This window comes from Hymenobacter negativus (assembly GCF_017571495.1).
Lineage (GTDB): Bacteria > Bacteroidota > Bacteroidia > Cytophagales > Hymenobacteraceae > Hymenobacter > Hymenobacter negativus.
This window is the reverse complement of sequence record NZ_JAGETZ010000012.1, coordinates 1-57,671: the sequence shown is the minus strand read 5'-3', so window position 1 is coordinate 57,671 and position 57,671 is coordinate 1. Positions and strand designations below refer to the sequence as shown.

The 57,671-nt window shown below is 60.5% G+C and carries 45 protein-coding genes (1 of these 45 running past the window's edge); 36 read left to right on the top strand and 9 right to left on the bottom strand.

What is annotated here, in order from left to right:
- The 5 genes from J4E00_RS21220 to J4E00_RS21200 all read right to left on the bottom strand — a co-directional run.
- On the bottom strand, positions 1-302 hold the start of the coding sequence (locus J4E00_RS21220; RefSeq protein WP_208177287.1) for an RNA polymerase sigma factor. 376 nt of this gene lie to the left of the window's left edge; the window shows 302 of its 678 coding nt (coding positions 1-302); the start codon lies at positions 300-302; the stop codon falls past the left edge of the window.
- Positions 303-742: 440 nt separating this feature from the next.
- Positions 743-883 (bottom strand): hypothetical protein, encoded by a 141-nt coding sequence (locus tag J4E00_RS21215; protein WP_208177286.1) that lies wholly within the window; start codon positions 881-883, stop codon positions 743-745.
- Between the two features lie 105 nt (positions 884-988).
- Positions 989-1,579 (bottom strand): DUF417 family protein, encoded by a 591-nt coding sequence (locus J4E00_RS21210; RefSeq protein WP_208177285.1) that lies wholly within the window; start codon positions 1,577-1,579, stop codon positions 989-991.
- 255 nt (positions 1,580-1,834) lie between these two features.
- Positions 1,835-2,839 carry an alpha/beta hydrolase gene (locus J4E00_RS21205; RefSeq protein WP_208177284.1) on the bottom strand — a complete coding sequence of 335 codons (1,005 nt, stop codon included), beginning with the start codon at positions 2,837-2,839 and terminating at the stop codon, positions 1,835-1,837.
- Complete coding sequence (locus J4E00_RS21200) at positions 2,836-3,003, bottom strand: hypothetical protein (protein ID WP_208177283.1); 168 nt, start codon at positions 3,001-3,003, stop codon at positions 2,836-2,838. Before J4E00_RS21200 ends, J4E00_RS21205 begins: the two co-directional genes overlap by 4 nt.
- A gap of 442 nt (positions 3,004-3,445) precedes the next feature.
- Between J4E00_RS21200 and J4E00_RS21195 the strand changes: the two genes are divergently transcribed.
- The 4 genes from J4E00_RS21195 (at position 3,446) to J4E00_RS21180 (ending at position 8,902) form a co-directional block, all read left to right on the top strand.
- Positions 3,446-4,267, top strand: coding sequence for an SDR family NAD(P)-dependent oxidoreductase (locus J4E00_RS21195; RefSeq protein WP_208177282.1), 822 nt, complete (start codon positions 3,446-3,448; stop codon positions 4,265-4,267).
- Positions 4,268-4,381: 114 nt separating this feature from the next.
- On the top strand, positions 4,382-5,281 hold the full coding sequence (locus J4E00_RS21190; protein WP_208177281.1) for a helix-turn-helix domain-containing protein: 900 nt from the start codon (positions 4,382-4,384) through the stop codon (positions 5,279-5,281).
- Between the two features lie 237 nt (positions 5,282-5,518).
- Complete coding sequence (locus tag J4E00_RS21185; protein ID WP_208177280.1) at positions 5,519-6,259, top strand: SDR family oxidoreductase; 741 nt, start codon at positions 5,519-5,521, stop codon at positions 6,257-6,259.
- A gap of 108 nt (positions 6,260-6,367) precedes the next feature.
- Entirely contained in the window at positions 6,368-8,902 is a 2,535-nt protein-coding gene (locus tag J4E00_RS21180) for a sigma 54-interacting transcriptional regulator (protein WP_208177279.1), read from the top strand.
- A gap of 42 nt (positions 8,903-8,944) precedes the next feature.
- Here J4E00_RS21180 and J4E00_RS21175 read toward each other — a convergent pair whose 3' ends face one another.
- A complete protein-coding gene (locus J4E00_RS21175) occupies positions 8,945-11,242 on the bottom strand; it encodes a tetratricopeptide repeat protein (protein ID WP_208177278.1) in 2,298 nt (765 codons plus the stop codon).
- A 560-nt stretch (positions 11,243-11,802) separates the two neighbouring features.
- Here J4E00_RS21175 and J4E00_RS21170 point away from each other — a divergent pair.
- From J4E00_RS21170 to J4E00_RS21120, 11 genes are all read left to right on the top strand, one after another.
- Complete coding sequence (locus tag J4E00_RS21170) at positions 11,803-12,228, top strand: hypothetical protein (RefSeq protein ID WP_208177277.1); 426 nt, start codon at positions 11,803-11,805, stop codon at positions 12,226-12,228.
- A gap of 54 nt (positions 12,229-12,282) precedes the next feature.
- Positions 12,283-13,131: an oxidoreductase gene (locus J4E00_RS21165; protein ID WP_208177276.1), complete on the top strand. Its 849-nt coding sequence runs from the start codon at positions 12,283-12,285 to the stop codon at positions 13,129-13,131.
- Positions 13,132-13,171: 40 nt separating this feature from the next.
- Positions 13,172-13,891: a hypothetical protein gene (locus J4E00_RS21160; protein WP_208177275.1), complete on the top strand. Its 720-nt coding sequence runs from the start codon at positions 13,172-13,174 to the stop codon at positions 13,889-13,891.
- A 56-nt stretch (positions 13,892-13,947) separates the two neighbouring features.
- A complete protein-coding gene (locus tag J4E00_RS21155) occupies positions 13,948-14,823 on the top strand; it encodes an alpha/beta fold hydrolase (RefSeq protein ID WP_208177274.1) in 876 nt (291 codons plus the stop codon).
- A gap of 12 nt (positions 14,824-14,835) precedes the next feature.
- A complete protein-coding gene (locus J4E00_RS21150) occupies positions 14,836-15,321 on the top strand; it encodes a DUF302 domain-containing protein (RefSeq protein ID WP_208177273.1) in 486 nt (161 codons plus the stop codon).
- 61 nt (positions 15,322-15,382) lie between these two features.
- Positions 15,383-16,234 carry an alpha/beta fold hydrolase gene (locus J4E00_RS21145; protein ID WP_208177272.1) on the top strand — a complete coding sequence of 284 codons (852 nt, stop codon included), beginning with the start codon at positions 15,383-15,385 and terminating at the stop codon, positions 16,232-16,234.
- Between the two features lie 98 nt (positions 16,235-16,332).
- Positions 16,333-17,730: a sensor histidine kinase gene (locus tag J4E00_RS21140; RefSeq protein ID WP_208177271.1), complete on the top strand. Its 1,398-nt coding sequence runs from the start codon at positions 16,333-16,335 to the stop codon at positions 17,728-17,730.
- 47 nt (positions 17,731-17,777) lie between these two features.
- Positions 17,778-19,433 carry an FAD-dependent oxidoreductase gene (locus tag J4E00_RS30055; protein ID WP_208177270.1) on the top strand — a complete coding sequence of 552 codons (1,656 nt, stop codon included), beginning with the start codon at positions 17,778-17,780 and terminating at the stop codon, positions 19,431-19,433.
- Positions 19,434-19,478: 45 nt separating this feature from the next.
- Positions 19,479-20,354: an alpha/beta fold hydrolase gene (locus tag J4E00_RS21130; RefSeq protein WP_208177269.1), complete on the top strand. Its 876-nt coding sequence runs from the start codon at positions 19,479-19,481 to the stop codon at positions 20,352-20,354.
- Between the two features lie 82 nt (positions 20,355-20,436).
- Positions 20,437-21,792 (top strand): FAD-dependent oxidoreductase, encoded by a 1,356-nt coding sequence (locus J4E00_RS21125; protein WP_208177268.1) that lies wholly within the window; start codon positions 20,437-20,439, stop codon positions 21,790-21,792.
- A 471-nt stretch (positions 21,793-22,263) separates the two neighbouring features.
- Positions 22,264-22,605, top strand: coding sequence for a hypothetical protein (locus J4E00_RS21120; protein WP_208177267.1), 342 nt, complete (start codon positions 22,264-22,266; stop codon positions 22,603-22,605).
- Between the two features lie 3 nt (positions 22,606-22,608).
- Here J4E00_RS21120 and J4E00_RS21115 read toward each other — a convergent pair whose 3' ends face one another.
- Complete coding sequence (locus J4E00_RS21115) at positions 22,609-23,331, bottom strand: DUF92 domain-containing protein (protein ID WP_208177266.1); 723 nt, start codon at positions 23,329-23,331, stop codon at positions 22,609-22,611.
- 126 nt (positions 23,332-23,457) lie between these two features.
- Here J4E00_RS21115 and J4E00_RS21110 point away from each other — a divergent pair, with 126 nt between their 5' ends.
- Positions 23,458-24,198, top strand: coding sequence for a sterol desaturase family protein (locus tag J4E00_RS21110; RefSeq protein WP_208177265.1), 741 nt, complete (start codon positions 23,458-23,460; stop codon positions 24,196-24,198).
- Positions 24,199-24,244: 46 nt separating this feature from the next.
- On the opposite strand, the gene galB is transcribed toward J4E00_RS21110, so the two are convergent.
- Complete coding sequence (galB, locus tag J4E00_RS21105) at positions 24,245-26,725, bottom strand: beta-galactosidase GalB (protein ID WP_236050011.1); 2,481 nt, start codon at positions 26,723-26,725, stop codon at positions 24,245-24,247.
- 276 nt (positions 26,726-27,001) lie between these two features.
- Between galB and J4E00_RS21100 the strand changes: the two genes are divergently transcribed.
- The 20 genes from J4E00_RS21100 (at position 27,002) to J4E00_RS21005 (ending at position 56,421) form a co-directional block, all read left to right on the top strand.
- Complete coding sequence (locus tag J4E00_RS21100) at positions 27,002-27,772, top strand: SDR family NAD(P)-dependent oxidoreductase (protein ID WP_208177264.1); 771 nt, start codon at positions 27,002-27,004, stop codon at positions 27,770-27,772.
- A 101-nt stretch (positions 27,773-27,873) separates the two neighbouring features.
- A complete protein-coding gene (gene kduI / locus J4E00_RS21095; protein WP_208177263.1) occupies positions 27,874-28,704 on the top strand; it encodes a 5-dehydro-4-deoxy-D-glucuronate isomerase in 831 nt (276 codons plus the stop codon).
- A gap of 383 nt (positions 28,705-29,087) precedes the next feature.
- Positions 29,088-29,720 (top strand): DUF4255 domain-containing protein, encoded by a 633-nt coding sequence (locus J4E00_RS21090; RefSeq protein ID WP_208177262.1) that lies wholly within the window; start codon positions 29,088-29,090, stop codon positions 29,718-29,720.
- A gap of 1 nt (position 29,721) precedes the next feature.
- The gene (locus J4E00_RS21085) at positions 29,722-30,735 is read left to right on the top strand and encodes a hypothetical protein (RefSeq protein WP_208177261.1); all 1,014 of its coding nucleotides are present in this window, start codon (positions 29,722-29,724) and stop codon (positions 30,733-30,735) included.
- Positions 30,736-30,769: 34 nt separating this feature from the next.
- Positions 30,770-32,209, top strand: coding sequence for a phage tail sheath family protein (locus tag J4E00_RS21080; RefSeq protein WP_208177260.1), 1,440 nt, complete (start codon positions 30,770-30,772; stop codon positions 32,207-32,209).
- Positions 32,210-32,281: 72 nt separating this feature from the next.
- Complete coding sequence (locus J4E00_RS21075; protein WP_208177259.1) at positions 32,282-32,719, top strand: phage tail protein; 438 nt, start codon at positions 32,282-32,284, stop codon at positions 32,717-32,719.
- A 15-nt stretch (positions 32,720-32,734) separates the two neighbouring features.
- The gene (locus tag J4E00_RS21070; RefSeq protein WP_208177258.1) at positions 32,735-33,172 is read left to right on the top strand and encodes a phage tail protein; all 438 of its coding nucleotides are present in this window, start codon (positions 32,735-32,737) and stop codon (positions 33,170-33,172) included.
- Between the two features lie 94 nt (positions 33,173-33,266).
- Positions 33,267-33,461: a DUF5908 family protein gene (locus tag J4E00_RS21065; protein WP_208177257.1), complete on the top strand. Its 195-nt coding sequence runs from the start codon at positions 33,267-33,269 to the stop codon at positions 33,459-33,461.
- Positions 33,461-34,156 (top strand): LysM peptidoglycan-binding domain-containing protein, encoded by a 696-nt coding sequence (locus J4E00_RS21060; protein ID WP_208177256.1) that lies wholly within the window; start codon positions 33,461-33,463, stop codon positions 34,154-34,156. The genes J4E00_RS21065 and J4E00_RS21060 overlap by 1 nt, the downstream gene beginning before the upstream one ends.
- 147 nt (positions 34,157-34,303) lie before the next feature.
- Entirely contained in the window at positions 34,304-36,082 is a 1,779-nt protein-coding gene (gene vgrG, locus J4E00_RS21055; RefSeq protein WP_208177255.1) for a type VI secretion system tip protein VgrG, read from the top strand.
- A 150-nt stretch (positions 36,083-36,232) separates the two neighbouring features.
- The gene (locus J4E00_RS21050) at positions 36,233-36,502 is read left to right on the top strand and encodes a PAAR domain-containing protein (protein WP_208177254.1); all 270 of its coding nucleotides are present in this window, start codon (positions 36,233-36,235) and stop codon (positions 36,500-36,502) included.
- 42 nt (positions 36,503-36,544) lie between these two features.
- Positions 36,545-37,003, top strand: a complete 459-nt coding sequence (locus tag J4E00_RS21045) for a GPW/gp25 family protein (RefSeq protein WP_208177253.1) — start codon at positions 36,545-36,547, stop codon at positions 37,001-37,003.
- Positions 37,004-37,005: 2 nt separating this feature from the next.
- The gene (locus J4E00_RS21040; RefSeq protein WP_208177252.1) at positions 37,006-40,653 is read left to right on the top strand and encodes a baseplate J/gp47 family protein; all 3,648 of its coding nucleotides are present in this window, start codon (positions 37,006-37,008) and stop codon (positions 40,651-40,653) included.
- Positions 40,650-44,399: a hypothetical protein gene (locus J4E00_RS21035; protein WP_208177251.1), complete on the top strand. Its 3,750-nt coding sequence runs from the start codon at positions 40,650-40,652 to the stop codon at positions 44,397-44,399. Before J4E00_RS21040 ends, J4E00_RS21035 begins: the two co-directional genes overlap by 4 nt.
- Before the next feature lie 36 nt (positions 44,400-44,435).
- Positions 44,436-48,917: a hypothetical protein gene (locus J4E00_RS21030; protein ID WP_208177250.1), complete on the top strand. Its 4,482-nt coding sequence runs from the start codon at positions 44,436-44,438 to the stop codon at positions 48,915-48,917.
- Positions 48,914-50,371 (top strand): contractile injection system tape measure protein, encoded by a 1,458-nt coding sequence (locus J4E00_RS21025; RefSeq protein WP_208177249.1) that lies wholly within the window; start codon positions 48,914-48,916, stop codon positions 50,369-50,371. The genes J4E00_RS21030 and J4E00_RS21025 overlap by 4 nt, the downstream gene beginning before the upstream one ends.
- Positions 50,372-50,437: 66 nt before the next feature.
- Positions 50,438-53,650, top strand: coding sequence for a DUF4157 domain-containing protein (locus tag J4E00_RS21020; protein WP_208177248.1), 3,213 nt, complete (start codon positions 50,438-50,440; stop codon positions 53,648-53,650).
- On the top strand, positions 53,647-54,135 hold the full coding sequence (locus tag J4E00_RS21015) for a hypothetical protein (protein ID WP_208177247.1): 489 nt from the start codon (positions 53,647-53,649) through the stop codon (positions 54,133-54,135). The genes J4E00_RS21020 and J4E00_RS21015 overlap by 4 nt, the downstream gene beginning before the upstream one ends.
- A gap of 46 nt (positions 54,136-54,181) precedes the next feature.
- Complete coding sequence (locus J4E00_RS21010; RefSeq protein WP_208177246.1) at positions 54,182-55,078, top strand: hypothetical protein; 897 nt, start codon at positions 54,182-54,184, stop codon at positions 55,076-55,078.
- Positions 55,079-55,083: 5 nt separating this feature from the next.
- Complete coding sequence (locus J4E00_RS21005; protein ID WP_236050010.1) at positions 55,084-56,421, top strand: ATP-binding protein; 1,338 nt, start codon at positions 55,084-55,086, stop codon at positions 56,419-56,421.
- Between the two features lie 209 nt (positions 56,422-56,630).
- On the opposite strand, the gene J4E00_RS21000 is transcribed toward J4E00_RS21005, so the two are convergent.
- Positions 56,631-57,671 (bottom strand): T9SS type A sorting domain-containing protein (locus J4E00_RS21000; RefSeq protein ID WP_208177245.1); only part of this gene is annotated, 1,041 nt, incomplete at its 5' end.

Here is a 57,671-nt window from a genome sequence, read left to right as displayed (position 1 = left end):
GCGAAGGTTGGTTTGAAACGAGGCAGGTACTTGAACGCCCGCACAAAAATCTCCAGCGTAAGGTCTTGGGCGGCATCCGTCTGGCTTACGAATCTTTGTACCAGGCGCCGGATGGGCTTCTGATAGGAATCCCAGATTTCCTGGTAGGCTTTTTCATCCTGGCAGCCAATGATGCGTCGAATCAACTCAAAGTCTCGCAAGGCTTTGGCCGAGTACGTTTTGTTGGCCGTCAGCGGGTAGCCATTGACCATAGGCCAAGATAAATCAGCCGTAACCGACAAAGAAGGGTCGAAGTGAGCCATGATGTGAAGGACGAATAGTTGAATTGACTGACCAGTGCCGAGGGAGCGCGAGGCGCTGGCATAGCAAGGCTAGCGGCGGCAGTAGGTGGTGAATCAATCGTCATACCACAGTGGCCACTTTTCGTAAGCTGCGGCAACAAAAAGCCCTCCAAAGACCGGGAAAGGCATTTTATGGGTCGAAATTGCCTAACGGGTTTCGCTTGCTTTTGGTAATCGATTTTGGACGTCTCCAAAATAGTGGGGATAGTTCGCCTTATTTGGAGGGCTGTGCGGCAGCCAGGCAGGTGCCCTAAGCTGTTCTACTGCTGGTAGTATGGCCGCTTCTGGGCTACAGCTGCCACCGCCACGAAAGAGCCCCGCACTGGCCGCAGCTATTGCTGGCAACCGGCGCGGGGCTTCCCGATACAGTGGCTGGCCCTTGCAGAAACAGTCCACCGAGGCTAGCCTAGATACCAGAGGTATTTTCCCAAATTCAGTTTCACGTCGCCGGGTTGGTGCAGGCCTTTGCCGAGCAGGTTCTTGACGCGGGTTTGCACGGGAGCCGTTGCCAGCGACTGGAAAAAGCGTGTCTGCGAATCCATCAGCTGCTGGTTATTAGGCAGCACGGCTCTTTCATTCAGGCTGGCTTGGTAGGCGGTAACGGCTACCTTCTTGAACGCAGCAATGCGCTCACAGAGAGCCCCTGGCTATGCGTCAGCACTGGCGCTGGGCGGGGCTTGGGTGGCCAGGTAGCGACTGGCGGCCTGCGCCATTGTCACCAGGCCGGCACCGGCCATGATGAAGTCCTTAACAACCAAGCGGCCCGCCCCACTCAGATAGGGGAAGCCGTGCTGGGCATCGCCCAGACTGGGCACCCAGGCCTCGGGGGTGGTCACCAGAAAGGAGAGCGTTACCAGCGACATACCGAAGCATAAAAAGCTGCCCACGGCCGAAACACCGGGAGCCAGCGGATACAGGGCTATCAACAGGCCAATCAGCACAATAGCGCTGCCGAGGCCATAAGCAAAGGTGTACGTGTGGTTGGCCTGGTGCCAAGCCACGTTGGCGGGCTTGTACTCGCCTTCCTTATTGAGGTGCTGCTGGTAATCGGGGGCCGGGTAGCGGTAAAAAAAGCTCATCAGCGGGCTATTGGCCACGAAGGGCACGATGCCGGCCGCCTCATAGCGGCAGACTTTTAGGCCCCCAATCCAGAGCAGCACCACGATGAGGGCCAGCCGGGTTAGGTGCACCCCAACCCGTTGCAGGGAAGCGGCCAGACGAAAGAATGGAACAAGCATAAGTATTTGAATTACAAATTATTTTAGAGAATTAATTGCAATCGATAACGCATCAACCCAGAGCCTGCGCAAGCAAAGGCGCCCCCAGCTCTAGCGGGGAATTTGGGAGGGCGGGCAAGGCATAGCGCTGCTCGACATAGGCGGTTGCGTTGTTTTTATTCACGATGCCGGCCGCTTGGCTCACTGCTTGGCGCGTAAAAACCGGCGGGACACCAGCTACCAGCTATTGGGCCCACCGGTCAGTATTGCGGCCGATTAGCCCAGATACTTCTTCAATTCGGCTGCTGCGTGCACGAACAGGGACCGCACGGCCGGCACCTTGGCCAGGCCGTTGAGCAGGCCGAAATCGTGAATCATGCCGTTGTAGCGGATGGTGGTGGCGGGCACGCCAGCTTCGCTGAGCTTGCGGCCGTAGGCCTCACCCTCGTCGCGCAGCACGTCATTTTCAGCTACTTGAATGAGGGCCGGCGGCAAGTCGCGTAGTTCCTCAATGGTGGCGTGCAGCGGCGAAGCGTAGGGCTGCGTGCGCTGGGCGGGGTCGGCGATGTACATGTCGTACATCCACTTCATGAGGGGTGTGGTCAGGAACCGGTCCTGCCCAAACAACCGATACGACTCGGTTTCAAAATCGGCATCCACGATGGGCCACATCAGAATTTGCGCTTTGATGTGCGGGCCACCTTTGGCTTTGGCTTGCAGGCAGGTTACGGCTGTCATGTTGCCGCCCACGCTGTTGCCCACCACGGCCAGGTTGGTGCCGTCCACGTTGATTTCAGACCCGTTCTCGGCCACCCATTTCGTGGCAGCGTAGATTTCGTCGATGGCCTGCGGAAAATGCGCGTCCGGCGTGGGCGTGTAGTTCACAAACACGGCCGCGTAGCCCGAGAGCGCCACCAAATCGCGCACCATGCGCTGGTGGGTGGGAAAGTCGCCCAGCACCCAGCCGCCACCGTGGATGAAGATAAACACCGGCAAAATGGTATCGGCCGTGCCGGTGGGGCGCACAATGTGCAGCGGTACTTTGTAGCCGTTCTGCTCAATGGTGCGCTGCGAAACCTCGATGCCCGAAATGTCAACTGGCACCGAAGCCTGCGCGCCCACCAGCACTTGGCGGGCCGCCCGAGGCGATAGTGTTTCGAGGCCAGGGCTGCCGTTGTTCAGGCCTTTGAGGAAGGTAATGACCTGCGGGTCGAGGTGCGGGTCGGTGGCGAAAAACGGGGCCGGAGCCACTGCGGTGTTGTTTTCGGTGATGGTACTCATGGTTTGTATGTTTGAATGGTGAAAAAAAGTGTTATTAAACAATTGTGAGGAGTGATAAATGAGCTATCTGCCAGAGCGTTAATTCTGGCATTAGTAGCTTGGGCAAGCATGCAGAGACCGGCGCCCGGCACCGCTAGGCCGGCAGAAAGCACGAGTGATTTCATAGCAGGGAAGTGTTGAGTGACTAGACCGGATAAAACTGCCCGCCTGCGCTACCCGGCTCACGATACGAAGCGCGGAAATACGGCCCGGCAAGGCGGTGCTTCGGTTTCGCTGTTCCTGCTGGTTCCGTTTCCAAAGCCTGTGCCATTGGCAGGCACCCCCCGTTTTGCCAGCGGCAAAAAGTGCCTTAATGAACTGGAATAAGGTTTTTAAGTCTAAAAAGTGAACTCAGGAAGCACGTCGTCGCCTACCTAGCTCCAATGGACCGAACCGAATTGATTGGATATTCTCCAACCGAATGGAGACTTGCGTTCCGCTCCGATGGCATCCGGCTATCAGCCGTGCCCCCACCGTCATTCTGTATCACAACTTCCTCTTTCTGTATCAGACCAGCGCCTGGTCGGGGCCGGAATTTTGTGTCATCACTCAACCACTAATACAGCGATGGCAAAGACAATCTTCATCACCGGCGCTTCCCGTGGATTCGGGAAAATTTGGGCCGAAGCTTTTTTAAAACGCGGCGACAACGTGGTGGCCACCTCCCGCAACGTAGCCGGCCTGCAAGACCTGGCTGACACCTACGGCACGGCCTTCCTGCCGCTGGCCCTCGACATCACTGACCGCGCCCAGAGCCTGGCGGCGGTGCAGCAGGCAAAAGCTCACTTCGGCACTCTCGACGTGGTGATTAACAACGCGGGCTACGGCGTATTCGGGGCCGTGGAAGAAATCAGCGAGCAGGAAGCCCGCGATATTATTGACGCTAATTTGCTCGGTACACTCTGGGTAACGCAGGCGGCGCTGCCCATTTTCCGGGCGCAGAGTCACGGGCATATTATTCAGCTATCCAGCATTCTGGGCATTACCAGCGCACCGGCTTCGGGCATCTACAGCGCCACCAAGTTTGCCGTGGAAGGCCTGAGCGAAGCGCTATACCAGGAAGTGAAGGGCTTCGGCATTCACGTCACGGTGGTCGAGCCCAACGTATTCAAGACAGACTTCGGCGGCACTTCGGCAGTGCACAGCACAGCTATTGCCGCCTACGACCAAGTGAAAGCGTCGCTCTACGCCTTGCCCGCTTTCCTGCCCGACAACTTTGGCGAGCCGCTGGCCACGGTGCCCGCCATCTTGCAGCTGATTGATTTGCAGGACCCGCCGTTGCGTCTGTTCATGGGACGGGCTGCCTACCCCTGGGCGCAGCAAGTGTACCGCGAGCGCCTCGCGGAGTGGGCAGCTTGGCAGCCCATGGCCGAGCAGGCCCACGGCTAGGCTGGCCTTGGCTGCGCAAGGCCTGCGGGCCAACAGCCCCTGCCCGGAAGTGGTACAGGGGTTGTTTCAACTATCTTTAATTCGGCATCCAACCGCTTGTTACGAGCCCTGACTATGAGACATTTCCAGAACATCAGCGAATTTCACCGCGCCTGTGGCTACCCGCCGCCCGCGCATCCGTTGCTGAGTTTACTTACGTGCCAGCAGCTGCTGCATTGCTCGTTCGGCGATGCGCCGCTGACCTCGGATTTTTACCTGATTAGCTTTCGCAAAATGAAGGCGGGCGGCCGGTTTCTCTACGGCAAAACCAGCTATGACCACGAAGCGGGTGCCCTGTCGTTTGTGCAGCCCCGGCAAGTGATGCAAGTCACGAACCTGCAGCTAATTGAAATGGCCTTCGTCATCATCGTTCACGAAGATTATCTCTTGGGGCACCCACTGCACGCCGAGATAAAAAAGTATGGCTTCTTCGACTACGAAGTGAACGAAGCGCTGCACCTGGCCCCGCGCGAAGAACAGATTCTGTGGGAGCTATACCACCAGATGGGCTCCGAGTACGGCAACAACCCGGACGAGTACAGCCGCGATATTATCCTGACGCACCTGGCCTCCATTCTGAAATATTCGCAGCGCTTCTACAAGCGCCAGTTCCTCAACCGCAGTGTGCTATCGGGCACCACGACCTCGCGGTTTACGGAGCTGCTGACGGCCTATTTCGAGCGCGGCCTACTGCAGCAGGAAGGCCTGCCCACTGTGAAATACCTGGCCGATAAGCTGCACACCTCGCCACGTTACCTCACCGATTTACTGAAGCAGGAAACTGGCAAAACGGCCCTCGACCACATCCACCGGTTTCTGCTGAGCGAGGCCAAAAACCTGCTCATCAGCACCGATAACACCATTGCCCAGACTGCTTATCAACTCGGTTTCGAAAACCCACCCTACTTCTCCCGCCTCTTCAAGAAAGAAGTGGGCCTAACGCCTCACGAGTACCGGGCGCAGTTTCTGAACTGAATTCTCGGATTGGAGCGGCTCCATTATGTTGGAGAATATCCAATACGTTCAGCCGGCGGCTTTGGAGGCAGACCGTTGCCGTTGCTCCCGCCAATGTCATTTATTGAGCATAAAGCCTTCCTTGGAGCATCTGGCGGCGGTTTTTATCCAGTCGGGCTTAGCTATGTTCGCCGTTGGTACATGATTTGGAATTTGGGCAGGCGGCAATTACTGTCCGCGCTCATCTTTTCAAGCATCATGCAAACGCAACAAGTCGCCCTCATCACCGGGGCCAATCGGGGTATCGGATTTGAAACTGCCAGGCAACTCGGCGAGCACGGCATCACCGTAGTGCTGGCGGCCCGCCGGCTGGCGGCGGCGCAGGAAGCCGCTGCCCAACTCAAGGCGGTGGGCATCGACGCGCACGGCATTCAGCTTGACGTGACGAAACCCAACGAGCGCACCGCCGCCGCCCAGTTTCTGGCTGACAAGCTCGGACGGCTCGACATCCTTATCAACAACGCCGGCATGGTGCCGAAAGAAACCTTATTCGTGCCCCGTACCAGCGAAACCACGCCCGAGGAGTTCCAGGAAATCTTCGATACCAACCTGTTTTCGGTGGTGGCCCTCACCCGCGAGGTACTGCCGCTGCTGCGCCAAAGCCCGGCCGGCCGCATCGTGAACCTGTCGAGCAACCTGGGTTCGCTTACCGAGCATGCGCTGCCCGGCAATCCATTGGGGCCTTTTCAGGTGCTGTCGTATTGCGCCTCCAAAGTAGCCCTGAACATGTTCACGGTGCTGCTGGCCCACGAGCTGGCCGATACCAGCATTAAGGTAAACTCGGCTCATCCCGGCTGGGTGAAAACCGAAATCGGCGGCGGCGACATCGCCCAACTCACCGTGCCCGAAGGCAGCCGCACCAGCGTGGAGTTGGCCCTGCTCGGAGCCGATGGTCCCAGCGGGCACTTCATGCACCTGGGCAAAGAGCTGCCCTGGTAAGCCCGAAAAGCTATTATTTTAAGACCGTTATGCTAAGCGAAGCCGAAGCATGACGGTCTTATTTCTTTCGCCTGCTTAGCCGGCTACCCATTTTCTGCAACCATTTCTATGCTCCCCACGTCCGCACTTTCAGCCTTACCCTCGCTGCTTATCGTTGAAGATGAGTTTGTTATTGCCAACGGATTACGTCGTATTCTAGAAAAAGAAGGGTATCAGGTGACGGGCATCGCCGTATCGGTGGCCAAGGCGCAGACGCTGGTAGCAGAACAGCGGCCGGATATTGTGCTGCTGGATATCTTTCTCAAAGGCGAAGAAACGGGTATCGACCTTGCCCACTGGTTAAAAGAGCAGGATATCCCCTTTGTGTTTTTATCGGCCAACCTGACCGATAGCGTGCTGGAAGAAGCGAAAGTGACCGAGCCGTATGGCTTTCTGAATAAGCCATTCCGCGAACGGGATGTGCTGAGCACGCTCGAAATAGCGCGCTACCGCCATGCCCACAGCGCCGAGGCCAAGCTGCGGCAGCAGCAGAGCATTCAGATGGCCGTCAACAACGCTATTGTCACGCTGCACGACCGCGACGAGCTGTGCCAGGCCATTGCCGTTCAACTTAATAAAGTGGTACCGTTCAGTATGTTTAGCCTGCGCCTGGCACTGCCGGAGGAGGCAGCATTTTACTGGGTGACACTACAACAAACGGCTGGCGGTGATTTTGAACCAGTGCAAATACCCGTGCAGGTGCGCCGCGAAGCCATTCAGGAATTTCAGCGCAAGCTAGCGGATTCGCTGGCCGGCGCGCCACCCGAAGAGGCGGGCCTTTTCACTGGGGCGGCCTTCGAAGCGCTGTGTGCGCGCTACACGCCGGCCCGTAGCAGCCGCAGCGACTTTGGGATGCAAGCACTGGCCCTGTTTCCAGTGGCGCTGAAGCAGCGGAACTCCTCCACCACCATTCAACTGGCTTGCACTGAGCCCAATGGCTTCACACCGAAAGACTACGCGGCCGTCGAGCTGCTCATTCCACAAGTGGCCTTGGCCGTCGACAACCTGCTCGCCAGCGAGGAAATCGAGGCCCGCCGCCAGCTGAAAGCCACCGAACTGGGCGTAGTACGGGCCTTCCAAAATGGCAAGGACCTGGCCGAAACCACCCGCCAGGTGGCCGCCGCCATCCACGAGTTGCTGCCGATTGACGTGCTCTGCATTTATTGGCCCGACCAGGCACCAGAGCTCATCATGTCTACCGCAACGGTGGAGTGGCAGACGGGCCTTTTTGAAACGCCGCCAACTGAGCGGATTGTACCGCCCGCCGAAGTGGTTGAAAGTGCGACCTGGCAGCAGGCTTGGGCTACGCTGCCAGCAGAGCTCAGTAGCCTGGGCCTGTTCGTGGGCGAAGAGTACGAACAGATGCAGGCGCGCAACGCGGCCATCCAGTTCTCGGCTAATGTGCTGGCTACTAAATCGCTCATCTGTGTGCCCATTACCCTTAAAAATAATAGTGTAGCGTCATTGCTGGTGGCTAGTAAGACGGCTTTTGCCTTTACTGCTCACGACATGCGCACCATGCAAAGCCTGGGTGAGCAGGTGGCGCTGGGCCTGGAAAACCTGCTGGCCTTCGAGCGCATCCAGCTACTGAGTGAGCAGTTGGAGCGGGAAAACAGGTACCTGGTGGAGGAAATTAAAATCAGTCAAACCTTCGGGGAAATTGTCGGCACCAGCCCGGCAATGCTCAACATTTTCAACAGCATCGGTCAAGTAGCGCCTACCGACTACACCGTACTGGTGCTGGGCGAGACTGGCACCGGCAAAGAGTTGATTGCCCGCGCCGTGCACAACGTATCGAAGCGCAAAGACCGCACGATGATTAAGGTGAATTGTGCCGCGCTGCCGGCTCAGCTTATTGAATCCGAACTGTTTGGGCACGAACGGGGCAGTTACACCGGCGCTACCGAACAGCGCATCGGCAAGTTTGAGCTGGCCCACAAAAGCACCATTTTCCTGGATGAAATCGGCGAGCTGCCGCTGGAATTACAGGCCAAGCTGCTGCGCGTGTTGCAGGAGGGCGAAATTGAGCGGCTGGGCGGCAAGGGCATTATCAACGTCGACGTGCGCGTGATTGCGGCTACCAACCGCAACCTGTTGCAGGAAGTGGCAGCTGGCCGCTTCCGCTCTGATTTGTATTACCGGCTCAACGTCTTCCCTGTCCTAGTACCGCCGCTGCGCGAGCGCCAGGACGACATTCTGCCACTGGCTATGCACTTCCTGCAAAAAATCGGCAAAAAGATGGGCAAGCCGCTTACCGGCCTGTCTCAAAGCACGTTGCACCAGCTGCGCCAGTACCCCTGGCCCGGTAATATCCGGGAGATGGAGCACGTATTAGAGCGGGCCGCCATCCTCTCGCGCACCGCCACCGTGGAACTGGCCGAGCCGCTGCAGATGCATCCAGCACCGCCCGCACCAGCGGCCCAGGCGCCCGCCGCCCGCCTCGCCCAGCCCCTTGACGAGGCCATGCGCGAAACCATCCTGGCCGCCCTGGCCCAAACGCACTACCGCATCCGGGGCGCAGGCGGCGCAGCTGAGCTGCTTGACATTAAGCCCACGACGCTGGAAGCGCGCATGAAAAAGCTGAGAATCGGGCCGAATAGCTAGCCTTTCAGATGGGCATGGCCATTTTATCCTGGTTTGCCTCCTCTAAGCCTCGGCGTGGGGAACTTTTCGGGTCCCCTCAAATTCTAAGCAGATGCACACGCCCTGCGTTTGGGGGAAGGTCAGGTCAGCTTCCAGCTGCTCGCTCAGGCCCATAATCAGGGTCAGGCCCATACTGCGGCTGGCAGCTAGGTTGAACCCCGCCGGCAGTCCAATGCCGTCGTCGGCCAGCATTAGCTGGTAGCGCTGGTCGGGCAGCTGCGTCAGGCGGATGCTAATAGTACCGAGCCGGGAGTCCGGAAAGGCGTACTTGAGGGAGTTGGTCACGGCTTCGTTGATAATCAGGCCCAGCGGCGTGGCCAGGGCTACGTCCAACTCCACGGGCGCAATGTCAAGGTGCTCCTGTACCGATGCGTGGTGAAACGATGTCAGCAGGTGCTCCACTAGCTCGCGGATGAATTCCTGCATGTCTACCCGCGCCAGGTTTTGCGCCTGGTAGAGCTTCTGGTGAACCAGGGCCATGGCCTGCACCCGGTTCTGGCTTTCGCGGATGATAGCCTGCATCTGGGGCTCCTGCAGTCGGTCGAGCTGTGAATCCAGCAACTCGCTCACAATTTGCAGGTTGTTCTTCACCCGGTGATGAATTTCCTTCAACATCCACTCCTTCTCGACCAGCAAACCTTCTTTTTCAGCCAGCAAGTCGTTCTTATCGCCCAGTACTTGCTCCAGCGATTGGTTTTTCTGGTTGATTTCCTGCTGCTTTTGCTCCAATAGCTGGGTGCTACGCCTTTTGAGTCGGGAGCGGTTATAGCTCACGCCCAGCAGCAGTAGCAGCAGTACAGCCCCGCCCAGCGTGGCATTGCGCTGCCACTCGCGCTGGCGCAGGCCGGCCTGCTGCACCTGGGTTTGCTTGGTGAGCAGCGCGATGTTCTGCTCCTTCTTTTTGGTGTCGTACTGTATCTGCAGGCTGGCAATCTGCTTGCTCTTCGTGGTGCTGAACACCGAGTCATTCAGGGCTTTGTACTGCTGGTAATGCGCAATGGCGGCCGGGAAGTTTGCCTGAACCGAATCCACTTTAAAAAGCAGCAGGTGAATGTTAGCCACTTGTGGCAGCGTCCCCACTTTGGTGGCTAGGTCGAGCGACTTGGTTAAGTAGTCGCGGGCTTCGGGGTACTTTTTGGTAAGCCAGTAAAACGCGCCCACGTTGTAGTACACCAGTAGCCGGTCAACCTCTTTTACACTGGGCTTTAGCGCCCGCAGCATGTCGGTGTAGCATCTTTCCGCCTCGGCATATAAATGGAGCGCCGTGTAGGAGCGGGCCAGATAATACAGCAACTGCCCTTGGTCGGTTACCTTACTGCGGTAGGCCTTGTTATTCACCACGCGCAGCAATATATCCAACGACGGCTGGGGCTTGTGCTGCAAGAGCAGAATCTCAGAAATATGCCCGGCAATGGGCATTATGTAGGCTTCGCGGCCGGGCTGCATGGCGCTGGTAAAGGCCTTCTGATTGTAGAGAAGCGCCTTATCGAGCTGGTTCAGCTCTTTGTAAATGCCCGATACCCGGCTGTAAAACAGGGTAATATCGGCCGTGTCGCGGGTGGCTTTGGCACTCTCAAGCGCTGCCAGACCGTATTGCAAGGCTGCACGGTAATCCCCGGCCTGCCGGTGGGCATACAGCAGCAAGTCGTAGCAGTAATGCAGGCGCTTATAACCAACTGAACGGTAGAGCGCTATTGCCTGCGCCAGCTCAGGGATGGCCTGGGCCGGGCTGCCTTGTAAGATGTGTTGCCCGGCGATGCTTTCCAGCAGGTAGGCTTCCTCTAGCTTGTCGCCTAACTGCTGATACAAGGTGCGGGCCTGCTGAAAATAGGTGATAATAAGGGGTAGGTTGGCGGCGATGGGGCTGTACGTATTGCCCAGATAATTCAAGCCCTGCGCTTCCAGCTGCTTGTCACCCAACTGCCTGCTCAACCGGATGGACTCCTGAAGCAGGGAGCGGGCGTCCTTTTCCTGCTTGCTGATAATACCTAGCCGGCCGAGGGCCTGTAAGCTGCGGATTTTTCCGCTGGCAACCTGTAAGGCCGTACTCAACGCCTCGGCTTGCTTGCTGTAGTAGTAGGCACTGTCTAACTCCGTATCCAACTGCTCGTTCCTGGCGATGAGGGCACTGCTTAAATCGAGCAGCACCTCCAGGCGCTCGGTGGAGTTGGGAGCACTGTGCCGCAGCTTTGTCTTCAGGGAATCAACAACGGCTTTGCTGGGCGCGGGGTGCAGCGCTTCGGCCCAACTGGAAGCCCCGATGCTACAGGCGAGAAGCAGTAGGAGAAATGATTTTATCATAAGCGAAAAAAGACTGCTGCTAAAAGCATCGGACTACGTCGGCCGCTGCTTGTTTGAGCGGGCGGCACTGCCGGCGCACAGTAGTGGCAAAAGCAGCAAGTATCATGCAGCCTTTAATCCAGCGCCAGGGCCGTTGCCTGGGGATTACAGAACCGAAAAGAATTCAGGCGACATAATTACCTAGTAATCTACTGGTTGCGGCCATAAAACAGGCCGATATTCTGAAGGCAGCGGCGGCTACAACGCCCGCCCATTGCTGCGACTTCCTTTGCCCCCGGCCGCAGGTCTCCAACGGAGTGGAGAATATCCAAAAAAATAGTCCCTCCAACTCTGATTGGAGAAAAGGCCGGCGGTGGGTCGTATTCAATTCACGGGCTTAAAAACGGCGTTTTGAGCCACTGAGCAGCCTTTTCCAGGTGTGCCGCATTCTGGCACGCGGCCCGTGGTACAGTCCTTGGATTAAGACAGGCATGGTAATGCGCTGCTTCCCTCAGTCTACCCGGCCTTCAGCAGTAGCTGACCAGACACGGCACGGGGCACCGCCTTCCTCACCCACTCCCATGAAGCAACTTTCGACCCTTCTTCATCCGGTCCTGGATATTTCTTACCGCAGCCAGGAGCATGTACTGGTGGCGCGCTGGCGCAGCCAGCCGATGGACGATGCCGAGTACAAAGCCAGCTACCGCCAGGTACTGGCGATGGCCGTGCTATACAACTGCCGCTTTTGGCTGCTCGATACCCGCCGCAACCCCACCAACTGCCCCCGGCGGGCCAGCTGGCTGCTCGAAGAATTCTGCCCTGAGGTAATGGCCTCCTTCCGGGCGACCGAGCAGGTGTACGGGGCTTATCTGATTTTTCCCGCGCATGCCCCCTACTACACTGATACGGTACTGCCGCTGCTGGCCCACCCCGCCAACACCGGCTACAGGGCTGCCGCCTTCATCGACGAGGGCCTTACTAACACCTGGATTCGCAATCAACAATAAAGACAACGTCCAGCCGGACAGTCGATTTCCATTATTCGCTCCACTTAATTTTTAATGATGCAACAAAAGGTATGGCTCGTCACGGGGGCCACTAAAGGCTTTGGCCTCGAAATCACCAAAGCCGCCCTCGATTCGGGCGACCGGGTAATTGCCACGGTGCGCAGCCAGCCCGACGCGCTGGCCACCACCCTGCACCACCACGCCAACCTGTTCACGGCACAGATGGATGTGACTGATGAGGCGCAGGTGCAACAAGCCGTGCAGCAAGGCGTGGCACACTTCGGCCGGCTCGATGTAGTGGTGAACAACGCTGGATACGGCCTGGTAGCCGCCCTCGAAGAAGCCACTGATGCAGAAGTGCGCCAGCAGTACGACACCAACGTGTTTGGCGTGCTGAATGTGGTGCGGGCGGTGCTGCCCATCATGCGCCGGCAGCGGGCCGGCTACCTCATCAATATCTCATCCATCGATGCGCACGGGGCCTTTCCGGGCTGGGGCGTGTACGGTTCCACCAAGTTTGCGCTGGAAGGAATTTCCAAGGGTCTGGCCGTGGAGCTGGCACCGTTTGGCATCCAGGTCACGGCCATTTCACCGGGCTTGTTTCGCACCGATTTCTTGGGGCCGAAATCTCGCTTATTGGCCGGCCAGCCCATTGCGGAATATGATGATACGGCCGTGGGCGACATGCGCACCGATGCTGCCCACTTGCACGGCAACGAGCCCGGCGACCCCAGGAAGCTGGCGCGCATCGTGGTCGATTTGGCCCGCACCGAGCAGCCGCCTGCCCACCTGCTGCTGGGCAAAGATGCCGTGATTTTTTACCAAACCAACACCGCCAACATGGTGCAGGAAATGGAGCAGTGGCTGCCCATTTCCACCAGCACCGACCTGGATAATGCTTAACGCCAACCCTTTTTAAACCCACGCCATCACCCCACATAAAATGAATAACTTACTCGCCCTCACCATCAACGCCCACGGCGGCCTCACGCGGTGGAATGAACTAAAAACTCTCTCGGCCCACCTCGTGCAGGGCGGCATCATCTGGGGGCTGAAAGGCCACGCTGGCATGGTCGACGAAGTGAACGTCGCCATCGACCTGCACCAGCCCTGGACCTCGCACTTTCCGTTTGGGGCACCCAACTACCGTACCTCCGTCACGCCTGACCGGGCCGTTATCGAAACCACGGGCGGCGAGGTAGTGGAAGAATTGGCCAACCCACGCGCCTCTTTCGCCGGCTATGGGCTGGAAACGCCGTGGAGCAACCTGCAGCTCTCCTACTTTGTGGGCTACGCCATGTGGAACTACCTCACGGCCCCGTTCAGCTTCGGGCGGCCCGGCTTCGAGGTGAAGGAGCTGGAACCCTGGGAAGAAGCTGGCCAGACGCTGCGCCGCCTGCTAGTCACCTTTCCGGCCGACGTGGCTACTCACAATCCGGTGCAAACCTTCTACATCGCCACCAGCGGCCTGCTCTGGCGGCACGACTACAACGTGGACATTAACGGGGGCACGCCGGCCGTGCACTATTTCTCCAACCACGTCACAGTGGCGGGCATCACGCTGCCCACCAAGCACCTGATTTACCTCCGCAATGAGGACCTGAGCCACAGCCCCGAGCCGTTGGTGGTATCCATCGAGCTGAGTGACATCAAGTTCAGTTAGTGGCAGGCTTTGCCGATACATCAAGCAGGACAGACGCTTTAAACTCAGATTTTACCATGAATCCCACTCTCAAACAATCCACGACGGCCGGGGCCATTCACCCCGAGTTTGCAACCATTGAGGGCCTTGCCATTCGCTATGCCCGCAGTCCGAAGGCAGGGGCTGAAACCGTGTTGCTGTTCAGTCCGTGGCCGGAGAGTCTGCTGGCTTTTGCGCCCATTTGGAACGTGTTGGCGGCCGAATTTTCGCTCTTGGCGGTCGACCTGCCTGGCTTTGGCCTTTCGGAAGGTCGCCCTGAGTTGATGTCGCCCCGCTCGATGGGCCAGTTCCTGATTCAGCTAAATCAGCATTTTGGCTTGGAGCGGCCCCATGCCATTGCCCCGGACGTGGCCAGCCCATCGGTGCTGTTCGCCGAAGCCATTCAGTCGGGCACGTTCCGCAGCCTGTTTATTGGGAGCGGCGCGTGCTCGTTTCCGCTGATAGTGAGCGGGGTGCTCCAGCAGATTATCGAAGCTGAGTCGCTGGACGTTTTCCGGGCGATGGACACGCAAGCCATCGTGCTGAACTCCCTTAGCGAGATTAAGCCATACGTCGCGCTGCCCGACCCGGTGGTGGCCGACTACCTGGCTGCTGCCGCCAATGGCCGCTTTGTGGAGGCCATGAACTTTGTGCGGGCCTACAAAACCGACCTGCCCGTGCTGGCCCCGCAGTTGCCCGCTCTCGCCACGCCGGTCCACATCGTCAGCGGGCGCTTCGACCCCAACGTGCCCGTAGCCGACGCCGAAGCGCTGCATAAACAGCTGCCCAACAGCCGGCTGACTGTGCTGGAATGCGGCCACTATACCTGGGAAGAAGAGGCTACCACCTACAGCCAGCTGGCGCTCGACTGGCTAAAGGGCGGGTATCAAAACCCTACCTCATTGCTGCAATAACCGGCTCATCTCATGAAAATCATCATTTCAGTGAGCCACCAGGTCATCGACCTGCGGCGCAGCTTTGAGGACTTCACGACGGCGCTGGAAGGGCTGCTCGTCCATTTCGACCCGGCCAGCCTGGACCTGACGGCCACCGACCCCCAGCGGGCAGAGCAGCAGCTCGCCGCTCTGGGCAGCTACGAGAACCTGACTCTATTCGGGGTGCAGAACCATGGGGAGCTGTTTCGGCTCCTGGGTGCCCCGAAAAAGGCCAAGCAGTACGCCATCGGCAACCCGCTGGTAGCCCTGCAAATGACGCAGCACGACCTGCGGGCCGCCCTCTACGCCCCGTTGCGGGTGCTAGTGTACGAGGCCGAAAACCAACAGGCACGGGTGGAATACGACTTGCCATCCTCCCTGTTCGGGCAGTTTCAGAATGCCGCTGTGACGGAGGTAGCTCAGGGCCTCGATGCGAAGCTCCTGCACCTGGTGCACCACGCCGACACCTCTGCCTGACCAATATAGACAGCTGATAAACAGCAAAAATTACTTATTAATCACCTCTCAACTTAATGCCATGTCAACCACTGAAACCTACACCCACGAAACCGCGCCTACCCAATATATCCCCGTCAACGGGGTGCAATTTGCCTACCGCACTTTCGGCAAAGCCGACGGGCTTCCGCTCATTTTTCTGCAACACTTTACTGGCACGATGGACAACTGGGACCCGCTGGTAACCAACGGCCTGGCCGAAACGCACCGCATCGTGTTGTTCGATAACGTGGGCGTGGGTAACACCAGCGGCGAAACGCCTACCACCGTGGCCCAGATGACGCGCGATGCCTACGATTTCATTCAGGCGCTGGGCTTTGAGCGAGTGGATGTGCTGGGCTTTTCGTTGGGCAATTTCATTGCGCAGCAGCTGATTCTGGACCATCCCACGCTGGTACGCCGCGTGATTCTGGCCGGTGGAGCACCCGTGGGCCAGGGGGCCGATGAGTTCAAGTTTGTCACGAGCAACCTCGGCGGCAAGTCGCCCAAAGACATCCTGCTGTACCTGTTTTTTGCCGCCACACCCAGCAGCCAGCAGCAGGGCGAGGCATTTATTCAGCGTCTGCAAAGCCGTGTTGTGGACCACGACATCCCAAGCACGGTCCAGGTATTTCAAGCGCAATACCGGGCCATTGTGGATTGGTGCAACATCCCGGACCCTGAGTTCACTCGCCTCGCCCAAATAACGCAGCCTGCGCTGGTGGTGCAGGGCAGCAACGACACCATGTTCCCGACCAGCCAATCGGTATTGCTGTTTCAGCACCTGCCCAACGCCCAGTTGAGCCTGTACCCTGATTCCAGCCACGGCTCGCTTTTCCAGCACGCCCGGCTATTCGCGGAGCAGGTGCGCTATTTCCTACAAGCGGAGGACTAGGGGGGTATGACGACGCATGTCATGCTGAGCATGACATCTTCTCCCCAATACAGCTTAGCCACTTCCTGCTTTCTTTTCTCGCCTTTCCCTCTCTGCAAATGCCTCATTTGCTCCCCCTTGATGTTACGGCCCTAAATAACATCACGGCTTTTCAAAACCTGCCGGCCGAAATTCTCACCTGGCTGAGCCAGGCCGGGGAGTTGCACCAGTATATGCCCGGCGAGGTTATTGCCGAGGCGGGCAGCAGGGCCGACAGCCTGATGGCCGTGGTGGCGGGCGAGATGCACTACTACAGCCAAATCGATGGCCGGCCGGCACACGTGTTTCGCATCGAGCAGGGGCAGGTGGGCGGGGTGCTGCCCTACTCGCGGTTTGAGGTGTACCAGGGACAGGTGGTGGCCGTGGGCGAAACCGTGGTGTACCTGTTGTCCCGCCACCAATTTGCGGCCCTGGAGCAAGTGAGCCCCGAGCTCGTGCAGCGCTTGGTAAGCCTAATGAACGACCGCTCCCGCGACTACGTGCGCAGCCAGGAGCGCGACGACAAGCTGCGGGCACTGGGCAAACTCTCGGCCGGCCTTTCGCACGAGCTGAACAACCCGGCCGCCGCCATCAGCCGGGCCTCGGCGGCGCTGGCCAGCGCGCTGCAGGCCACTCCCCTGCTGTTGCAAGGGCTGCTGATAGCCTGCCCTTCGGAAGAAGCAGTAGCGGCTCTCACTGCGCTGTCCGTATTGCCCGCCGAGGCTCCGCTAGCCCTCTCGGCGCTGGAAGCTGCTGACCGAGAGGAGGAGCTGGCCGACTGGCTCGAAACCCAGGGCAGCCCCGATGGCTACGCACTGGCCAACAGTCTGCTGGAAGCCGGCCTGACAGTGCCCACCCTTATTCTCGTTGCGGCCCTGTTGCCCGCCGCCGCCCGCCCCGATGCCTTCAACTGGCTCAGCAGCTACCTCACGGCGCTACGCCTAGCCTCCGATATCAGCGAAGCCAGCCGGCGCATCAGCACGCTGGTGGGCGACGTGAAAACCTACTCGCACATGGACCGGGCCACCGGCCACGAAAAGCTGGACATAACCACCGGCCTCGAAAGCACGCTGCACATGTTTGACTACGCCCTGCGCCAAAAAAACGTGCGCCTCACCCGCCGCTACGCGCCCGATTTGCCCCTGGTGATGGGCCAGGCTGGCAGCCTCAACCAGGTGTGGACCAACCTGATTGACAACGCCCTGGATGCCTTGCCCGACCAGGGTGGCGAGCTGGTCCTCAGCGCTACGCGCCAGCAGCAGTTGCTGCGGATTGGCATTCAAGACAATGGCTCAGGCATCACGCCCGAGGTGCTGGCGCACATTTTCGAGCCTTTCTATACCACCAAGCCGCCGGGCCAGGGCAGCGGGCAAGGGCTGGACATTGCCTGCCGCATTATCCGGGAGCATGGGGGGCGGCTGGAAGCCATGTCGGTTCCAGGCCGCACAGAGTTTGTGGCTTGGCTGCCAGTAGCCTAGCTGGTTATATTCTTCTTTTTAGCAAGCAGCTAATCTATTGATTTATTATGAAAAAGCCCATTATTCTCTGTGTTGACGATGACCCGCAGGTATTGGCCTCCGTTGCCAACGACCTGCGCCGGGAGTTTCGCCGAGACTACCGTATTCTGAGCGTGAACTCGGGTTTGGCAGCCTTGACGACCCTCGACGAGCTGCGCGCTCGCGCCGAGCCGCTGGCCCTGGTGCTAGCCGACCAGCGCATGCCCGAGGTAGAAGGCGTGGAGGTACTGGCCCATGCCCGCCAGTTGTTTCCCGACGCCAAGCGCGCTCTGCTCACCGCTTACGCCGACACCACGGCCGCCATCAAAGCCATCAATTCAGCGCAGCTCGACTACTATTTCCTTAAGCCCTGGGACCCGCCCGAGCAGCTGCTGTACCCCGCGCTGCACGACTTGCTGACCAGCTGGCAAGTAACGTACCGGCCCCAGTTTGAGGGCCTGCGCCTGATTGGGTTTCAATGGTCGCCCCGGTCGCACGAGTTGAAGGATTTTCTCAGCGGCTACTTGGTAAGCTACCAATGGCTCGATTTTGAGAAGGACAAAGAAGCCCATACGCTACTGACGACTACTGGCTTTCAGCCTGATGACCTGCCCGTGCTGCTTTATGCCGATGGTCAGGCCGTGGCTCAGCCCGATAAGCACGACATCGCCCGCCAGCTGGGGTTGCCGGTGGCCGCGCAGCAAGAGTTATATGATGTGGTGGTTATAGGGGCAGGGCCGGCGGGCTTGGCGGCGGCCGTTTACGGCGCGTCGGAGGGCCTGAAAACGCTGCTCATTGAGCGGCAGTCGTTTGGCGGGCAGGCAGGCTCCTCCTCCCGCATCGAAAACTACCTGGGCTTCCCCACCGGCGTGAGCGGGGCCGAGCTGACCTATCGCGCCTGGACCCAGGCCACCCGCCTTGGCGCCGAGCTCATTGCTCCTCAGGAAGTTATTGCGCTCCGCGTGCAGGATGGCTACAAGGTACTGACCCTGAAAGACAACGCACAGGTGCGGGCCAAGGCTGTGGTGCTGACGACGGGCGTAAGCTACCGCACACTCGATGCACCGGGGCTAGACCGCCTGAGCGGTTCTGGCGTGTACTATGGCTCGGCCCGCACCGAAGCGCACATCTGCAAAGACCAGCCGGTGTACATCATCGGCGGGGGCAACTCGGCCGGGCAGTCGGCCATGTACCTGTCGACTTATGCCTCCCGGGTATTCATCGTCATCAGGGGCGAGAGCCTGGCCGCCAGCATGTCGGCCTACCTGATTGAACAAATTGCCCAAACCCCCAACATCGAGGTTTTGCCTACTACTGAAGTCCGGGAAGCGTGCGGCGGGCAGTCCCTCGAAGCGGTAGTCATTCAGCGTGAGGGGCAGGCCCCCGAGAAACACCCCGCCCGTGCCCTGTTCGTGTTCATCGGGGCCAAGCCCAGCACCGGGTGGATTTGCGACCTCGCACTCTGCGATGCCAAGGGCTACCTGCTCACCGGCCGCGACCTGGTGGCCGACCCGCGCTACGCCGCCCACTGGAAGCTGCCCCGCGAGCCCTACCTCCTCGAAACCTGCGTGCCCGGCCTCTTTGCTGCCGGCGATGGGCGCGCCGGGGCCATGGCTCGCGTGGCCTCGGCCGTAGGCGAGGGCAGCATGGCCATCAAGTTCGTCCACGAATACTTGAGCGAATAGGGCATGCCTTTTCTTTTTCCATCAACCCGATTTCCTACACAACCAATGTCAACCACTTCTCTCACCGTTTCAGCTCCTAACCTGTCCATTGAGCGCAACGGGCGCCGCCTGACCTACCGGCGCTTCGGCGCGGGCCAAACCATTCTCTTCTGCAACCGCTTCCGCGGCGACCTCGATACCTGGGACCCGGCTTTTTTGGATGCGCTGGTCGGGCTAGGCTTCGAGGTCATCATCTTCGACTACAGCGGCCTGGGTTTATCGACCGGGGAGCGCACGTATAATCCACTGGTGCTGTCCAAGGATGTCATCGACCTGCTCGATGCCCTGGACCTGCCGCAGGTAGTATTGGGTGGCTGGTCGGTCGGCGGCTTGGTGGCCCAGGTCGTCTTTGCCACGGCGCCGCAGCGCCTCTCGCACTTGTTACTGGTGGGTACCAACCCGCCTGGCGAGCTGCCGAAGATGGCGGAACAGCTTTTCTATGACCTAGCCGGCAAGCCGAAAAACGACTTCAACGATTACGTACAGCTGTTTTTCGAGCCCCGCTCCGCCGCCAGCCGGCAGGCCGCATCCGAATCGTTTGCCCGCCTCGCGCTGCGCCAGACCGAGCGCAGCATTCCGGTATCTGGTGAATGGGCCGGCGCCCTGCTGGCCGCTACCGGGGGCAAGCCTCGCAGCAATTTCTTCCCCGCTCCGGCCGTACTGGAGGCTCTTAAGCATACCTCCATTCCAATACTGCACCTCGGCGGCGACCACGACATTTCCTTCCCGGTCGAAAACTGGTACGCTCTCAACGAGCAGCTACCAACCATGCAGCTGCACACTTTCCCGCAGGCCGGCCACGGCCCGCACCAGCAGTACCCCGAGGCCAGCGCTCAGTACATCGCCACGTTTGTGCGCACCACGGCCGCTAACCCTAGCTAAGAGCTACCCGCTGATTTATTTATGCTTGTGAGCCCGTTCGCGGGCTCACAAGCTCATTAATTTACTAACTAATTCTCTTCCTATGCCTTCTCCTCAACGTTATCAGGCCCTTATTATCGGGTTTGGCAAAGCCGGCAAGACGCTGGCTGGATTTTTAGCCACGCAGGGCTGGCGCGTGGCCCTGGTCGAGCAGTCGGCCCAAATGTATGGTGGCACTTGCATCAACATTGCCTGCATTCCAACCAAATCCCTGGTCCATAGTGCAGAGTTGGGCGTGCCGCACCCCGATGCCCTGGCTGAGAAAAATCGCCTGACCGACTTTTTACGCGGGCGCAATCTGGCCAACCTCACCGCCCACCCCGAGGCCACGCTGCTGCTGGGCCAGGCCTCGTTTGTGACGGCGCAGCAGGTGCGGGTGCAACTGGTAGAAACGGGCGAAGAAGTGCTGGTCGAGGCCGACCACATCTTTATCAACACCGGGGCCGTGCCCCGGCTGCCGCCCATTCCAGGACTGCGAGAAAGCCGGCGGGTGTTCACCAGCACCACCCTGATGGAGCAATCCGTGCTGCCCAAGCGGTTGGTTATCATCGGGGGCGGCTTTATCGGGCTCGAATTTGCCAGCATGTTTGCTCAGTTTGGCGCGGCCGTTACGGTGCTGGAAACGGCCCCGCGCCTGCTGCCCAACGAGGACGAGGACATGGCCGCCGCCATCATCCAAAGCCTGACGGCCAAAGGCGTAACCTTCGAAACCGGCGTGCGCGTGCAGCGCATCGAGCCAAGGCCCGAGGGCGAAGACGTGGTGGTATTTGAAACCCTGCAGGGCACCACCGAGCGTCGGCCAGCCACGGCGATTTTGGTGGCGGTGGGCCGCGAGCCGGTGGTAGCCAGCCTGAACCTGGCGGCGGCGGGCGTGGCCCAGAACGAGCGGGGCTTCATTCAAGTGAATGAGCGGCTGCAAACCAACGTGCCGCACATCTGGGCGCTGGGTGACGTAAACGGTGGCCCGCAATTCACCTACATTTCGCTCGACGACTACCGCATTGTGCGCGACCAGTTGTTCGGCCCCGGCACCCGCACCACCGCTGACCGGCAATACGTGGCCTCGACGGTTTTTCTGACGCCACCGTTTGCCCACGTGGGGTTCCGCGAGCGCGAGGCCCGCGCCCAGGGCTACCAGGTGCGGGTGGCCACGCTGCCAGCTGCCGCCATCACGCGGGCCCAGGTGCTGCGCCAGCCCGAGGGCCTACTCAAAGCCGTGGTGGAAGAAGGCACCGGCCGCATTCTGGGGTGCAGCCTGTTCTGTGCCGAGGCTGGTGAAATCATCAATACTGTGCAGCTGGCCATGAAGACAGACGTGCGCTACGAGGTTCTACGCGATAACATCTATATTCATCCGTCGATGACGGAGGCACTCAATAACTTGTTTAACAATATTTAACAAAAAAATAAAAGCTGGAATACTTAAGTGCGTAGGGGGAAATATCACTGGCCGGTGCTTCAGCCCTACTGCTGCTTTTTCGTTATGCTATAAAGCTATTTATGAGAGTTGCGACTATTAAGTGCTAAATCAAAAATTGCATTCTTACAATTCAATTTATTGAACGACTCACCGCTTTAATTACGGACTAAACGGCCATTTAACGGACCAAAAATAGCCGTTAATTGGCCGTTGCTTTATCGAACTTTAACCAGGCTTCGGGGCGCTTGCTCAGCAAGCAATTCACTCATAAAAAAGGCCGCCTCGCACGAACTGGGCGACCTTCCCTAACCGCTTGTCGGCTTTTCACAATGTAGGGCAACGCGGGTATAAGCAGGGAGTTATCGTCCAAATGAAGAGTTGCCGCGCCGCAACCTTTTAGAATCTGGAAAGTACTACCTAGTACTATTCCTTCACTTAGTTGTTCTTTCCATGTCCCCTACCTCTTTTGCCCTATTTGCCCGCGCTGGCAGCGCCCGCTGGAGGCGTTGGCTGCGCCGAAGTGTCAGATTGTATCTGGCCATGGACGAGCCTTTGGTTGATAAGCAGCGGGTGAAGGACCAGCTGGTGCTGGTAGAGTGGCAGCTCGTGCGCCACTTGGTGGATGGCGATGTGCCCACGATGGCCGTTACCACACAGGCCCGGGACATTGTAGACATGGCCCAGGCCAACCTTCTAGGGTCCGAAACCGAGGTCAGGGCCCTGCGGCGGGAGATGTCGGCCAGGCAGGCAGTAAGCCCCTGGAACTGTCACTACCCCAACATGGCTGCTTGATTGCTAGCGACTCAGCATTGCCAGGCCGCCCGCCGCGAGGGCGCCAACTAGTGTGTTGAGCAGATTCACAGTATTGTTTGAAACGTACTGCTGGCGCTCCAAGGTAGCCCCAATTACCGAATCGGTCAGGTTGCCCACCGTGCCGGCTACTAGCAGCCACCAGAATGCCGGCCCCCACCCGTGGCTCAGGCAGTGCACCGCTGCCAGTAGGGCACTGCCCGCCGCTCCCAGCAGCGTACCTTCCAGGCTCACCACCCCATTCAGGCCCCGCGTATCGGGGCGCAACGTGAGCACATTGTAGTACCGGCGTCCGTAGATATTGCCCAGTTCCGAAGCCAGCGTGTCGGCCGTGGCGGCGGCAAAGCTACCGGCCAGCATCAGTTGCGCGAGCGGCGCATGGGCTGGGAATTGCCAGCTCAGCAGGCCCAGCAAGCCCGCCACGCCGGCGTTGGCCAGCACCTGCCCAGCGGTGCGTCGGCCCTGGTTTTCCTCGGCCAGCCCAAGGTGGCGCTTGTCAGAAACCTTCCACACCGACGCGGCCGAGCCCAACCCAAAAAACAGCGCCAGCAGTGCCAGCCCGGTAAAGCCGGCCCCCAGGAAAATGAGCACACCCAGCAGGCCACCAGTCCACACCCCGGCGGTGGTGAGCTTACCGGCCCGGGCGCTGTAGGCCATGCCCAGGCCAAGCGCCAGCAGTACCAAACCAAACTGTAGCGGTAGTGTCATCGAGGTAAAAATAAGTACCGCACCGTGGTGAGTGCCTGCGCTGGTCTGACCACCGGAGCAGACGACTGATAGACGAGTACTTTTGGGCCACTATTTGGTCATTTGAAACCACCCGCCTGCCTCGCCATGAATCTGCTGAAGTATTTCAAAACGCTGGGCTGGCTGGAAGCTTTGCCGATTTTTTTGACCGAGAACCTGCTGGTGCTATTGCTGGCGCTGGGCTTTGGCTACTTGCTGCAAGTGGTTTTCGGCCGTAGCCGGGCGCTGGGGCCGGTTCATCATCCCATCAGCGGCCAGGAAATCCGGCTGGCCACGTGCACGCTGCTCATCAATACGGTGGTAACGTATGCGGGCTTCGTGCTCTGGCGACAGGGTTTTATCACCATCCGGGAGGAGTTTTCCTGGCGCATTTTGCTCGATTTCGTGGTCCTGTTTCTGGGCATGGACCTGCTGATGTATGGCTTTCACTACGTCATCCACCAAACGGTGCTTTACCGCTGGATACACGCCCTGCACCACGAGTACGCCGAGCCCCAGCCTATCGACCTGTTTGTGCTGCACCCGCTCGAAACATTTGGTTTTGGAGGGCTCTGGCTGCTGCTGATGGCCGTGTACCCGGCCAATTTCCTGGCCATCTTCGCCTACCTGACGGTAAATGTGCTGTTCGGCGTAGTCGGCCATTCAGCCGTCGAACCCTTCCCCAGGGCCTGGGAGCGCAGCCCGGTGCTTCGCTACATCGGCTCGTCGGGCTTTCACTTCCAGCATCACCAGAATGACCAGTCTAATTTCGGCTTTTACACCTCAATCTGGGACCGGATGTTTGGCACGTTCGCCAGCGGTCCGGCCATAAAAAAACAGCCCCGATAAGCACCGGGGCTGTTTTTTTATTCAGCAATGACTGGCTGCCTATTATCTATTTCCCGGCCGGAGCAGTGGTTTTCAGGCTGAGGTTTCCGGCTTTCAGGCCCTTGCCGCTCACGGCCAGCTTGATATCGCCGGCCTTGTCGCTGGCCTGCACAATGGCCACCAGCTGGCCATGAAACGCGTGCATGCGGGGCTGCTGAAACGGCTCCAAACTGGTGGCGTCGCCGTTGGCCACGGCACGGAAGCGGCCAGCGCCACTCACGGCTATCTGCAGCTGCTGGGTGGCCTCGGGGCAGAGGGTGCCGTTGGCGTCCTCCACGCGGGCCGTCACGTAGGCCAGGTCCTGGCCATCGGCGGCCAGGGTGGCGTGGTCGGCCACCAGCTTGATGTGGTGGGGCTTGCCGGCGGTGCGCACGGTTTCCTCCCCCATGGCTTTGCCCTGGGCATCGTAGGCCACCACTTTGATGCTGCCAGGCTGGTATTTCACGTCGTTCCACATCAGGCGGTAGCGGCTCTGGGGCTGGTCAGAAGGCGCTTTGGTTTGGCGGCCCTGGCTTTTGCCGTTCACAAACAGCTCAGCCGATGGCGCATTGGTATAGCAGTACACGGGCGTGGTCTGGCCTTCGCGGCCGGGCCAGGTCCAGTGCGGCAGCAGATGCAGGGTGGGCGCGGCGGTGTTCCACTTGGCGCGGTAGAGGTAGAACCGGTCCTTGGGCAAGCCCGCCAGGTCCAGAATGCCGAAGTAGGAGCTGTGCGAGGGCCACTTCTCGTCGTAGGGCGTGGGCTCGCCCAAGTAGTCGAACCCCGTCCAGACAAACTCGCCGATGACAAAATCAAGGTCATCCTGCTTCACAAATTCCTCGTCTGGAATCTGCGACCAGCTGCAATATTCCAGGTCGTAGGACGACGACTGATTGTTGGGATACTGCTTCTGCTTGGCCTGCACCACCGGAAACTGGTACTCGCCCCGCGAGCTCACCGTGGAAGCCGTTTCGGTGCCCAGAATAAAGCCCTGGGGCAGCTTGTCGTTGGCCTTTTCGTACTGCGCGGGCTTGTAGTTGAAGCCGGCAATGTCGAGCACCGAGGCAAAGTTGTTGTTGATGGCCGCGTCGATGCGGTCCATGCCCGCCGTGACGGGCCGGGTGGGGTCTTCGCGGTGCACAATGTCTTGCAGGCGCCGGGCTATTTTGCCGCCGCCGGGCGTGCTCTGGTCGGGTACCTCGTTGCCGATGCTCCACATAATCACCGAGGGGTTGTTGCGGTAGTGATGCACCATGTTCACCAGGTCCTTTTCGGCCCACTGGTCGAAATACTGACTGTAGCCGTTCTTCACCTTCGGCGTTTTCCATTCGTCGAAGGACTCCACCATCAGCATAAAGCCCATCTCATCGCACAGCTCCACCAGCTCCGGTGCGGGCATGTTGTGCGAGGTCCGGATGGCGTCGCAGCCCATGTCCTTGAGCAGGGTGAGCTGGCGGCGCAGGGCGGCCGTGTTAATGGCCGCGCCCAGCGGGCCAAGGTCGTGGTGGTTGCAGACGCCCTTGAACTTGCGGGTTTTGCCATTCAGCGAAAAGCCCTTGCCCGCCTCAAACTTAAAGGAGCGAATGCCGAAGCGCGTGCGGTACTCATCCTTCAGCTGGGAGCCGGCGAAGAGGCTGGACGTGGCCGTGTAGAGCACCGGCGTTTCGGGCGACCACAGCTGGGGCGTGGGCACCACCAGGTTTTGCTCGAACTCTTGGCCGTCGGTGGGCAGCAGCGTGGTGCTGGTGGTGGCCATCACCTTGCCGCTGGCGTCGCGGATTTCGGTTTCCAGGCGCAGGTTCTGAAAAGAGTTGCCGGGCGTGGCCACCTTGGTGCGCAGCTTCACCCGGGCAAACTCAGGCGTGATTTCGGGCGTGGTGACGTAGCTGCCCCACACGGGCACCTGCACGTCGTCGGTCACAATCAGGTGCACGTTGCGGTAGAGGCCGGCGCCGGGGTACCAGCGCGAGGCTTCGGACTGGTTGCGCAGGCGCACGGCCAGCAGGTTGTCGCTGGGTTGTAGCAGACGGGTGATGTCAAAGCTGAACGAGTTGTAGCCGTAGGGCCACGAGCCTGCTTCCTGCCCGTTGATGTAGATGTGTGCGTCGCTCATGGCACCATCAAACAGCAGCACCACGCGCTTGCCCGGGCCAAACTCCGGCACCACCAGCTTCCGCCGGTACCAGCCCGTGCCAATGAACGGCAGCCCGCCGGTGCGGCCGGATTTCTGGGTAGCAGCCTGCTCGTTGTTTTGCTCAATCTTGACTTTTTGCAGGTCGTTGTTGCCATCGAAAGGCCCGCTGATGGCCCAGTCGTGCGGCACACTCACCGTGGGCCACTTGGCATCGTCGAATCCCGGCCGGGCAGCCTCGGGCATTTCGCCTTTGCTGAACTTCCAGTCGTTGGTGAGCAGAATATCCTGCCGGGACTGCGCGGCACCAGCTAACGAATGCAGGCAAAACAGGGCCATTGCTGAAGCCTGCAAGCTTCGGCCAAAGGGTAATTTCATAGGTATCGGAATTAAGAAAGCTGTATTGGGAAGCCAAAGAACAGGCTTTTGCCAGAAATGACCAGCTTAATGAGTAGCTGGAAATTGAATTCAGGTAATCATAACGGGCCAATACCTTTCCTACTAAATCCTCCATCTCCTTCTTGATGAAAGCACCAGCGCAGCCTTAAAATACCGCCTTACTGCCAGCGCAATACTATTTTACCCGACGCTACATGACGGCAACCCGCAGCCCGGGCCGTACTTTCCGGTCCGCAAACCCGCGATACTGTATCTATGAGCACACCCTCTTCATTTGACCTGACCGGCAAAATCGCGCTGGTCACCGGCTGCAACAAAGGCATTGGCCAAGCCATGGCCCTCGGGCTGGCCGAAGCTGGCGCCGACATCATCGGCGTATCGGCCACGCTGGCCCTGACCGGCAGCGACACCGCCCAAAAAGTAGAAGCACTGGGTCGGAAGTTTACCGCCTACCAGGCCGACTTCAGCCAGCGCCCCGCCGTCGATGCCTTCCTCACGCAGGTGCAGCAGGACTTTCCCAAAATCGATATCCTGGTAAACAACGCCGGCACCATCAAGCGCGCCCCTGCCGCCGAACATTCCGACGAGTTGTGGGACGAGGTGCTGCACATCAACCTCGACGCCCCCTTCCGCATTGCCCGCGCCATTGGCGGGCAGATGCTGGCAAATGGCTCCGGCAAAATCATCTTCACGGCCTCGCTGCTCACCTTCCAGGGCGGTATCAACGTGCCGGGCTACGCGGCCAGCAAGGGCGCTATTGGCAGCTTGGTGAAGGCCCTGGCCAACGAGTGGGCTGGCCGCGGCGTAAACGTGAACGCCATCGCACCCGGCTACATCGCCACCGACAACACCACGGCCCTGCGCAACGACCCCGACCGCTCCCAGAGCATCCTGGGCCGTATTCCGGCCGGCCGCTGGGGCGAAACCGCCGACTTCAAAGGCCCCACCGTTTTCCTGGCCTCCCCTGCTTCCGACTACGTGCACGGCACTATCCTCACCGTCGACGGCGGCTGGATGGGACGGTAATTTTTTACTGATTAATGATTAACGGTTAGTAGTTGCTTTCCTTTTAATAAGACATTCGCCGACCAGCCTCATTAATCAACTGACCACTAAATATTACTCAAATGACGCAACGCTTTGCCATTGGCCCCCGTGAAACGGCCAACCTCAACACCACCGGAATCCGGGAGCATTTTCTGATTGAGAACATCTTCACCGCTGGTGAAATTGAGCTGACGTACACGCACTACGACCGCATGATTGTGGGCGGTGCCCAGCCCACCGAAGCGGCCCTTACGCTCCCCTGCCCGGAGTCGCTGAAAGCCAACTTCTTCCTGGAGCGCCGCGAGCTGGGCGCCCTCAACGTAGGCGGCGCCGGCACCGTGACCGTGGACGGCACTGCGTACGAGCTCGGCAACCAGGACTGCATTTACGTAGGCATGGGCGCGAAGGACGTGCAGTTTGCCAGCGCCGACGCGGCCCAACCGGCCAAGTTCTACCTGCTGTCGGCTCCGGCGCACCACACCCACCCCACCACCGTGCGCACCCAGGCCGAGGCCACTCCAGTGGAAATGGGCGCTTCGGAAACCGCCAACGAGCGCACTATTTACAAATACATCTATCAGGAAGGCATCCAGAGCTGCCAGCTGGTGATGGGCCTCACGCAGCTGAAAGCCGGCTCGGTGTGGAACACCATGCCCAGCCACACCCACGACCGCCGCATGGAGGCCTACCTCTATTTCAACATGAACCAGGGCCAGCGCGTGCTGCACCTGCTGGGCGAGCCCACCGAAACCCGCCCGCTGTGGGTGAGCAACGAACAAGCCATTTTGTCGCCGCCGTGGTCCATCCACACGGGCTGCGGCACGGCGGCGTATGCCTTCATCTGGGGCATGGCCGGTGAGAACCGCGAGTACACCGACATGGACGCCGTACCGCTCGACACCCTGCGCTAAGGAACCGCCACTAGGAGTTACTGTTGTGAAGTAAAGCGCGTCCGAGACACGCGCCCGCTTTACTTGTAAGATTATTACGTCAGACCCAGCCCTGGCGTCCGGTTGCCGGCCCTCGTGAAAGCGGGGATGCAGGCTGCCGGGCGCCAGGGCTTTTTTGGTGTGTGGCGGGTCACTCACAAAAATTTAATTGCTGCTATTAATAAGTATTACAAAATAAATATCTACATTGCACAATATAAATCAGAAAGCAGGCCGAAAGGCTACCTGATGTGAGGCCCCAACAGCCGCTGCACAGGCACTGCCAGACGAGGAGTTGATGAGGCCATTCGGGCCTGATGCGTGAACGTTGAGAAGGAAATCTACCCCAAATCCAACCAACTGCTATGCTGCTGCATGCGCTCAAAATTATTCAAACCGAGCTCGAAACGCACCTGACGGCCTATGCGCCCACGGGCGATGAAGGCAAGGTGCTGCTGGAAAACCTCTCGGAGGGCCTGGCCAGCGGCGGAGGCACTGTGACGCGTGACCGCGTGGTGTTTTCCTTCGTGAACTACCGGGAGGAAAAGGCCCTCAAGAACCTGCCGAATTACGCCCGCAACGACGCTACCCTGACGGCCCGTTACGAGAACCCGCCGGTGTTTCTGAATTTCCTGCTGCTGATAACGGCCACGCACGCCAGCTACGAAAAGGCGCTGCTGTACCTCTCGCGGGCCATCCGGTTTTTCCAGTCAAAAAATGTGTTTACGCCGGACACTGTGGCCCCGACCACGCTGCTGGCCGCCCAGCCCCTCAATGCGCTCGACCGGCTGGAAACCTTCAAGCTGATTCTGGACCTGTACTCGCCCACACTGGAGGAAGTGAACCACCTGTGGGGCACGCTCGGGGGCAAGCAATACCCGCACGCGCTGTACGTGCTGCGCCTGCTCGACCTCAAGTTTGCGGCCATCGAAAGCGAAAGCGGGCTGATTACGGAAGTGGTCAGCGACTTCTACCACCGCCACCCAAGCACCAACTGATATGGCCGAGCGGGTTCGAAATGGCTATAAGCGCCTGTTTGAAGTGCGGCTGCTCCACCACTACTGGCTGGACGAAGGCGGCACGCTGTTCGACCTCCTCCCCGACCCCACGCGCCGGCTGCTGACCTACGACCGACGGCCGTTTCTGCAGCTGGCCCCCACGCCCGCCACGGCCCAGCTGCTGGTGCTGGCCGGCCTGGGATGCGTGTACCGCGACACGGCGCTGGGTGGCCTAGTAGCGGCCCCCGACGACGCAGTGATTCCGGATGACGCCGTGTTTGAGCTGGTGCTAACGGTGCAGCAGGCCGCCTTCCAAAATTACACGGCCCTGACGCTGCCGCCCCGCAAAATCTACGAGCTGTATTACGCGGCCGAAGACACCATTTACCGCTACAAGGAGAACGTGCCCGTGCTCTCGAACCTGACCGGCGTGACGCGCGGCGCGGGCCCAACCCTGAGTCTGTACCTATCCAGCGAAATCCCCGCCTCGGCCCCCACCGACCGCGTGGAGGCGCTGGTAGACATGGCGGGGGCCTTGCACCAGCTCACCAGCGACCAGCCGGGCGCAACCACACGTCAGTTGGCGCCGGCCGTAGCCGACGCGCCGGTATTTGTGCACCAGGGCGATGTGCCGGTGCTGGTGCCACCGCCCGGCCTGGCCGGGGTGCCCGCCCGCGGCCTGCGGCTGACTGACGGGATTCCCGACGACGTGTTTGCGCTCATCCGCATTGCGGCAGTGCGCCCTGGCAATACGACTTTTAGCTGCACGGTGGGCGGAAAGGCCCGTGCTGATTACCCGGTTTTTCAGGTGCGCTTTAAGAACCGCTCCACCATCCGGCACTACTTCAACCGCGCAACGGGCGCGCCGACTAGCACCGACCCCAACCCACTGCCGCTGACCCATTTCGGCAACGCGGGCTCCAAGCTGAAACCAGCGCCCGAGGCCCTCAAACTGGACATCGACCCGGTGGTGGCCGGCCGCATTACGGGCATCCGGTCCGACATCTTCGAATAGCTACCTCATTCCTAACCCTTTAAAAACAGATGGCATGGCAACACTTTATAAAACGCCGGGTGTTTACATCGAGGAAATTCCGAAATTTCCTCCCTCGGTGGCGCCGGTTGAAACGGCCATTCCGGCTTTCATCGGGTACACGGAGCAGGCAAAGGAATTCATAGCCGCCGACCTCCTTCTGAAGCCGAAGCGCATCACCTCGATGGTGGAATACAGCCGGCTGTTTGGCGGTCCGCAGCCCGAAACGGGCATTGATGTCAGCATCGTCGAAAAGCAGGATGATAGCGGGGCCACCACTTCGCTGAGCGTTTCGGCTACGCTGTTGGAGGCTAACCGCTCGAAGCACATCATGTACTACGCGCTGCAAATGTTCTTCGCCAACGGCGGCGGGCCCTGCTACATCGTGTCGGTGGGCCCTTACAAAACATTGGGCACCGCCTTGGTCGAAAGCGAGCTGAAAGCAGGCCTGGATACGCTGCTCAAAGTGGATGAGCCGACGCTGCTGGTATTTCCGGAGGCGCAGTTTCTCGGCACCATTGCCGATTTCAAGGCCCTGCACGACCTGGCGCTGGCCCAGTGCGAGCTGCTGAAAGACCGGTTTGTGATTATGGATGTGCACGGCGACGACATTTTGATGGACGACCCGACCGCCAATCTGCTCGACGCTATTGACAATTTTCGCGACGACGGTATTGGGGCTAACAACCTGAAATACGGCGCCGCCTACGCCCCCAACCTGGAAACGATACTGGATTTCACGGTAGACGAAACGGCCATCGATGTGAGCTACCAGTTGCTGCCAGCCGCTGCCGCCACAGTGAAGCTGAGCAGCATGGCCAATACCGACAACCGCAAATACGAACTGGCCCGCACCGCCATTCGCGACATGGCCTGCAAGCTGCCGCCCAGTTCCACCATCGCAGGCATCTACGCGGCCGTCGACAATAACCGCGGCGTGTGGAAGGCCCCCGCCAATGTGAGCGTAACGGCCGTTATCAAGCCCACCATCGACTTCACCAACGCCGAGCAGGACCAGATGAACGTGGACACCACAGGCGGCAAATCGGTGAACGCCATCCGGCCCTTCACGGGCAAGGGCACGCTGGTGTGGGGTGCCCGCACCCTGGCCGGCAACGATAACGAGTGGCGCTACGTGAGCGTGCGGCGACTCTTCATTTTCGTGGAAGAGTCGGTAAAGAAAGCCACCGAGCAGTTCGTATTCGAGCCCAACGACGCCAATACCTGGGTGCGCGTGCAGGCCATGATTGAAAACTTCCTGAACACGCTCTGGCGGCAGGGCGCGCTGCAAGGCATTAAGCCCGAGCACGCGTTTTACGTGGCCGTGGGCCTGGGCAAAACCATGACGGCGCTCGACATTCTGGAAGGCCGCATGCTGGTCGAAATCGGCATGGCCGCCGTGCGCCCCGCCGAATTCATTGTGCTGAAATTCTCGCACAAAATGGCAGAATCCTGATTAGCCTGACGACAGGACCTTACGCCCCCCGTCGCGCCTCATACACAACTCCACTTCCAATACACCATTCTCATGGCACAAGAATATCCATTACCCCGCTTCCATTTCCAGGTGGACTGGGGCGGCGCCAAAATCAGCTTCACCGAAATCACGGGCCTCGACATGCAGGTGGAAGTAATTGAGTACCGGCATAGCGACAGCAAGGACTTCAACAAAATCAAGATGCCGGGGCTGCGCAAGTTCAGCAACATCACCATGAAACGCGGCAAATTCGAGGCCGATTTCGACTACAACGACTGGCTCGACGCCATCTCGAACGACCGGGTGGGCGGCCGGCGCGACGTGGTGATTCGGCTACTGAACGAGAAGCACGTGCCGGTGGCGGCGTGGTCGGCCACACGCTGCTTCCCGGTGAAAGTGACCGCGCCCGACCTCAAATCAGACGCCAACGAAATTGCCGTGGAAACCATCGAAATAGCTCACGAAGGGCTGAAACTGATGAAAATCTAACGCATTGCTACCGTCATGGTCGACTACTATCCGCCGTGGGGATTCTACTACCGAGTAGAATTTGGCATCAGCAAAAACAAGAACGATGTGCGGTTTCAGTCGGTGTCGGGCCTGTCGGTGGAGTACGATGTGGAGGAGTACAAGGAGGGAGGCGAGAACCGTTTCACTCATAAGCTGCCCGGCCGCACCAAGTACGCCGACCTGGTGCTGAAACGCGGCATGCTCACTGACTCCGAAGTGACCAACTGGTGCCTGGCCGCTTTCCGCGACCGGGACTTCCGACCGGCCGACATCAGCGTAATTCTGATGAATGAAAAGGGTGAGCCGTTGCGCACCTGGAACGTCGCCCACGCCATCCCCAAGAAGTGGCTGGTGACGGACTTGAATGCCAACGACAACGCCGTTGTGATTGAGACACTAGAGTTGATTTACCAATACTTCACGATTAAGTAGGGTGCGGGGCTTGTCCCTGCTCGCCGTTCGCGCCGAAACTCCGATTTCGTCTACCGACGGGCGGGGGCAAGCCCCACCCCTACAACGTTCTGCCATGCCCATCGAAATCAAAGAACTGCACATCCGCATCACGGTGAATGCCCCGGAAGGTGGCGCTACCGGCGCGGGCACAACGGCCGGTGCTGCCACACCTGCGCCGGCTGGCGGCGGAGTCGGTGATAAAGAGGCCATAGTGGCTGATTGCGTGGAACAAGTGCTGTCCATTCTTCACGAAAAACTGGAACGCTGATGGCTGCCGGAGGAAAACTCGAAAAGATGCTCATTCTGGGCTTCGCAGACTCGAAGAAGGCCGAAACCGGCGGCAAGGCCGAAGCCACGGGCTTCGTTGAGGCGCTGATTAACCCGGAAACCTACGCCCACGAGTACAAGCTGAAATACGCCGAATCGGGCCAGGGCCAGGGCACCAGCGGCAAGGAGCTGAAGTACGAGAAGACCGAGCCGGAGGAAATGACCTTCGAGTTTCTGTTCGATAACACGGGCATTATCGACGGCAAGCCGCGCGCCAGCATTGCCGATGAGCTGGCCGCCTTTAAAGCGCTGCTGATTGAGTTCAAGGGTGATGCCCACCAGCCCAACATCATTAAGCTGGTGTGGGGCGACAACCCGGTTTTCAAGGGCCGGGTGCTGGAACTGAGCATTACCTACAAGCTCTTCACGCCCAATGGCCAGCCCATCCGGGCGGTAGCGAAAGTTAAGCTCCAGGGCACCGTGGAAGAAGAAAAGCGGGCCCGCAAGGAAGACCGCCGCTCCCCCGACCTCACCCACATCCGGCTGGTGAAAGCCGGAGACACGCTGCCGCTGCTCTGCCACCGCATCTACGGCGACTCTCGCTACTACCTGCAAGTGGCAGCGGCCAACAACCTCGGCAATTTCCGCCGGCTGACGCCGGGCATGCAGCTGGTTTTCCCGCCAGTGGCAGGGTAGGTGGCGCTGGTGCGGGGCCTCCCCCCGGCCCCTCTCCGATGGAGAGGGAAGCCTGACGATTTCACTTTCAACTCTTTGCTGCGCCGCCGTGGCTCCCCCTCCATCGGAGAGGGGCCGGGGGGAGGCCTAACATCAGAACAACCCATCATGCAACCCACCACAGCTCCTGCTACCATCCCAACCGCCGCCACGCCGGACCTGTGCACGGCGCGGCTGCTGGTGGACGGCGCGGAGGTGCCCGGCACGGTACACGTCGTGTCCATTGCCGTGACGCGGGAGCTGAACCGAATTCCGTCGGCCACGCTGCACATTGAGGATGGCGAGGCGGCCAGCGGCACGTTTGCGGTGGGCAATGCCGACTATTTCATTCCCGGTAAGAAGCTGGAAATCAAGCTCGGTTACCGGGCGCAGGAGGAAACAGTGTTCAAGGGCATTGTCATTAAGTACAGCGTTAAGATTCGGAAGAGCGGCAGCTTTTTGATTGTGGAATGCCGCGACGAGGCCGTAAAAATGACTTCGGGCCGCAAAAGCCACTACTATACCGACCAGAAGGACAGCGACATTCTGGAGGAGATTATCGGGCGCTACAGTCTGACGGCCGATGTGGCAGCCACCGGCGCCAAACTGCCCGAAGTGGTGCAGTACGACGCCACCGACTGGGATTTTGCCCTGTGCCGCGCCGAAGCCAACGGCCTGCTGGTGATGGTGGAAGATGGTACCATCAAGATGGCCGCGCCCAATGCTGGGCAGTCGCCGGTGCTCACCGTGGCCTTCGGCGCCACTCTGCTCGAATTCGACGCCGAAGTGGATGCGCGGCTGCAAAGCCCCGGCATCAAGGCGCACAGCTGGAACGCGGCCGACCAGGAGCTGGTGGAAGCCGAAGCCGCTGAGCCTACCGTGCCCAGCCCCGGCAACCTCGCCCCCACCGACCTGGCCGACGTGCTGGGCGGCCAAGCCCACGACCTGCGCCACGGCGGCTACCTCGCTGCGCCCGAACTCCAGGCCTGGGCCGACGGCCGGCTGCTGCGCGAACGCCTGGCCAAGGTGCGCGGCCGGGCGCGGTTTCAGGGCTTTCCGGGGGTGTTGCCGGGCAAGCTGATTGAGCTTAGCGGCGTGGGCGACCGGTTGCAGGGCAAGGTGCTGGTGGCCGGCGTGCGTCACCAATTTGCGGGCGGCAACTGGGAAACCGACGTGCAGTTTGGCCTGAACCCCGAGCCGTTTGCCGAAACGTTTAACCTGCGTCCGCTGCCCGCCGCGGGCCTGCTGCCCGCCGTGAGCGGCCTGCAAACCGGCATCGTGACCAAGCTGGAAGGCGACCCCGACGGCGAGGACCGCATCAAGGTGCGGCTGCCGCTCATCAGTGCGCAGGAGGAGGGCGTGTGGGCCCGCATTGCTACGCTGGACGCGGGCAAGGACCGGGGCACCTACTTCCGGCCCGAGATTGGCGACGAGGTAATCATCGGCTTTCTGAACGACGACCCGCGCCACCCGGTGGTGCTGGGCATGTGCCATAGCAGCAAGCACCCCGCCCCCAAACCGCCCTCCGACGACAACCACGAAAAAGGCTACGTGTCGCGCGAGAAGCTAAAAATGACTTTCGACGACGACAAAAAAGTCATCGCCTTCGAGACGCCCGCCGGCAACAAGCTCACTCTTTCGGAAGATGATAAAGCCATCAAAATCGAGGACCAGCACGGCAATAAGCTCATCCTCGACGGCAAAGGCATCACCCTGGACAGCAGCAAAGACATCATCCTCAAAGCCGCCAAAGACCTGAAAATTGAAGGCCAAAACCTCAATCTGAAAGCGCAGCTGAGCTTTAAAGCCGAAGGCAACAGCAGCGCCGAAATGTCGTCGGGCGCCAGCGCCACCGTGAAGGGCGGCGCTACGACGACGATAAAGGGTGGGATTGTGCAAATCAATTGATTACTAACCCATACGGGGGATCTCACCCCCGGCCCCTCTCCCGCGGAGAGGGGAGCCTGACGATTTAAAACCACGCATTTCCGGTGCCCTCTCCGCGGGAGAGGGGGTCAGGGGGTGAGGTCCCCCGCCAGAACGAAACCCACAACCCCCATGCTCCCAGCCGCTCGTGTTTCCGACTTAATCGTGAGCCCTACCACATCGGGCATCCCCACGCCCATCATTCCGCCCGGCGCGCCGACGGTGCTCATCGGCGGATTGCCTGCCGCCCGCCTGGGCGACAGCTGCGGGGCCGACGTCATCATCAAAGGCTCGGCCACGGTGATGATTGGTGGCCTGCCCGCCGCCCGCATTGCGGACTCTACGGCTTCGGGCGGCATCATTATGCCACCAGGCTGCCCTACGGTACTGATTGGCGGTTAAAACCCAGCTTTATTACTTACTCCCAACCGCTTACTACTCGCAATGAACAAACCCTTTCTAGGTCGCGGCTGGTCGTTTCCGCCCACGTTTACGCGGGGGTTGGGCGGTGTAGAGATACTGGAAGAAGAGGCCGACATCGCCTCCAGCCTGGAGATACTACTCACCACTATGCCCGGCGAGCGGGTGATGTTCCCGGACTACGGCTGCAACACCGAGGAGCTGGTTTTTGAGAGCCTGGACACCACTACCAAAACCCTGATGGCCGACAAAATCGAGTCGGCCATCCTGTACTACGAGCCGCGCATTGAGCTGGAGAAAGTGCGCCTCGACACCAGCCGCGAGTTGGAAGGCGTCATCCTCATCGAGGCCATTTACCGGGTGCGCACCACAAACTCGCGGTTCAACTTCGTCTTCCCCTTCTACAAGCAGGAAGGCACTGACATCAACCAGCCCGGCAGCCCCGCCGAGGCCACCCTCACGCCCCTACCCGACCTGCGCTAGCCATGCCCGCCGACTGCACCCAGAACACCGACCCGCTGAAGCTCGTGCGCGAAGGCACCAGCCAGCCGCAGCGCGTGCTGTCGGCGCTGGCCCCCGCCTCGGCGCCGCTCAACGAGCGCACGCCCGCGCACAGCATGGTGTTTGCGCAGGCCTACGCCCGCTACCTGAACTACGACGACGGCAGCGGTGCCCTACCGCTGGGCACCTGGGAGAAGTTTTTCGCCGAAGACGTGTCGGTGCAGCTGGCCGTGGCCGCCGTGCAGGACGTGGAGCAGTACAAAGTCCGCAATACCGAGGCCTTCGGCTATCTGAATAACCTGGATAATGAGGGCGATGAGGCGGGGCTGAAGCGGCGGCTGGGCTTCCTATTCAGCGCCGTGGGCACCCTGGCAGCACGGCTCGACGCCCTACAAACGGCCTTGCCGAATGAAATTCCGCTGAAAGGCTTGCTGCTGAATCTGATTCAGAGCCAGCTGGCTACGGGCCTGGGGAGGCTGGTTGCCTACCACAAGGGCGGCGTGGCGCTGGGCTTGCTCGATGAGTCAGTCTTACCGGCAGAGGCGGCGATTCTGGGCGGGCCATTGGTGTCGTTTCAGTCGGTCAGAACCAAGGGCTTGTCGGCGGCCTGGTGGCCGGCGGGGGCCACCAGTTGGGCTAATTACGAATCATTTATTGCCGACGACCTGGCGACCTACGGCGTAGGCTCCGATTTTGAGCGCATCAACCGGCTGGCCACGCACAACCTGTTTACCAGCGTCTTCGACCAGTTTCTGAAAGTGTATGCCCGCGTGGCCACCGAAGGCCGGGCGGCGCTGGAAGCCACCCTCACCAAGTGGGACGGGCACGAGCCGCACTACGCGCTGTTTCTGGCCTTTTTGCGCCTGAACGAGTACGCCCGGCAGGAAACCAACACCCTCACCCAGCGCCACCTCGACTTCTACTACCGCGACATTCTCCAGCTGCGCGAAAAACCCGCCGAGCCCAGCCACGCCCACCTGCTGCTGGAACTGGCCAAGCACGTTGAAGCCTACGCTCTGGCGCCGGGCGAGCTGTTTAAGGCCGGCAAAGATGCCTTGGGCAAGCCCGCGTTTTTCGCTAGCGACGAGCAACTGGTAGCCAACGCGGCCCAGGTCACGGCCCTGAAAACGCTGTACCGCTACGGCACCGAACCGGCCGGCAGCGGCTGGACCGGCGGCCCCGCCCCCGTCGGCCGCCTCTACGCCGCACCCGTAGCCAATTCCGACGACGGGCTGGGCGCGCCTCTGACTTCAACGGACGGCTCGTGGCAGCCTTTTTTCCATAAAATCTACGTCGATGGCCAGCTAACTGAAATCAAAATGCCGACGGCCGAAGTGGGCTTGGCGCTGGCTTCGCACTACTTATTTCTGGCCGAGGGTGCCCGCACCATTACGGTCGATTTCACGGTTACGGGCTCCTATTCGGATTTGGCAGCTGATGTGGTTTACCAGTTCACAGCGGCCGATGGCTGGTTTGAAAAACCAGCTACCAGCTTCAAAACCGAGAGCGGCCAACTGCGCCTCGTCATCGAACTGACGGGCGCGGACCCGGCCATTGTGGCCTACAATACCAAGGCCCACGGCTACACCTTCGCTACTGCGCTGCCCCTGCTGCTCCTCAAGCTAAAGCAGCAGCCCACGACTTATCAATACCAGCAATTGCAGGACGCCCGGCTGAGCGCCATCACGCTGAGCGTGGCCGTGACGGGCCTGCGCACCCTGGCCGTGTCCAACGACTTCGGCCCGGTGGATACGTCCAAGCCGTTTCAGCCGTTTGGGGCTTTGCCGGTGGCGGGCAGTGCCCTCACCATTGGCTCGGCCGAGGCGTTCCAGAAAACCCTGACCAGTGCGGCCGTGGAGCTAACGTGGCAGGCCGCGCCCGCGCCCTACGGCACCACGCCGCAGGTAGCCGTTGACTTTCTGACGGAAGGCAATTGGGAGGATTCAGGCACGAGTACCGCCTTGCAGGCAACGGAATTCGATATTTCCAGCGGGCTAACCGATGCCGTAGTGGACCAGCCCAACCCACTGCCCACGGAAAGCTACGGCACCACCGCCCGGCACGGTTTCGTGCGCCTCCGGCTGACGGATGGATTCGGGCAAGCGGCTTATCAAACGGCCCTGCTCGCCTTCCTCAGCAAAACCCCGGCTACCGCCACCAACCCTGGCGCACCTCCAGCCGGCCCGGTCGTCAGTGCGCTCACGCTGAGCTACACGGCCAGCCAGAGCATTGCGCTGTCCTCGGCCGATGCGGGCGCATTTGCGAGGCGAGCCGCGCAGTTCTATCACGTGGCCCCGTTTGGGCAGGCCGAGCAGCACCCGTTTCTGAAAATTGATGCGCCTGATAAGGCCCTGTACCTGCTGCCGCAGTTCAAACACCTCAACCTGGCCGACCCCAAGCTGCCGGCCCAGCAGCCCGTGCCGCACGAGGCCGAATTCTACATCGGCATCAGCGCCCTGCTGCCGCCCCAAAACCTGGCCCTGCTCTTCCAAGTGGCCGATGGCACCGCCGACCCGCTCACCCAGAAGCCCGTGCCGCACCTCAACTGGAGCTACCTGCGCCGCAACGAATGGGTGGAATTTCCGCGCGATGCCGTGGCCGATACCACCAGCGAGCTGACCCGCTCCGGCATCGTGACGCTGGCTGTGCCCCGCGATGCCAACGACGACAACACGCTGCTGCCCAACGGCCAGCACTGGCTGCGCGTGGCCGTGGCCGAAAAAAGCGCCGCCGTGTGCCAGCTGTTGCTCGTAGCGGCCCAAGCCGTGCGCGTCACGTTCCAGGACCAGGGCAACGACCCGGCTTTTGCGGCGCAGGTGACGCCGGCCGGTACCATCACGAAAATGGCTCAGCCGGTGGCTGCCGTGAAGAAGGTGGAACAGCCCTTCGACTCGTTTGGCGGGCGCGGCAGCGAGGCTTCCGATGCCTTCTACACCCGCGTGAGCGAGCGACTGCGGCACAAGGACCGGGCCGTGGCGCTCTGGGATTACGAGCACCTGGTGCTGGAGGCCTTTCCGCAGCTCTACCAGGTGAAGTGCCTCAACCACACGCACTACGAATCCAGCGCCAACGGCACGGGCATCTACCGCGAGCTGGCGCCGGGACACGTCACACTGGTGGCCATTCCGAGCCAGCAGCTGCGCAACCTCCGCGACCCGTTGCGGCCCTACACCAGCCTGGGGCTGCTGCGCGAAATTGGCGCCTTTCTGCAGCAGCGGCTGTCGTGCTTCGTGAAGCTGCACGTCAAAAATCCCGAGTTTGAGGAGGTGCGTGTGGCATTTCGGGTGCGGCTGCGTGAGGGGTTTGATGAAACGTTCTCCATTAAGCAGTTGCAACAGAGCATCACGCGGTTTTTGTCGCCCTGGGCTTTTGCCGATGGAGCGGGTCCGTCGTTCGGTGGCAAAATCTACAAGTCGGTGCTTATCAACTTTATCGAGGACCAGACCAGCGTCGATTACGTGACTGATTTTCAGTTGTTCCATCCGGCTTCCGGCCCGGCCGACTACGCCGAAATAACCGGCACGAAGGCCGTTTCCATTCTGGTTTCGGCTCCGGCCACGCAGCATAGCATCCTGGTAATCAACCCCGCGCAGGAAGAAGCGCCCCACGAAAACTGCCCCTGCACCGCATGAGCCGCCAACCCGTAGTCCTGCTGAAACAGGCCCCGCTGCGCGCCGCCGAAGACTTTTTCCGCCTTCGTCGGGAGGGCATTGGCTTTATCGAGCAGCTGGGCAGCCGCTGGTGGACCGATTACAACGCCCACGACCCCGGCATCACCATTCTGGACCAGCTGTGCTACGCCATCACGGACCTGGCCTACCGCATCGGCTGGGACATTAAGGACCTGCTGGCACCGGCCACGCCGTCGCCCAACCCGGCGCAGCCGTATCCGCACCAGGCGTTTTTCACGGCCCGCAACATCCTGACCGTTAACCCGGTCACGCCCGATGATTTCCGCCGCCTGCTCATCGACCTCGAACGAGTGCGCAACGCCTGGGTATTCTGCAAGTCCTGCGGCTGCGACCTGCCCTACTACGCCTGGTGCGAAAACGACGAGCTGCACCTCTCCTACCGCAAGCCTACCAACCCCGCCCTCACCCCCCAAACCGTGGAGCCGCTGGGCCTCTACGAAATCCGGGTGGAGCTGGAAGCCGACCCGGATTTGGGCGATTTGAACGACCGGAAAATTGAGCACACCTATACTGTTTTTGACGACGAAGGCCAGCCCCAGCTGGTCGCGGTGGAGCTGCACTTCCCGGAATGGGGCCTGGAAAAAGGGGCAGAATGGAACCTGTTTCTGGCCAGTGAAGATGCTTTTGCGGGTCAGAATGGCGAAAGCATCAGCCTCAAGCTCCTCAAGTTCAATCGCAGCAATAACCCCGCCGACCAAAGCCCACTGACCGACGACGCGCTACGGCGCAACTGGAACAACCTGTTCTACGCCACCTACGAGTTGGAGCTGCTACCCGGTGGCCAGAAGCTAACCATAGCAAACGTAACGCTACGCCTCTTCGGCAGCATGGCGGCCAAGAACCTGACCACTGTGCTGCCCGGCGGCGCGCCCGGCACGGTGAGCCTGCAACAGCTGCTCATAAACGCCACCGACACGGGCCCGCTGCCGCGATACCGTCGCAAGCAGCTGCGCGTGGAAGCTGCTGTGCAAACCGCCAAAGCCGCCCTGCACCAGCACCGCAACCTCGGCGAAGACTACTGCCGCGTGAGCCGCGTGGATGTGGAAGACGTGGCCGTGTGCGCCGACGTGGAGGTGCGCCCCGACGCTGACATCGAGCGAATCCAGGCCCACATCTGGTTCGAGATTGAACGGTATTTCAACCCGCCGGTGCCGTTTTATTCGCTGCCGGAGCTGTTGGCCGAGGGCGTGTCGGTGGAAGAAATTTTTAACGGCCCGGAACTGAACAAAGGCTTCATCAAGGCCGATGAGCTGGCGGCAGCGGGGCTGAAAAGTGTGCTGCGGGTGTCCGACCTCATCAACCGGCTGATGGACATTGAAGGGGTGGTAGCCGTGAATAACTTGCTGCTGAGCAAGTACGACGCGGCCGGCAATCAGCTAAAGGGCGCGGCCGACCCCATCTGGACCAACGGCCTGCCCGTGTTTGATACCACCAAGGCCAGCGCCGCCTGGCTGTTGTTTGTGAGCAACCAGCACCAGCCGCGGCTGCATTTCCACTTGTCGCGCTTCCTTTTTTACAAGAACGGGCTGCCGTTTTTACCGCGCCGGGCCGAGGCCCTTGCCACTCTCACCCAGTTGCGCGGCGAGGCAGAACGGGCCAAGGTAGCCCACGCGCCCACCGATTTAGCGGTGCCAACCGGCACCTTCCGCGACCCCGAAGCCGATTATTCGCCGCTGCAAAACAGCTTCCCGCGCACCTACGGCATCGGGCCGGAGGGACTGCCTTCTGCGGCTTCGCCGCGCCGCCGCGCCCAGGCCAAGCAGCTGAAAGCCTACCTACTGGCCTTTGAGCAGCTGCTCGGCAACGCCTTCGCGCAGGTGGCACACACGACCGATATGTTCTCGCTCGACCCGGCCATTTCGCAGACCTACTTCAGCCGGCAGTTTAGCGATGCCGTGCTGGGTGGCTACAGCGAGCTGGTGAATGGGCTAACGCCGGCCGTGCTGGGGAATCTGACCGAAACGCTGGCCGAGTTTCTGGAACGCCGCAACCGCTTCCTCGACCATTTGCTGGCTCGTTTTGGCGAGTCTTTCAAAGACTACGCGCTGCTGCTCACCAGTCTGGAAGGGCAGCAGGTGAGCCAGCAGCAGCTCATTGCCGACAAAATTGCTTTCCTGGAAGCTTACCCGCTCATCAGCCACGACCGGGGCAGGGCGTTCAACTACGCCGAAAATCCGGCCGACCCGGCCAACGTTTCGGGCCTGAAGCACCGGGTGGGCCTGCTGCTGGGCTTCGCGCCGGGCTCCGATTTGGACCGGTTTATTGTGGTAGAGCACCTACTGCTACGGCCCAAGTTTCCCGGCGATGCCCTGTACCCAGCCTGTTCCGATGGGGCCTGTGGCACCTGCGGCGATGAGGACCCGTACTCCTTCCGGCTCACCTTCGTGATGGCCGGCTGGGCCCCGCCGTTTAGCGAAAACCTGGACTTGCGCGGCTTTGCCGACCGCACCGTGCGCCAGGAAACGCCCGCGCATCTGCTGGCCAAAATCTGCTGGGTGGGCAACGACGGCTTCATCGAAAACCCCTGCGACCCCGTGGTGGGCGAACTGGCCGACCTGCTGGAAGCCAAAGGCCTGACCGCCGATAACCTGCGTCCCGCCTCGGCCGAGGCTTGCGCCTGCGCGTTGGCCATTTACACGGCGTTCAGCACGGTCTTCACGGCCTGGTACGAGGACAAAACGTTGACGTATGTGCAGTCGGATGCTTTACTGGCCGCGCTGGAGCAGGAGTTTACAACCCAGATTACGCCGACTGAGCTGAGCTGCACCACCGTCCTGAACGCTGCCCTCTGGGCCGAGGTCATGCCCATGCTGGTGAAATACTTCCACCACATTGCGCTGTATGGCTGGCAGTTCGAGCGCTTCGAGGATGCCTGGCGTGCCTGGCTTACGGCCAATGCTGCCCACGACTGGCCAGCCGAGCGGCTACAGGAGCGCGTGGAAGCCATTTTGCGTAGCAACCTGCTGACCGCCCCGCCCACCGTCAACGTGGAGGACGAGCTATGCCACCGCGCCACGGCCGTTCTCACGCAATTCGGCCTGAATTTTTACGACTGGCTGGAGGCTAATCTGACGGCTGGGCGCACGCTGAACAACCTCACGGCTTTCGCGCCGCAGCCGGTAGTGCTGGCGCCCGGCCTCAGCTTCAAGCCGGGCACGGTGGCAGCTCTCGAAACGCTGCTGAAAGCGCGCTATGCCACTTATGTGGAGGTTTCCTACCGCCTGCGCATGGTGGTGAACCTGCTCGGCAAGCTGCGCAATACTTACCCCGGCGCCACTCTGCACGACTGCGACGATGGCAGCGACCAGAACCCTGTGCGCCTGGGCAGTACCGCCCTCGGCAACTACCCGCTGCGCCGACAGATTACGCCCATGCCCAGCCCAGCGGCCCGAACAAAGAAGGCCGTTCTGACTCCCTCCGAAAGCCCGGTTTCGCCTGAGGTACCGCTTGCCGCAGAACCATTGGCTACCCCTGAAGCAGCCGCGTCTTCCGAGACAACAGCGGCTCCTGAAGATGCTGCTGACGCCGCTGATTCGTCTAAAAGACCGGAGTCTGCTGAAAGCGTGGCTGCTTCTGAGAACCTGAGCACTACTGAAAGCCCGGATTCTGGTGAAAGCCAGTCCCCGCTCAAGAAGCCTGCTGCGCCTAAGAAACCCGGCAAGCCGCGCCGGCCCCGGAAATCCTGATTCGTCTTCCCAACTGCTTGAAAACCGCCACCTGCTATGCAAGCGCTCCAAGATAATTACCCCGTGTTTGAGGCCAATCAGGTGCTCACCAACGCTCACCTGAACCAGGTATTCGACTACCTGGACGAGCAGGAGCGACTGACGCGGGCCAACCTCATTGGCATCGGCATTGTGTGCGGGTTAGAAATTCGGCTGGAAACCACGGCCGGCGTCAGCACCATTCACCTCTCGCACGGCTGCGGCGTCACCTCGGCGGGCTACCTGATTCTGGAGCCGGAAGACGTGGATTTGGTGGCCTACCGCGACAATTACACGGTGCCGCCGGAGCCCGGCTACGCGCCATTTCTCGACCCCATCACGCACGCGCAGTACCCCCTGTGGGAGTTGTTTCCGGCCGGCGAGCCCAACGTGAAGCCGCTGGCCACGCCCGCCAATTTCCTGCAAGACAAAGCAGTGCTGCTGTTTTTGGAACTGAAGAAGGAGGACCTGCGCAATTGCAGCCCCATCAATTGCGATGACAAGGGTGCCTCCGTGACCGTGACCGTGCGCCGCCTGCTTGTCACGCTTTCGGACCTGGCCAAAATCATTGCCGCCGCCAATCAGCTGGTGCCCAACCTGACCGGGGCCGACCTCGAAACTGCCCTACTGGCCCGCCTCAACCTGCCCGACCTGCGCCTGCCGCGCTTCGATGTGCCCAATACCAAGCCCATAACATCGGGCGAGGTGCTGACGGGGTTCCACGCGGCTTTTTACGAAAACAAGCTGGTGCAGAACACGGCGGCGGCCCTCACGGCGGCCTACACGGCATTCCGGCCGGTGGTGGAGATGCTGTACGCCACCAATCCATTTGCCGGGTTTACGGCCAGCTTTGGCTTTCTGGATGCGGCACCCACGACTACAGCGCAGGTGCGTTTCCTGCAGTATTACTATGATTTTTTTGGCGACCTGCTGCAGGCCTACGACGAGTTTCGGTGGAAGGGCGCGGAGCTGCTCTGCGCCTGCTGCCCCGACGAAGACCTGTTTCCGCGCCACCTGATGCTGGGCGCGCTGGTGCCCACCGCCATCACCAACCCCGGCATTTACCGGCAGCGGTTTCTGGGTTCGGCGGCTGTGAGTGGCTGCGAAGAGCAGACGCAGGAGCTACGGCAGCTGTTTCGGCGGCTGGTGGAAATGGTGGAGCGCTTCACCAACACGCCCCCGCTCACCCCGGCCAATGCCTCCACCGAGCAAATCCGCTGCGTACCGAGCAAGCTGGCCGATGTGCCGCTTTCCGATAAGGCCATCCCCTACTACTACCTGCAAACCGGCACGACGCCCCTCTTCCAGCTCTGGAACCCGCTGAAAACGCGCCGCAACCGTGCCAACCAGAACCTGAGCTACCGCGCCGCCGAGTACCAGCCCACGCCGCCCCCTTTCGTCACTAACCCGCTGCGCTACGACCTGGAACCCTACAACTTCCTGCGCGTGGAAGGCCACCTGGGTAAGAACTACCAAAGCGCCCTCGGCATCCTGCTGGCGCTTAAGGAGCGCAACCGCCTGCCCATCGACATCATCGCGCTGCGCACCGGCGCCTTCGATGAAAAGATGACCGTGGACCTGACCAAGGAATCGGCTCATTTTCAGGACTTGGAAAGCCTTTACGACACCCTGCGCGAGGAAATAATGACCGCGCTGGCCGAAGGAGCCCGGTTTTTCTACGGCGTGATGATGCCCAAAGGCGTGGACCCGGCCGGCGTGGCCAAGCTGCCGCTGCTGGCGAAATATGCGCCGGGCCTGCCCTACCAAAGGGGCTCGGTGGGTGCCTGGTTCGAGAAAAACCTGACCACGCTGCTGGGCCTGCCCTACATCGACGTAGACCAGACCCGTGTGAGCGACAACACCATCTGGACGGTTTTCTGTCTGCTGTTTCAGCACGCAGCGGCGCCACAGCCGGAGTTTTACCCGCACGTGGTGGCCATTTACTACTTCGAGAAGCTGGCCGAAATTCTGCCGCCCAGCCTGAGCGCCGTAGGCTTCGACGACCTGGAAAACAAGTACGAAGACCTGCTGGCGCTGGCCCGCTACTTCCGCAGCGAGGCAGCCGCCAATTTCCCCGCCGACCTGGCCAAATTCCTGCCGCAGGAAGACCTGATTGACCAGTTCGATGAGGTGCTGTATTCGGCCAAGCTGGGGGCGCTACGGGCCTTGCGCGACGAGTACAAGCGCCGCCTGCGCGAGCTGAAACAGCAGCAATTCCTGGGCTACTTTCTAAACAAGCACCCCGGCATTCAGCACAAGGCGGGTGTGCCGATGGGCGGCACCTTCATCCTCGTGTACCACGACGACCCCGACCCGGTGCTTTCGCTGGGAGCGTCAACAGGCTTCAATACGGCCCTGCTAGGCGCAAATATTAACCTGACCAACGTCAGCACCGCGGCTGTGGGCACTGCGAATGCCCTTACCACCCAGTCCCTGGGCAAACGCGTGGGCCAGTCCATCAGCGAGCCGGACCAGCCGCGACTCGGCCAGCTGCGCCAGCTGTCCGACAATGAGCTGCCAGCGGCGGCCATCAATACCGAGGCTATGTCGGCGGCGCTGGGCCGCATCAGCGCCAACGAGGAGCTCAGCGCCGACCCCGACGTGCGGCTGCTGTTGAGCCGACTCACCGGCTCGGCCCCCGACCGGCGCACGAAGCTGCCCGGCAAGGGCGGCGTGAGCGCCAGCAAAATCATTCAGCAAACGGTGGACGAGCTGGCCGATGGTACCATCATTGCCGATTTCTACCTGCCCTATCTGGTGAGCAGCGGGGGCGGTGTGCAGTTTGTGCTGCCCAAGCCGCCGCCCACGTTCATGGTCACCATCGGCTGCACCAACGCCGACCAGCAGGCCGAAATCACGCTCGCACCCGAAGGCGGCATGCCGCCCTACAGCTACAAAACCGACGAAGCTGAATTCCAGCCGCTGAAAGGCTCGTTTCTGCTGAGCGCGGGCGAGCACCGGGTAGTAGTCCGGGATGCGGAGGCCAGCGAATCGGCTCCGCAAACGGTGAAGGTGACAGGCCAACTGGCGTTCGGGGAAGCCAGTTTTGAGTGCTTTGGCGACAACAACGAATACGTGCTGACGGCCCAGATTACCGGCGGCACCGCGCCTTACACGGCTAGCCGCGGCAGCGTAACCGGCAACCAATACATGAGCGACCTCCTGCCGGGTAATGAGGATGTCGAAATCACCATCAGCGACAGCCAGCAGTGCAGTACCACCCAGAGCTTCAGCCACTCCTGCCTGCCACCGCTTGCTTTCACTACGCAGGTAGGCTGCACCTCCGACAAAGAGGCGCAGGTGCAGATACTGCCCACGGGCGGCACCGCGCCCTACCAGGTGCGGGTTGATTCCACCAATGGCCGCTTCGTGGCCCTGGACGGGCCTCTGACCATGGCCGTGGGCACGCACACGGTGTTTGTGCGCGACGCGGCGGGCGTGGTCGCGCCGGCGCAGTCGGTGGTGGTAGGGCCACCGCTGCGACTCCGGACCACGGGATTCGAGTGCGAGGAGCTGGCCACGTACAAGGCTACCATTGTTATTTCAGGCGGCCAGCTACCTTATCTTTTCAATGGCCAGCCGCTTTCCGGCAATGAGCTGACTACCGAGCCGGTGGCCAGCGGCCAGCCCGTGCGCGTGGAAGTAACAGACGCGAACAACTGCACAGCTGAGCTGGAGGTGACGCACACCTGCGAAGAGCCCTGCAACCTGCCCTGCGAAGGCAAGTCGCGGCGCTGCGCCTACCGCCTGTGGGTGCAGCCGCCTGTGAAAGGCAATGAATATGAAGCCTACGACACGGCCAATTCCCGAGTGGTGCTGCGCTACAACGGCAAGGAATTCGGCCTGCCGGGCAGCGTCATAGCGATGCCGACATCAGGTCTGAACGGAGATTTCGCCAATACCGTGGGCGGTATGATTGAGCAGTTGAATAAGGCCATTGCCGGAGAAATCGGGGATGGATTAATCATGTTGAGCTACCAGCCCGACGAGAAAGACCCGTTCGCGCTGCTCTGGATTGAGCATTTCGTGTGCGAAACGTTCAGCCTCAGCTTCGACTACCTCACGGCCACCCCGCAGCCGCTGCTGCCCATGAACGTGGAATACACCAACGAGCCGGACCCCAGCGGCGCGCCCTTCGACGGGGCCACGTTCATCGACCGCCGGGCCAGAAACCCGCGCACCCAGGTGCCGGCCTTCAACTGCTCGGAGCGCGACCAGTGCGCTCACACCAAATTCGAGCCGCTGTGCAAAGGCACAATGCCCAGAGCTGGCATCACGGTGGACTTTCCGCGGTTTACCGGTAGCGTAAGCGGCGTGACTGCCAGCAACATTGTGGCCTGGATTTGGGAGTTCACTACTGCACAGCCGGGCGGCACCTTCTTCCCCGGCCAAATAGTGACGCCCAGCCTGAGCCGGGACGGCCGGGTCCGCCTCACGGTCATCACCAACCGGGGCTGCTTCGATGTGGCAGAAACGGATTATAAGGTTGGGAAAGTATGACGCATCACATCCGGCAGTACCACCTGCACCTCGACCTCAACGGCACCGAAGCCGACGGCCTGGCCCTGCAAAGCCAGCTCGCCGGCCTCTGCTCCGACTCCCTGCTGCCCGTCCTGGAGCGGGTGTTCGACCGCTACGCGCCGCCCGGCGTACACCTGGTTCTTGACCGGCTGGAGATTGAAGCCGGCACCCTGTCGCTCGAACACCTGGAGCACGATGGCCCCGCTGCCGTGGCCCAGGCCATCGAAAAGGTCCTGCGCGAGCAAGCCGCGCAACTCCGCGCCATGCCCGGGCTGGTGACCGAAAATGTGGGCCTCAAAACCGGTCCTCAGAACGTTGAGGAAGCCTTTTTCCATTTCCTCAGCACCGGGCGGCTACCTTGGGCTTTTCGCCTGCCGGAAGGCCGTCGCCTCGAGCAGGCGGTGCTCGGGGCCTGGGCCGCAATGGCCGGGTCGGGCGCTATTCCGGGCCGCGTGCGGGAGCTGCTGCGGCGGGCTTTGGGCGCGGCCAACGTGCGACAGCGACTGGTATGGCAGTTTTCGGCTGCGTTCCGGGAAAGGCTGCTGGCCACCTTCTGGCCCGAGAGCCAGCGGGTGATGGTTGCCATTCGCACGGTGCTTGGCGGGGCGGGACAGGCAGCTACACCCGCTTTGAGTCAGGCCCTGACCCGGTTTGAGACAGTGCTCTGGGAAGTCGTACTCGGGCACCTTGTCGGCCACGATACCCGGAATGCCGCCGAAATAGTGGCCGAAGCATGGCTCCGGTTGCCAGCCCCCATTCGGCAGCCGGCCGCGCTGCAAGCCGTGCTGGAACGGCACTGGCCCGGCAGCACGAAAGGGCCGGCCACAAGCAATTTGGAAGGAGAAAAACACCCCACGACAACCGACGCCAAGCTAAAAAACCGCCTCCTTGAACAGCTGGAACCAGCTGCGGAAAACGAGATTGAAGGCGAAGAAGGCTACTACCTCGACAACGCCGGCCTGGTGCTGCTGCATCCCTTCCTGCCCCGTTTTTTCGAAGGCTTGGGCCTGACCGAAAACGACCAGCTTCTACACCCCGAGCGGGCGTTATGCCTGCTGCATTTCCTGGCCACCGGCCAGCCCAGCGCCCCGGAGCACGCCCTGACCTTACCCAAGCTGCTGTGCGCCATTCCGCTGGCCCGGCCCGTTGCCACCGACCTCACCCTGACCACTGCCCAAACCGACGAAGCCGAAGCCCTGCTCCGCGCCGTGGTGCATCACTGGAGTGCCCTGCGCAGCACCTCGCCCGATGCCCTGCGCGGCACCTTCCTGGCCCGCGCCGGCAAGCTCTCCCGCCACCCCGACAACAGCGGCGACTGGCTGCTGCAAGTCGAACCCATGAGCTACGACATCCTGCTCGACCAGCTGCCCTGGGGCATTTCGATGATACAGCTGCCCTGGATGCCGCAAATGCTGCGCGTGGAATGGGGCTAGCACACATACCGAGCGCAGCCTGATTTCTAAACCACTCGCGCCTAATCATACCGCATTGCGAGCACCATGAAAGCCACCGCCGAAAAGTCGCCCACCACCACCTCGACGCCCGCCACGCGGACGTCGAGCCAGCCCTTCTTTGCGAAGGCCGGTGGGGGCAATTTCTTCGAGCCGACGGCTGCTACCGCCGCGCCGCCCGTGCAGATGAAGCTGACGGTGAACAAGCCCGGCGACAAGTTTGAACAGGAAGCCGACCGCATGGCCGACAAGGTGATGCGCATGCCCGCGCCTGCTGCATCGGAAGAAAAGCTTCAGCGCCAACCCGACGATAAGCTGCAAAAAGCTCCCGCACCCGAAGAAAAAGTGCAGCGGGCCGAGTTGAAAGACGACAAAATCCAGAAGAAAGAGGACGAGAAACTCCAGAAAAAAGAAGACGACAAGCTGATGCGCAAGGGCGACGGCACCCCCGCTGTAGCGGCCAGCACGCAGGCCGCCATCAGCCAGAAAACCAGCGGCGGACAGCCCCTGTCGGCCGATGTGCGCAGCTATATGGAGCCGCGCTTCGGGGCCGACTTCAGCCAGGTTCGCATTCACAACGACCCGGAATCGGCGAGCCTGAGCAACCACCTGAGTGCCCGCGCCTTCACGCACCAAAACCACGTCTTTTTCTCGCGTGACCAGTACCAGCCGGGCACCAGCGAAGGGAAGCAACTGCTAGCCCACGAGCTCACGCACACCATTCAGCAGGGCCACGCTGTGCAGCGCAGCGCCCAGCCGGTGAGCACCACGGCCACGCCGCCACCCGTGCAGCGCCTGGGCGTGCAGGATGCGCTGGATTATTTCGCCGATAAAGCCTACCACATTCCCGGCTACCGCCTGCTGACCATCGTACTGGGCTTCAACCCCATCAACATGCGCTCGACGGACCGGAGCGCCGCCAACATTCTGCGGGCGCTGGTGGAAGTGGTGCCGGGCGGCCACCTCGTGTCGCAGGCCCTCGACAACCACGGCGTATTCAACAAAGCTGGGGCTTGGGTTGAGCAGAAAATGGCTGCTTTCGGCGACATCGGTGCGGAAATAATCGGGGCCCTGAAGGCGTTTATCGACTCGCTGAGCTGGACCGATATCTTCGACCTCGGCGGCGTGTGGAACCGGGCCGTTCACATTTTTTCCGGTCCCGTGGGGCGCCTCATTGCCTTTGGCGGCAGCGTGGTAATGGAGCTGCTGAAGATGGTGAAAGACGCCATTCTGAAGCCCCTGGCCGCCCTGGCACAAGGCACGGCCGGCTACGACCTGCTCCGCGTCGTGCTCGGCGAAGACCCCATCACCGGCGAGCCCGTGCCGCAAACAGCCGACGCGCTGATTGGCGGCTTCATGAAGCTCATCGGACAGGAAGAAATCTACCAGAACCTCAAAAAGGGCAATGCCCTGGCGAAGGCTTATGCATGGTTCCAGGGCGCGATGTCGGGGCTGCTGAGCTTTGCACGGAGCATTCCGGGCCGCATCATCCAGACCATTTCCTCGCTCACCTTTCAAGACGTCATCACGGTAGTGGGCGCGTTCTCCAAAATCGTGGGCAGCTTCGCCAGCATCGCGGGCGACTTCTTCAGTTGGGCTTTCCAGCAGATAATCAGCCTGCTCGAAATCCTGTTCTCGGTGGTGGCGCCGGGCGTAATGCCCTACATCAAAAAGGCCCAGGCTGCCTTCCAAACCATCATCAAGAACCCGATTGGGTTTGTGGGCAACCTGGTGGCGGCCGGCAAGCTGGGCTTCCAGATGTTTGCGGCCAACATTGGCGAGCACCTGAAAAACGCCCTCATCAAGTGGATAACCGGGCCGCTGGGCGAAGCCGGCGTGTACATTCCAAAATCCTTCACGCTGTTCGAAGTTGTGAAGCTGGTGCTCTCGGTACTGGGCCTGACGTGGCAGAACATCCGCGGCAAGCTGGTCAAAATCATCCCCGAGCCGGTGCTGGTGGGGCTGGAAAAAACCGCTGGTGTGCTCGTCACGCTGGTGAAAGACGGCCCTGCCGCCGCCTGGGAGCAGATAAAAGCCGAGCTCAGCGAGCTAAAAGACCAGCTCATCGGGCAGGTGACCCAGATGGTGACCAGCGAAATCGTAAAGGCGGCCATCACCAAGCTGGCCAGCATGCTCAATCCAGCCGGGGCCGTCATCCAGGCCATCATCGCCATCTACAACACCATTACCTTCTTCATCCAGAAAATCAGCCAGATTGGCGCCGTGGTGGCCTCGTTTATTGACTCCATCTCAGCCATCGCCGCCGGGCAGATTTCCGGTGCGGCCAAAAAGGTGGAAGCCACCATGGCCAGCACCCTCAACATCGTTATTGCCTTCCTGGCCAAGTTTGCCGGCCTGGGCGGCGTGCCCGACAAGCTGGTGGGCATTGTGAAGCGCATCCGGCAACCCATTGACAAAGGGTTGGATAAGATTGTGGCCTGGCTGGGCAGCGTGCTGGACAAGCTACTGGGAAAAAACAAGAACGACGCCCGCACCGAAGAGCAGAAAAAGCAGGACCTAGGCAAAGCCATTGCCGAGGCAGATGCCTTGCTAGCAGCACCGAACCCAGATTTGGAAGCCATACGCCAGCGGCTCCCGGCCATTAAAGCCAAGTACAAGCTAACTGTACTGATGCTGATGGAGGAAGGCGGCGACGCAGAAGAAACTACAGCCTACGTCCACGCCGAAATCAACCCGAAAGGCGATACCAAAAAGAAGAAAACTAAGAAAGGCAAGGTAGGTGCGCTAAAAATCACGCGCAAGTCTCTCAGTTTCACAGCCGAAACGAAAGCTTACCTGATAGCAAAATTCAAATCATCCTTTCCGCCCGGGCAGCTTGGGCAGTTCAAAGATGCCAAGCTGGACATCCGTCATAAGATTTCCATCAGCGATACCATCAAGCACATCGACTCAGCACTGGCGCCCCTCACCGTAGACGAAGCAGCGAAGGTGTTGATTGGCAAAGGATTTCCAGCTAAAGGGCAAGGACGACCAGGCATCATTGCGGCTGCCCGCGACCTTCTCCAGCAGGCCAACAACGACACGGGCAACCTGTTCATTGGGGCTAGCGGCACAAACCGCCGGAAGGGCAAACGCTACGATGCTGGCGATGCGCAGAAAGCTGATGCACTCGCCCCCCGGCACGACCCCCAGAAAGATGCTTTCATTGGGGCGTATGGCATTGGAGGAAGCGACTTCCACGTTACCATTGATGTAACTTCGGACGGCACACAAGTAGAAACCTGGCAAGTAACCCCATGAAAACAGACGAGCAACTGAAAAAGCCGGAAGCCGAGGCATTTTTAGCCGAAGCCCGGAAGCTGGCCGAAAAATTTGCCTGGACGCACCAGGATATGAAGCGTAAAAAAGAGGTAGTGTTAGTCGCTCGAATCGATGCGGACGACTCTTTTGAGCGTTTCGTATGGATTTATGACACACACCGGACCATGCTCAAATGCATGTTGGTAGGCCGGGTCACCATCCCAGTTCGCAAGCTAGGTGCAGTGCTGAAACTGTGTGCGCTGGTGAACGAGGGCCTGCCTTTCGGCTGCCTGGAATACAGCTTTGGGGAGCGAATATTGGTGTTTAGAGACTCGGCGGATATGGGCTGGGGACCATTGGCGCAAGTCGTCGTTGACGTAACGGAACGCACCCTGAATCTCGGCCGGCGCTACGCAGATGCGATTCAAGCGGTGCTAGAGGGGACAAATCCACAGGAGGCCGTTGGGATAGCAGACAAACCATAATGGGTTATTTCAACCGGAATTTATCAATCTAAAATTGGTTCGTTGCATGGCTTACTCTTTCAACATCACCTCCAGCGTGTTGCCAAATGGCCGAACGGCTTATTTCGGTACGCGGGTGAATTCGCCGGAAGCCCGTTTCACCATTGGCTACCGTACCAAATACCAGGATAATTTTGGGCTATATAATATTGATGCCGTGCCGGGCATGGTGTACTTGCCTGCCGATTATCGGGCCACACACGGTATTTGGGCCGACTTTATTTACCCCACGGCTTATGTGGAAAGCAAGAGCTCTTTTTTCTGCCTGAATACCTACGACCGAGCCCGGTTTACTTTCGGGTTTATGCAGTATGCGGCGCACGTTCCCAACGGGGATTTTGTGCGCTTTCTGCGGACGCTGTTGCAGCTGCCACTGGCCCCGGAATATTTCCCCCGGCTGGAGCTGAAAAACAAGCACATTTTCTACCGCAGCGACGAGCAGGTTCTGACCCAGCTGGAGAACGAGGATTCCACGCTTGGGCTGATGAATTACCTGAACCCCACGCTGCTGGATATTGAAACCCAGGAAACTATTTGTGCGGCCCGCATGGTGCATTGGGCACAGCATGATGCGGAGCACCGGGCCATACAGGTCCAGCTGGCCATTGCGTTTTTTCAGGCCAACCTACCACGCTACCACCAGCGGCTGGGCCTGGCCGGAGCGCCGGCCAAGGCCTGCATAGTGGTGTGCGACATCCTACACCAAGGCCGGGGCACCTTCGCCCGTATGGCCGCCGCTCTTGATACCGGCGGCAACTGGGAGCGCGCCTACACCAACCTGCTCACCATCGGCGCGGCCAACTACGGGGAGCGCATCGGCGCGCTGAAGCGCAAAATTGCCGAAGGCGTAAGCTCAGGTGTGCTAGACAAGACCTACGATGCCGCCCACAACACCTTTGTCTAAGCTGTATGACTGCTGAAAGCGGCCGCATGCCTAACCTTGCCAATCTGACCACGGCCCTGGCCTACCTGCGCTCGGTGGTGGCCGGGCGGCTGCAGGTGCAGGATGGGCAGGCCGAAACAGAAACGAACGATGGCCCAGCGTATGCGCGGGACGGCTCGCCGTTTGCCGAGTTTATGGCGCGGCATGAGCCTACGTTTGCCGAATATGTGTTGCTGCTGCTGGCACTGGTGCCGCATGTGCAACCGGCGTTTTTTAGCCAGCTCATGGCCGAGCATTTGCCGGATGGCGGCGACTTTCCGGAGTTTGGGGGCGTGCGTGGCAATAGCCACCGCGGCCTGCTCCCCACCGGGGAAACCGCGCAGTTTGTGCTGGCTGGCGACGACCTCGAAAAGCGCCTCGCCGTGCAGCACCTGCTGAGCCCCGAGCACTGGCTAGCCCGCAAAAACATTCTGCAGCTAGAGCCTGTGCGCGAGGGCGAGCCACGCTTGAGCGGACGCTTGCTGCTGGACCCCGAAGTGGTGGAACAGCTCACCAGCGGCACCATCAGCAAGCCGCGCTTTAGCACCGACTTCCCGGCCGAAGCCATCGAAACCGAATTGGATTGGACCGACCTGGTGCTGCACCCCAGCACCCGCCGCCAGATTCGGGAAATTGAGCACTGGATAACCCACAGTCCCACCCTGCTGCAGGAATGGGACATGAAGAAGCGGATAAAGGCTGGCTACCGGGCTTTGTTCTACGGCCCGCCGGGCACGGGCAAGACTCTTACGGCCAGCCTTCTGGGCAAACACACCGGGCTTGACGTGTTTCGCATCGACCTCTCGCGGGTGGTGTCCAAGTACATTGGCGAGACGGAGAAGAACTTGTCGCGCCTGTTCGACAAGGCAGAAAACAAGCAGTGGATTCTGTTTTTTGACGAGGCCGACGCCCTGTTTGGCAAGCGCACCGGCATCCGCGACGCGCACGACAAATACGCCAACCAAGAAGTGGCCTACTTGCTACAACGCATTGAGGGCTACAACGGTGTGGTTATTCTGGCGTCCAACCAACGGGCCAATATTGACGAGGCTTTCACCCGGCGCTTCCAGTCCATCGTGCATTTCCCCATGCCCCGGCCCGAGGAGCGGCTTGAAGTCTGGCGAAAGTCTTTTCCGCCTCAAATTCACATTGCCGCCGACGTGGACTGGCCCCAGCTAGCCGCCCGCTACGAGTTGACTGGCGCGGGCATTCTGAACGTGGCCCACTTCTGCGCTATTGAGTTGCTGGCCGCCAGCGCTACCGAAATGACGCTGAAGCGGATTGAAGAAGGGATTCATCGGGAGTTTGTGAAGGAAGGGAAGTAGTTCGTCACGCTCATCACGTAACTGCAACTTCGTTCTTGTAGGAGCCTCACCCCCGGGCCCCCCAATGGAGAAGGGCGTTTGACGAATGAGTGGAGGTGCTTTCGCTACGCTCAGCATGACCGTTTTTCAGCATGACGTCCTGTTGCTTTTGGGCAAACAAAAAAGGCCTCCCCATCCAGGGAGGCCTTTTTTGTTCGTTTAACAAGTCGCTATTCCAGTACGACTTTGCGAGTCAGTACTTGCGAACCAGCTTCTACACGCAGGGTGTAGAGGCCGACGGCCAGGTTGCGGGTGCTCAGGGTCTGCTCAGCGGTGCCGGTCAGGTTTTTGGTGAGCACGACTTGACCCAAGGCGTTCAGCAGCGAGGCTTGGCTGACGCCGTTGATGCCGCTCAGCTTGAGGGTGAGCTGGCCGGTGTTGCTGGGGTTGGGGTACACCAGCAGCGCGTCGGTGTCAGCCTTGGTGCGGGTAGCGGTGGGCGTTGCCAGGTTGGTGCCGGCAATGGTAAACGAACCAGCCGTGTCGTTGCTGCCGTAGCCGCTCACCGCCACGTAGTAGCGCGTGCCAGTGGTCAGACCCGTCACGGTTACCGGGGCAGTCAGGGCCGTGTTGCTGGCTCCCGACGACGAGCAGATGAGCAAGTTCAGGGTAGCTGAGCAGCTGGCGGCCGAGTACACCCGCACGGTACCCGCTGCTGCGCCAGTCAGGGTCAGCGTGGTAGACGTAGCGTTGGGAACGAAGCTAAACCATACGTCCTTCGGTGAGCTGGCCGTTGAGCAAACCGGATTGGCGGGACCAGCGGTAGTGGTAGCGCCTACGTTCGAGCCCGTTACGGCCGTGTTGCCGAAAGCAGTAGCACCGCAGGGGTCGTCGTTGGCAGGAGGCGTGAGGGGCGTGGCGAAGGCGATAGGGCCCGCCAGGGTGCTGCTGCCGTTGAAGCCGCCGCACACCTGCTGCACATAGAATGCGTAGTTGGTGCTGGGCTGCAGACCCGTGATGGTCGTGGTCAGGCCGGTGATGCCGGTGACCGTAGTGCTACCCGTGCCCGAAGGCGGCGTGAAGCCCGCAGGACCGTAGATAACCGTGTAGGTGCTGCCTGCAGTTGCAGATACCCAGTTCAGCACCGCCGTAGTATTGGTGATGGTGCCCGTAGCCAGACCAGTCGGAACCGGACAGTTGGGCACCGGCGTGGCGCAGATGGTGAAGTTGCCCAAGGTACCGGCCGTGCTGTACTCATTCACGCGGATGTA

Bases quoted from the DNA above. Each gene is read 5' to 3' on its own strand.
- J4E00_RS21175 (WP_208177278.1), bottom strand. From the start codon at position 11,242: ATGATAAAATCATTTCTCCTACTGCTTCTCGCCTGTAGCATCGGGGCT.
- J4E00_RS21085 (WP_208177261.1), top strand. From the start codon at position 29,722: ATGGCCGAGCGGGTTCGAAATGGCTATAAGCGCCTGTTTGAAGTGCGG.
- J4E00_RS21110 (WP_208177265.1), top strand. From the start codon at position 23,458: ATGAATCTGCTGAAGTATTTCAAAACGCTGGGCTGGCTGGAAGCTTTG.
- J4E00_RS21170 (WP_208177277.1), top strand. From the start codon at position 11,803: ATGAAGCAACTTTCGACCCTTCTTCATCCGGTCCTGGATATTTCTTAC.
- J4E00_RS30055 (WP_208177270.1), top strand. From the start codon at position 17,778: ATGAAAAAGCCCATTATTCTCTGTGTTGACGATGACCCGCAGGTATTG.
- J4E00_RS21075 (WP_208177259.1), top strand. From the start codon at position 32,282: ATGGCACAAGAATATCCATTACCCCGCTTCCATTTCCAGGTGGACTGG.
- J4E00_RS21015 (WP_208177247.1), top strand. From the start codon at position 53,647: ATGAAAACAGACGAGCAACTGAAAAAGCCGGAAGCCGAGGCATTTTTA.
- J4E00_RS21155 (WP_208177274.1), top strand. From the start codon at position 13,948: ATGAATCCCACTCTCAAACAATCCACGACGGCCGGGGCCATTCACCCC.
- J4E00_RS21205 (WP_208177284.1), bottom strand. From the start codon at position 2,839: ATGAGTACCATCACCGAAAACAACACCGCAGTGGCTCCGGCCCCGTTT.
- J4E00_RS21180 (WP_208177279.1), top strand. From the start codon at position 6,368: ATGCTCCCCACGTCCGCACTTTCAGCCTTACCCTCGCTGCTTATCGTT.
- J4E00_RS21090 (WP_208177262.1), top strand. From the start codon at position 29,088: ATGCTGCTGCATGCGCTCAAAATTATTCAAACCGAGCTCGAAACGCAC.
- J4E00_RS21070 (WP_208177258.1), top strand. From the start codon at position 32,735: ATGGTCGACTACTATCCGCCGTGGGGATTCTACTACCGAGTAGAATTT.
- J4E00_RS21125 (WP_208177268.1), top strand. From the start codon at position 20,437: ATGCCTTCTCCTCAACGTTATCAGGCCCTTATTATCGGGTTTGGCAAA.
- J4E00_RS21160 (WP_208177275.1), top strand. From the start codon at position 13,172: ATGAATAACTTACTCGCCCTCACCATCAACGCCCACGGCGGCCTCACG.
- J4E00_RS21010 (WP_208177246.1), top strand. From the start codon at position 54,182: ATGGCTTACTCTTTCAACATCACCTCCAGCGTGTTGCCAAATGGCCGA.
- J4E00_RS21035 (WP_208177251.1), top strand. From the start codon at position 40,650: ATGAGCCGCCAACCCGTAGTCCTGCTGAAACAGGCCCCGCTGCGCGCC.
- J4E00_RS21065 (WP_208177257.1), top strand. From the start codon at position 33,267: ATGCCCATCGAAATCAAAGAACTGCACATCCGCATCACGGTGAATGCC.
- J4E00_RS21150 (WP_208177273.1), top strand. From the start codon at position 14,836: ATGAAAATCATCATTTCAGTGAGCCACCAGGTCATCGACCTGCGGCGC.
- J4E00_RS21025 (WP_208177249.1), top strand. From the start codon at position 48,914: ATGACGCATCACATCCGGCAGTACCACCTGCACCTCGACCTCAACGGC.
- J4E00_RS21050 (WP_208177254.1), top strand. From the start codon at position 36,233: ATGCTCCCAGCCGCTCGTGTTTCCGACTTAATCGTGAGCCCTACCACA.
- J4E00_RS21060 (WP_208177256.1), top strand. From the start codon at position 33,461: ATGGCTGCCGGAGGAAAACTCGAAAAGATGCTCATTCTGGGCTTCGCA.
- J4E00_RS21100 (WP_208177264.1), top strand. From the start codon at position 27,002: ATGAGCACACCCTCTTCATTTGACCTGACCGGCAAAATCGCGCTGGTC.
- J4E00_RS21130 (WP_208177269.1), top strand. From the start codon at position 19,479: ATGTCAACCACTTCTCTCACCGTTTCAGCTCCTAACCTGTCCATTGAG.
- galB (WP_236050011.1), bottom strand. From the start codon at position 26,725: ATGAAATTACCCTTTGGCCGAAGCTTGCAGGCTTCAGCAATGGCCCTG.
- kduI (WP_208177263.1), top strand. From the start codon at position 27,874: ATGACGCAACGCTTTGCCATTGGCCCCCGTGAAACGGCCAACCTCAAC.
- J4E00_RS21195 (WP_208177282.1), top strand. From the start codon at position 3,446: ATGGCAAAGACAATCTTCATCACCGGCGCTTCCCGTGGATTCGGGAAA.
- J4E00_RS21120 (WP_208177267.1), top strand. From the start codon at position 22,264: ATGTCCCCTACCTCTTTTGCCCTATTTGCCCGCGCTGGCAGCGCCCGC.
- J4E00_RS21080 (WP_208177260.1), top strand. From the start codon at position 30,770: ATGGCAACACTTTATAAAACGCCGGGTGTTTACATCGAGGAAATTCCG.
- J4E00_RS21040 (WP_208177252.1), top strand. From the start codon at position 37,006: ATGCCCGCCGACTGCACCCAGAACACCGACCCGCTGAAGCTCGTGCGC.
- J4E00_RS21115 (WP_208177266.1), bottom strand. From the start codon at position 23,331: ATGACACTACCGCTACAGTTTGGTTTGGTACTGCTGGCGCTTGGCCTG.
- J4E00_RS21190 (WP_208177281.1), top strand. From the start codon at position 4,382: ATGAGACATTTCCAGAACATCAGCGAATTTCACCGCGCCTGTGGCTAC.
- J4E00_RS21140 (WP_208177271.1), top strand. From the start codon at position 16,333: ATGCCTCATTTGCTCCCCCTTGATGTTACGGCCCTAAATAACATCACG.
- vgrG (WP_208177255.1), top strand. From the start codon at position 34,304: ATGCAACCCACCACAGCTCCTGCTACCATCCCAACCGCCGCCACGCCG.
- J4E00_RS21005 (WP_236050010.1), top strand. From the start codon at position 55,084: ATGACTGCTGAAAGCGGCCGCATGCCTAACCTTGCCAATCTGACCACG.
- J4E00_RS21215 (WP_208177286.1), bottom strand. From the start codon at position 883: ATGGATTCGCAGACACGCTTTTTCCAGTCGCTGGCAACGGCTCCCGTG.
- J4E00_RS21200 (WP_208177283.1), bottom strand. From the start codon at position 3,003: ATGAAATCACTCGTGCTTTCTGCCGGCCTAGCGGTGCCGGGCGCCGGT.
- J4E00_RS21045 (WP_208177253.1), top strand. From the start codon at position 36,545: ATGAACAAACCCTTTCTAGGTCGCGGCTGGTCGTTTCCGCCCACGTTT.
- J4E00_RS21185 (WP_208177280.1), top strand. From the start codon at position 5,519: ATGCAAACGCAACAAGTCGCCCTCATCACCGGGGCCAATCGGGGTATC.
- J4E00_RS21165 (WP_208177276.1), top strand. From the start codon at position 12,283: ATGATGCAACAAAAGGTATGGCTCGTCACGGGGGCCACTAAAGGCTTT.
- J4E00_RS21210 (WP_208177285.1), bottom strand. From the start codon at position 1,579: ATGCTTGTTCCATTCTTTCGTCTGGCCGCTTCCCTGCAACGGGTTGGG.
- J4E00_RS21030 (WP_208177250.1), top strand. From the start codon at position 44,436: ATGCAAGCGCTCCAAGATAATTACCCCGTGTTTGAGGCCAATCAGGTG.
- J4E00_RS21020 (WP_208177248.1), top strand. From the start codon at position 50,438: ATGAAAGCCACCGCCGAAAAGTCGCCCACCACCACCTCGACGCCCGCC.
- J4E00_RS21145 (WP_208177272.1), top strand. From the start codon at position 15,383: ATGTCAACCACTGAAACCTACACCCACGAAACCGCGCCTACCCAATAT.